47 protein-coding genes, 1 tRNA gene and 3 pseudogenes (1 of these 51 running past the window's edge) are annotated in these 57,671 nt (G+C 67.5%); 25 read left to right on the top strand and 26 right to left on the bottom strand.

The window, feature by feature from the left end:
• Positions 1-263 precede the first annotated feature (263 nt).
• From aceE to A5650_RS23660, 7 genes are all read left to right on the top strand, one after another.
• Complete coding sequence (gene aceE, locus A5650_RS23630; protein WP_067297702.1) at positions 264-3,053, top strand: pyruvate dehydrogenase (acetyl-transferring), homodimeric type; 2,790 nt, start codon at positions 264-266, stop codon at positions 3,051-3,053.
• Positions 3,054-3,126: 73 nt separating this feature from the next.
• On the top strand, positions 3,127-4,416 hold the full coding sequence (locus tag A5650_RS23635; protein WP_067297705.1) for a PucR family transcriptional regulator: 1,290 nt from the start codon (positions 3,127-3,129) through the stop codon (positions 4,414-4,416).
• A 124-nt stretch (positions 4,417-4,540) separates the two neighbouring features.
• Entirely contained in the window at positions 4,541-5,452 is a 912-nt protein-coding gene (locus A5650_RS23640; RefSeq protein ID WP_082950914.1) for an ACP S-malonyltransferase, read from the top strand.
• Between the two features lie 75 nt (positions 5,453-5,527).
• Positions 5,528-5,830: a meromycolate extension acyl carrier protein AcpM gene (acpM, locus tag A5650_RS23645; RefSeq protein WP_064420504.1), complete on the top strand. Its 303-nt coding sequence runs from the start codon at positions 5,528-5,530 to the stop codon at positions 5,828-5,830.
• Positions 5,827-7,077, top strand: a complete 1,251-nt coding sequence (kasA, locus tag A5650_RS23650) for a 3-oxoacyl-ACP synthase KasA (protein ID WP_067297709.1) — start codon at positions 5,827-5,829, stop codon at positions 7,075-7,077. The genes acpM and kasA overlap by 4 nt, the downstream gene beginning before the upstream one ends.
• A gap of 23 nt (positions 7,078-7,100) precedes the next feature.
• Positions 7,101-8,363, top strand: coding sequence for a 3-oxoacyl-ACP synthase KasB (kasB, locus tag A5650_RS23655; protein WP_067297712.1), 1,263 nt, complete (start codon positions 7,101-7,103; stop codon positions 8,361-8,363).
• A gap of 35 nt (positions 8,364-8,398) precedes the next feature.
• Positions 8,399-9,823, top strand: coding sequence for an acyl-CoA carboxylase subunit beta (locus A5650_RS23660; RefSeq protein ID WP_067297715.1), 1,425 nt, complete (start codon positions 8,399-8,401; stop codon positions 9,821-9,823).
• A 37-nt stretch (positions 9,824-9,860) separates the two neighbouring features.
• On the opposite strand, the gene A5650_RS23665 is transcribed toward A5650_RS23660, so the two are convergent.
• Entirely contained in the window at positions 9,861-11,399 is a 1,539-nt protein-coding gene (locus tag A5650_RS23665) for a glycerol-3-phosphate dehydrogenase/oxidase (RefSeq protein WP_067297717.1), read from the bottom strand.
• Positions 11,396-11,974, bottom strand: coding sequence for a TetR/AcrR family transcriptional regulator (locus A5650_RS23670; protein ID WP_067297726.1), 579 nt, complete (start codon positions 11,972-11,974; stop codon positions 11,396-11,398). The genes A5650_RS23665 and A5650_RS23670 overlap by 4 nt, the downstream gene beginning before the upstream one ends.
• Positions 11,975-12,033: 59 nt before the next feature.
• Here A5650_RS23670 and A5650_RS23675 point away from each other — a divergent pair, with 59 nt between their 5' ends.
• Entirely contained in the window at positions 12,034-13,614 is a 1,581-nt protein-coding gene (locus A5650_RS23675; RefSeq protein ID WP_197501974.1) for an FAD-binding oxidoreductase, read from the top strand.
• Entirely contained in the window at positions 13,611-14,537 is a 927-nt protein-coding gene (locus A5650_RS23680; RefSeq protein ID WP_067297740.1) for a diacylglycerol kinase, read from the top strand. The genes A5650_RS23675 and A5650_RS23680 overlap by 4 nt, the downstream gene beginning before the upstream one ends.
• A 146-nt stretch (positions 14,538-14,683) precedes the next feature.
• On the opposite strand, the gene A5650_RS23685 is transcribed toward A5650_RS23680, so the two are convergent.
• The 4 genes from A5650_RS23685 to A5650_RS23700 all read right to left on the bottom strand — a co-directional run bounded on the left by A5650_RS23685 (position 14,684) and on the right by A5650_RS23700 (position 18,071).
• A complete protein-coding gene (locus tag A5650_RS23685; RefSeq protein ID WP_067088084.1) occupies positions 14,684-15,196 on the bottom strand; it encodes a DUF3145 domain-containing protein in 513 nt (170 codons plus the stop codon).
• A 118-nt stretch (positions 15,197-15,314) separates the two neighbouring features.
• Positions 15,315-16,139, bottom strand: a complete 825-nt coding sequence (locus A5650_RS23690; RefSeq protein ID WP_067297745.1) for a serine hydrolase domain-containing protein — start codon at positions 16,137-16,139, stop codon at positions 15,315-15,317.
• A 10-nt stretch (positions 16,140-16,149) separates the two neighbouring features.
• Positions 16,150-17,226: a class I SAM-dependent methyltransferase gene (locus A5650_RS23695; protein ID WP_067297965.1), complete on the bottom strand. Its 1,077-nt coding sequence runs from the start codon at positions 17,224-17,226 to the stop codon at positions 16,150-16,152.
• Positions 17,227-17,294: 68 nt separating this feature from the next.
• Positions 17,295-18,071 (bottom strand): dioxygenase family protein, encoded by a 777-nt coding sequence (locus A5650_RS23700; protein ID WP_067297749.1) that lies wholly within the window; start codon positions 18,069-18,071, stop codon positions 17,295-17,297.
• Between the two features lie 37 nt (positions 18,072-18,108).
• On the opposite strand from A5650_RS23700, the gene A5650_RS23705 reads away from it, so the two are divergent.
• Complete coding sequence (locus tag A5650_RS23705) at positions 18,109-19,209, top strand: S-(hydroxymethyl)mycothiol dehydrogenase (RefSeq protein WP_067297752.1); 1,101 nt, start codon at positions 18,109-18,111, stop codon at positions 19,207-19,209.
• Entirely contained in the window at positions 19,206-19,835 is a 630-nt protein-coding gene (locus A5650_RS23710) for an MBL fold metallo-hydrolase (RefSeq protein WP_067297754.1), read from the top strand. Before A5650_RS23705 ends, A5650_RS23710 begins: the two co-directional genes overlap by 4 nt.
• Here A5650_RS23710 and A5650_RS23715 read toward each other — a convergent pair.
• Complete coding sequence (locus tag A5650_RS23715; protein ID WP_067297756.1) at positions 19,832-20,596, bottom strand: SHOCT domain-containing protein; 765 nt, start codon at positions 20,594-20,596, stop codon at positions 19,832-19,834. The two genes, A5650_RS23710 and A5650_RS23715, sit on opposite strands and share 4 nt — an antisense overlap.
• A gap of 137 nt (positions 20,597-20,733) precedes the next feature.
• Between A5650_RS23715 and A5650_RS23720 the strand changes: the two genes are divergently transcribed.
• Positions 20,734-21,822, top strand: coding sequence for a class I SAM-dependent methyltransferase (locus A5650_RS23720; protein ID WP_067297758.1), 1,089 nt, complete (start codon positions 20,734-20,736; stop codon positions 21,820-21,822).
• A gap of 4 nt (positions 21,823-21,826) precedes the next feature.
• On the opposite strand, the gene A5650_RS23725 is transcribed toward A5650_RS23720, so the two are convergent.
• The 6 genes from A5650_RS23725 to A5650_RS23750 all read right to left on the bottom strand — a co-directional run bounded on the left by A5650_RS23725 (position 21,827) and on the right by A5650_RS23750 (position 29,244).
• Positions 21,827-22,789 (bottom strand): GlxA family transcriptional regulator, encoded by a 963-nt coding sequence (locus tag A5650_RS23725; protein WP_067297761.1) that lies wholly within the window; start codon positions 22,787-22,789, stop codon positions 21,827-21,829.
• A gap of 56 nt (positions 22,790-22,845) precedes the next feature.
• Positions 22,846-24,600: an acyl-CoA dehydrogenase family protein gene (locus A5650_RS23730; protein ID WP_067297764.1), complete on the bottom strand. Its 1,755-nt coding sequence runs from the start codon at positions 24,598-24,600 to the stop codon at positions 22,846-22,848.
• Between the two features lie 27 nt (positions 24,601-24,627).
• A complete protein-coding gene (locus A5650_RS23735) occupies positions 24,628-26,403 on the bottom strand; it encodes an Hsp70 family protein (RefSeq protein WP_067297767.1) in 1,776 nt (591 codons plus the stop codon).
• Complete coding sequence (locus A5650_RS23740) at positions 26,403-27,431, bottom strand: NAD(P)H-dependent amine dehydrogenase family protein (protein ID WP_067297969.1); 1,029 nt, start codon at positions 27,429-27,431, stop codon at positions 26,403-26,405. The genes A5650_RS23735 and A5650_RS23740 overlap by 1 nt, the downstream gene beginning before the upstream one ends.
• A 133-nt stretch (positions 27,432-27,564) precedes the next feature.
• Positions 27,565-28,632 carry a glycoside hydrolase family 183 protein gene (locus A5650_RS23745; protein WP_067297972.1) on the bottom strand — a complete coding sequence of 356 codons (1,068 nt, stop codon included), beginning with the start codon at positions 28,630-28,632 and terminating at the stop codon, positions 27,565-27,567.
• A gap of 66 nt (positions 28,633-28,698) precedes the next feature.
• Complete coding sequence (locus A5650_RS23750) at positions 28,699-29,244, bottom strand: hypothetical protein (protein WP_067297771.1); 546 nt, start codon at positions 29,242-29,244, stop codon at positions 28,699-28,701.
• Between the two features lie 150 nt (positions 29,245-29,394).
• Here A5650_RS23750 and A5650_RS23755 point away from each other — a divergent pair, with 150 nt between their 5' ends.
• From A5650_RS23755 to A5650_RS23775, 5 genes are read left to right on the top strand one after another with little or no spacing between them, the layout of a single operon-like run.
• Complete coding sequence (locus tag A5650_RS23755) at positions 29,395-30,915, top strand: ABC transporter substrate-binding protein (protein WP_067297775.1); 1,521 nt, start codon at positions 29,395-29,397, stop codon at positions 30,913-30,915.
• Entirely contained in the window at positions 30,912-31,880 is a 969-nt protein-coding gene (locus tag A5650_RS23760; protein WP_067297779.1) for an ABC transporter permease, read from the top strand. Before A5650_RS23755 ends, A5650_RS23760 begins: the two co-directional genes overlap by 4 nt.
• Positions 31,877-32,746 (top strand): ABC transporter permease, encoded by an 870-nt coding sequence (locus A5650_RS23765; protein ID WP_067297782.1) that lies wholly within the window; start codon positions 31,877-31,879, stop codon positions 32,744-32,746. The genes A5650_RS23760 and A5650_RS23765 overlap by 4 nt, the downstream gene beginning before the upstream one ends.
• Entirely contained in the window at positions 32,743-34,356 is a 1,614-nt protein-coding gene (locus A5650_RS23770; RefSeq protein WP_067297786.1) for a dipeptide ABC transporter ATP-binding protein, read from the top strand. Before A5650_RS23765 ends, A5650_RS23770 begins: the two co-directional genes overlap by 4 nt.
• Before the next feature lie 24 nt (positions 34,357-34,380).
• A complete protein-coding gene (locus A5650_RS23775) occupies positions 34,381-35,121 on the top strand; it encodes an SDR family NAD(P)-dependent oxidoreductase (protein ID WP_067297976.1) in 741 nt (246 codons plus the stop codon).
• A 59-nt stretch (positions 35,122-35,180) separates the two neighbouring features.
• On the opposite strand, the gene A5650_RS23780 is transcribed toward A5650_RS23775, so the two are convergent.
• The 4 genes from A5650_RS23780 to A5650_RS23795 form a co-directional block, all read right to left on the bottom strand.
• Positions 35,181-36,824, bottom strand: a complete 1,644-nt coding sequence (locus A5650_RS23780) for a DUF7800 domain-containing protein (RefSeq protein ID WP_067297789.1) — start codon at positions 36,822-36,824, stop codon at positions 35,181-35,183.
• 71 nt (positions 36,825-36,895) lie between these two features.
• Positions 36,896-38,578, bottom strand: a complete 1,683-nt coding sequence (locus A5650_RS23785) for a hypothetical protein (RefSeq protein WP_067297793.1) — start codon at positions 38,576-38,578, stop codon at positions 36,896-36,898.
• A 214-nt stretch (positions 38,579-38,792) separates the two neighbouring features.
• Entirely contained in the window at positions 38,793-38,981 is a 189-nt protein-coding gene (locus tag A5650_RS23790; protein WP_067297796.1) for a hypothetical protein, read from the bottom strand.
• 27 nt (positions 38,982-39,008) lie between these two features.
• Positions 39,009-40,289, bottom strand: coding sequence for an acyl-CoA dehydrogenase family protein (locus A5650_RS23795; protein ID WP_067297797.1), 1,281 nt, complete (start codon positions 40,287-40,289; stop codon positions 39,009-39,011).
• Positions 40,290-40,422: 133 nt separating this feature from the next.
• Between A5650_RS23795 and A5650_RS23800 the strand changes: the two genes are divergently transcribed.
• From A5650_RS23800 to A5650_RS23810, 4 genes and pseudogenes are all read left to right on the top strand, one after another.
• Positions 40,423-40,722: a DUF732 domain-containing protein gene (locus A5650_RS23800; protein ID WP_067297800.1), complete on the top strand. Its 300-nt coding sequence runs from the start codon at positions 40,423-40,425 to the stop codon at positions 40,720-40,722.
• Between the two features lie 50 nt (positions 40,723-40,772).
• Positions 40,773-41,693: pseudogene (locus tag A5650_RS27455) on the top strand (lytic transglycosylase domain-containing protein); the annotation flags it as partial.
• A gap of 117 nt (positions 41,694-41,810) precedes the next feature.
• Positions 41,811-42,422 (top strand): annotated as a pseudogene (locus tag A5650_RS27460) (DUF1460 domain-containing protein); the annotation flags it as partial.
• A gap of 457 nt (positions 42,423-42,879) precedes the next feature.
• Positions 42,880-43,980, top strand: coding sequence for a hypothetical protein (locus A5650_RS23810; RefSeq protein WP_156744312.1), 1,101 nt, complete (start codon positions 42,880-42,882; stop codon positions 43,978-43,980).
• Positions 43,981-44,119: 139 nt separating this feature from the next.
• Here the strand turns inward: A5650_RS23810 and A5650_RS23815 are convergent, their stop codons facing one another.
• Positions 44,120-45,409, bottom strand: coding sequence for a glycoside hydrolase family 183 protein (locus A5650_RS23815; RefSeq protein ID WP_082950916.1), 1,290 nt, complete (start codon positions 45,407-45,409; stop codon positions 44,120-44,122).
• A 446-nt stretch (positions 45,410-45,855) separates the two neighbouring features.
• Positions 45,856-46,085 (bottom strand): annotated as a pseudogene (locus A5650_RS27010) (IS481 family transposase); the annotation flags it as partial.
• 292 nt (positions 46,086-46,377) lie between these two features.
• Between A5650_RS27010 and A5650_RS23825 the strand changes: the two are divergent.
• Positions 46,378-47,607, top strand: coding sequence for a serine hydrolase domain-containing protein (locus tag A5650_RS23825; protein WP_067297809.1), 1,230 nt, complete (start codon positions 46,378-46,380; stop codon positions 47,605-47,607).
• A gap of 202 nt (positions 47,608-47,809) precedes the next feature.
• Here A5650_RS23825 and A5650_RS23830 read toward each other — a convergent pair whose 3' ends face one another.
• From A5650_RS23830 to A5650_RS23850, 5 genes are all read right to left on the bottom strand, one after another.
• Entirely contained in the window at positions 47,810-49,000 is a 1,191-nt protein-coding gene (locus A5650_RS23830) for an IS481 family transposase (RefSeq protein ID WP_067297811.1), read from the bottom strand.
• A gap of 114 nt (positions 49,001-49,114) precedes the next feature.
• A tRNA-Ile gene (locus A5650_RS23835) sits at positions 49,115-49,188 on the bottom strand.
• Between the two features lie 46 nt (positions 49,189-49,234).
• Complete coding sequence (locus A5650_RS23840; RefSeq protein WP_067297983.1) at positions 49,235-50,041, bottom strand: carboxymuconolactone decarboxylase family protein; 807 nt, start codon at positions 50,039-50,041, stop codon at positions 49,235-49,237.
• A 52-nt stretch (positions 50,042-50,093) separates the two neighbouring features.
• Positions 50,094-51,467 (bottom strand): metallopeptidase TldD-related protein, encoded by a 1,374-nt coding sequence (locus tag A5650_RS23845; protein ID WP_067297814.1) that lies wholly within the window; start codon positions 51,465-51,467, stop codon positions 50,094-50,096.
• Positions 51,464-52,984 carry a TldD/PmbA family protein gene (locus A5650_RS23850; RefSeq protein WP_067297817.1) on the bottom strand — a complete coding sequence of 507 codons (1,521 nt, stop codon included), beginning with the start codon at positions 52,982-52,984 and terminating at the stop codon, positions 51,464-51,466. The genes A5650_RS23845 and A5650_RS23850 overlap by 4 nt, the downstream gene beginning before the upstream one ends.
• A 38-nt stretch (positions 52,985-53,022) precedes the next feature.
• On the opposite strand from A5650_RS23850, the gene A5650_RS23855 reads away from it, so the two are divergent.
• The 3 genes from A5650_RS23855 to A5650_RS23865 are packed head-to-tail and all read left to right on the top strand — an operon-like array spanning position 53,023 to position 56,037.
• Positions 53,023-53,901, top strand: coding sequence for a carbohydrate ABC transporter permease (locus A5650_RS23855; protein ID WP_156744314.1), 879 nt, complete (start codon positions 53,023-53,025; stop codon positions 53,899-53,901).
• Positions 53,888-54,715: a carbohydrate ABC transporter permease gene (locus A5650_RS23860; RefSeq protein WP_067297822.1), complete on the top strand. Its 828-nt coding sequence runs from the start codon at positions 53,888-53,890 to the stop codon at positions 54,713-54,715. Before A5650_RS23855 ends, A5650_RS23860 begins: the two co-directional genes overlap by 14 nt.
• A complete protein-coding gene (locus A5650_RS23865; RefSeq protein WP_067297987.1) occupies positions 54,715-56,037 on the top strand; it encodes an ABC transporter substrate-binding protein in 1,323 nt (440 codons plus the stop codon). The genes A5650_RS23860 and A5650_RS23865 overlap by 1 nt, the downstream gene beginning before the upstream one ends.
• Here A5650_RS23865 and A5650_RS23870 read toward each other — a convergent pair whose 3' ends face one another.
• Positions 56,038-56,883, bottom strand: a complete 846-nt coding sequence (locus A5650_RS23870; protein ID WP_067297829.1) for a CbiQ family ECF transporter T component — start codon at positions 56,881-56,883, stop codon at positions 56,038-56,040.
• On the bottom strand, positions 56,880-57,671 hold the end of the coding sequence (locus tag A5650_RS23875) for an ABC transporter ATP-binding protein (RefSeq protein ID WP_067297831.1). 1,248 nt of this gene lie beyond the right edge of the window; 792 of the gene's 2,040 nt are visible here — the last part of the coding sequence; its start codon lies off the right edge, out of view — the gene reads right to left on this strand; it ends in the stop codon at positions 56,880-56,882. Before A5650_RS23875 ends, A5650_RS23870 begins: the two co-directional genes overlap by 4 nt.

Genomic DNA, 57,671 nt, shown 5'->3' on the forward strand with positions numbered 1-57,671 from the left:
GCCGACGACGACCATGGCTGCGGCGGCCGACAGGCCGACCACGAGTGCGCCGATCCGCAGCGGTTTCTGCACCAGCGCACCGATCACGGCTGCAGACGTTACCGGTTCGGTCCGGCGATCGCCGGTTCATTCCAGTCGGCAGCCCCGCTGGTGCGTGTGGGGCAGGATGGGAGAAGGATGGGATCCGTCGCTCACGGTTCAAGGGCAGAAAACATCTGCGCGAGGAGCGTGAGCACCTCAAACCGCCTACCAAGGAGCGGAAGTTGACCACCGAGTTCGCGCGCCAGGACCTGGCCCAAAACTCCACCACCGCAGCTGAACACGACCGGGTAAGGGTGATCCGCGAGGGCGTCGCGTCGTACCTGCCCGACATAGACCCCGAAGAGACCGGCGAATGGCTGGAGTCGTTCGACCAGCTGCTCGAACAAGCCGGCCCCGCGCGGGCACGCTACCTGCTGTTGCGCATGCTCGAGCGCGCAGGCGAACAGCGCGTGGCCATCCCGTCGCTGACGTCGACGGACTACGTGAACACCATCCCCACCGAGTTGGAGCCCTGGTTCCCCGGCGACGAAGACGTCGAACGCCGCTACCGCACGTGGATCCGATGGAACGCCGCGATCATGGTGCATCGCGCGCAACGGCCGGGAGTCGGTGTGGGCGGCCATATTTCGACGTACGCGTCGTCGGCGGCCCTGTACGAGGTCGGCTTCAACCACTTCTTCCGGGGCAAGTCGCACCCCGGCGGTGGCGACCAGGTCTTCATCCAGGGGCACGCGTCGCCGGGCATCTACGCCCGCGCGTACCTGGAAGGACGCCTGAGCGCCGACCAGCTCGACGGTTTCCGCCAGGAGCACAGCCATCCCGGCGGCGGTCTGCCGTCGTACCCACACCCGCGGCTGATGCCCGACTTCTGGGAGTTCCCCACGGTCTCCATGGGGTTGGGCCCGATGAACGCCATCTACCAGGCCAGGTTCAACCACTACCTACACGACCGGGGCATCAAGGACACCTCCGATCAACATGTATGGGCGTTCCTCGGCGACGGGGAGATGGACGAGCCCGAAAGCCGCGGCCTGGCCCACGTCGCCGCGCTGGAAGGGCTGGACAACCTCACCTTCGTGGTCAACTGCAACCTGCAGCGCCTCGACGGTCCGGTGCGCGGCAACGGCAAGATCATCCAGGAACTCGAATCGTTCTTCCGCGGTGCGGGCTGGAACGTCATCAAGGTGGTGTGGGGCCGCGAGTGGGACGCGCTGTTGCACGCCGACCGCGACGGCGCGCTCGTCAACCTGATGAACAGCACCCCCGACGGTGACTACCAGACGTACAAGGCCAACGACGGCGCCTACGTACGCGACCACTTCTTCGGCCGCGATCCACGCACCAAGGCGCTGGTCGAGAAGATGTCTGACTCCGAGATCTGGAACCTCAAGCGCGGCGGCCACGACTACCGCAAGGTCTACGCCGCCTATCGTGCCGCCATCGAGCACAAGGGTCAGCCGACGGTCATCCTCGCCAAGACCATCAAGGGGTACTCGCTGGGCGCCCACTTCCAAGGTCGCAACGCGACCCACCAGATGAAAAAGCTTGCGCTGGAAGACCTCAAGTACTTCCGCGACGCGCAGCGCATCCCGATCAGCGACGCGCAACTCGAAGAGAACCCCTACCTCCCGCCGTACTACCACCCCGGCCCGGAGGCGCCCGAGATCCGCTACATGCTCGACCGCAGGCGCGCGCTGGGCGGGTTCCTGCCCGAGCGTCGCACCAAGACCAAGGCACTCACGCTGCCGGGCCGCGACACCTACAAGGCGTTGAAGAAGGGTTCGGGCAAGCAGGAGGTGGCCACCACGATGGCCACCGTCCGGACGTTCAAAGAACTGTTGCGCGACAAGGAGGTCGGCTGGCGCATCGTGCCGATCATTCCCGACGAGGCGCGCACGTTCGGCATGGACTCGTGGTTCCCGAACCTCAAGATCTACAACCGCAACGGTCAGCTCTACACATCGGTCGACGCCGAATTGATGTTGGCCTACAAGGAATCCGAGGTCGGCCAGATCCTGCACGAGGGGATCAACGAGGCCGGCTCGTCGGGCAGCTTCATCGCGGCGGGCACGTCCTACTCGACCCACAACGAGCCGATGATCCCCGTCTACATCTTCTATTCGATGTTCGGGTTCCAGCGCACCGGCGACAACCTGTGGGCGGCCGCCGACCAGATGGCACGCGGCTTCCTGCTCGGCGCCACGGCGGGGCGCACCACGCTGGTGGGTGAGGGCCTACAGCACGCCGACGGGCACTCGCTGCTGCTCGCGGCGAGCAACCCCGCCGTCGTCGCGTACGACCCGGCGTTCGCCTATGAGATCGCCTACATCATCGAGAGCGGCCTGAGCCGCATGTACGGCGAGAACCCCGAGAACGTCTACTTCTATATGACGATCTACAACGAGCCGTACGTTCAGCCGCCCGAGCCCGAGGGCCTCGACGTGGAGGGCTTGCTGCGCGGGATCTACCGCTACCGCCCCGCACCCGAGAAGCGGTCCAACGCCGCGCAAATCCTGGTGTCGGGGGTGGCGATGCCGTCGGCCCTCAAAGCCGCCGAGCTGCTGGCCGAGGACTGGGATGTCGCCGCGGACGTGTGGTCGGTGACGAGTTGGGGCGAACTCAACCGCGACGGCGTCGAGATCGAGAAGCAGCGGCTGCGCCATCCGGATCAGCCTGCGGGTACGCCGTACATCACCAAGGCGCTCGCGGACGCCGAAGGCCCGGTCATCGCGGTGTCGGACTGGATGCGCGCGGTCCCCGAGCAGATCCGCGCGTGGGTACCCGGCACCTACGTCACGCTGGGCACCGACGGGTTCGGCTTCTCCGACACCCGTCCCGCCGCGCGCCGGTACTACAACACCGACGGCGAGTCGATCGCGGTGGCGGTGCTCGAGGGGCTGGCGCGCGACGGCAACATCGATCAGTCCGTCGCGGTGCAGGCCGCGGCAAAGTACGAGATCGACGACGTGCTGGCGGCGCCGGAGCAGACCTCGGACCCCGGCGTGGCCTGATTTTCGGGTTGCCTTTATCCCGCGAGCACGCGTCTTGGAGGTTTCCTCCATAGCGATGACGTAGCCTTTATAGATGCCTGACAACCGGTTCGTGCCGCCGAAGTCGACGGTCGAGGTCCTCGAGACCGTGCCCGACTCGGTGCTGCGCCGGTTGCAGCAATATTCGGGCCGGCTGGCCACCGAAGCGGTGCGCGCAATGGAGGAACGGCTGCCGTTCTTCGCCGAACTCGAGGCGTCTCAGAGGTCCAGCGTCCAGCTGGTCGTGCAGACCGCGGTGGTCAACTTCGTCGAGTGGATGCGCGATCCGCAGAGCAACGTCAGCTACACCGCGCAGGCATTCGAGGTGGTGCCGCAAGACCTGCGCCGCCGGATCGCGCTGCGGCAGTCGGTGGAGATGGTGCGCGTCACCATGGAGTTCTTCGAAGAGGTGGTGCCGCTGCTGGCCCGCTCCGAGGAGCAACTGACCGCGCTGACCGCCGGCATCCTGCGCTACAGCCGCGACCTCGCGTTCGCCGCCGCGAGCGCCTACGCCGACCAGGCCGAGGCGCGCGGCGCGTGGGACACCCGAATGGAGGCCAACGTCGTCGACGCCGTGGTGCGCGGCGACATAGGACCGGAGCTGCAGTCGCAGGCGGCCGCGCTGAACTGGGACGCGACCGCACCTGCGACCGTCATCGTCGGGCTCCCCCAGCCCGACCGGATCGACCTCGCCGCCGACGACGTCCACGACGTCGTCCGGCGCAACGGCCGTGCCGCGCTGTCGGACGTGCACGGCACCTGGCTGGTCGCGATTGTCTCCGGTGCGCTCTCCCCAACCGACCGGTTTCTGACCGACATGATGACGGTGTTCGCCGACGGACCCGTCGTGATCGGCCCGACCGCCACCACGCTGGCGAGCGCCCACCGCAGCGCGACCGAGGCCATTGCGGGCATGAACGCCGTCGCGGGGTGGTCGAACGCGCCGCGGCCGGTGTCGGCGCGCGAGTTGCTCCCCGAACGCGCACTGCTGGGCGATGTGTCTGCGATCGCGGCGCTGGAGACCGAGGTGATGCGGCCGCTGGCCGACGCGGGCCCGGCGCTGACGGAGACGCTCGACGCCTATCTCGACTCCGGCGGCGCGATCGAGGCCTGCGCACGCAAATTGTTCGTTCATCCAAATACCGTTCGGTATCGCCTGCGGCGAATCGCAGACTTCACCGGGCGCGATCCGACACTTCCGCGCGATGCCTACGTGCTGCGGGTGGCCGTCACAGTCGGGCGCCTGGGGCGCCAGCCATACCAGACGAACACAGCGAACATGATCAATACGGCCCGTCCGGGGCTGCGACCAGCACAGCTCGCGCCCACACCCGAAGGGGCTTAGATCGCGGGCAGATTTCGGTAAAGTCGCATCACAGGTGATTTTGTGGAGTCTCCACAAAAACATAAGACGAGGTTCATAATCTCTTACACGGCGCAAAACCGTCTTCACAGTGTTCTCTTAAAGAGTGCTTGCACTTCTCGCGCCCGGACAGGGTTCTCAGACACCTGGCATGCTCGCCGCATGGCTGGAGCTGCCCGGCGCCGACGAGCGCCTCGCCGGTTGGTCCGAGATCAGCGGGCTGGACCTGGCGCAGCTGGGCACCACCGCCTCGGCCGAGGAGATCACCGACACCGCGGTGACCCAGCCGCTGGTCGTCGCGGCCACGCTGCTCGCTCATGAGGAACTGACCCGGCGCGGGCTGATCGCCGACAAGCAGACCGTGGTCGCCGGCCATTCCGTCGGTGAGATCGCGGCCTACGCGATCGCCGGCGTGATCTCCGCCGATGATGCGGTCAAGCTGGCCGCCACCCGCGGCGCCGAGATGGCCAAGGCCTGCGCGGTCGAGCCGACCGGTATGGCCGCCGTGCTCGGCGGGGAGGAAGCCGACGTGCTGGCCCGCCTCGAGGCGCTCGACCTAATCCCGGCCAACCGCAACGCGGCAGGCCAGATCGTCGCCGCCGGCGCGGTCGCGGCCCTGGACAAGCTGGTCGAGGATCCGCCGGAGAAGGCGCGGGTGCGCAAGCTCGCCACCGCGGGCGCCTTCCACACGCACTACATGGCCTCGGCCCTCGACGGTTACGCCGCCGCGGCCGACGGTGTAACGAGCGCCGACCCGAACACGACGCTACTGTCGAACGCGGACGGCCAGCAGGTGGATTCGGCCTCCGGCGCCATGAGCAAGTTGGTGGCGCAGATGACGCGCCCGGTGCGCTGGGATTTGTGCACCGAGACCATGCGCAAGCTCAATGTGACCGCGATCGTCGAGTTCCCGCCCGCCGGGGCGCTCGCCGGGATCGCGAAAAGAGAACTTCGGGGGGTACCGACGCATGCCGTCAAGTCCCCCGCTGACCTGGACAGGCTCGCCGAGCTCTCATAGCGGACCTGAACCAGACACAACCACATAAAGATCGTCATTTCCCATCAAGTAACACCCCTAATAGAAGGAGCCACCGTGCCCGCCAGTCAGGATGAAATCATCGCCGGTCTCGCCGAGATCATCGAAGAGGTCACCGGTATCGAGCCGTCCGAGGTCACCCCGGAGAAGAGCTTCGTCGACGACCTGGACATCGACTCGCTGTCGATGGTCGAGATCGCCGTTCAGACCGAGGACAAGTACGGCGTGAAGATCCCCGACGAGGACCTCGCCGGTCTGCGCACCGTCGGTGACGTCGTCACCTACATCCAGAAGCTCGAGGAAGAGAACCCCGAAGCGGCCGCGGCCATCCGCGCGCAGATCGAAGCCGATCGGGCATGAGAAGACCTTCCACTGCTAACGGCGGTTTCCCGAACGTCGTCGTGACCGCCGTCACGGCGACCACGTCGGTCGCGGCGGACATCGAGAGCACGTGGAAGGGCCTGCTGGCCGGCGAAAGCGGCATCCGCGTCCTCGAGGATGAGTTCGTCACCAAGTGGGACCTTCCGGTCCGCATCGGTGGTCACCTCGTCGACGCGATCGATGACCACATGACGCGACTGGACATGCGACGGATGTCATATGTCCAGCGCATGGCCAAGTACCTCAGTGGCCAGCTCTGGGAGACCGCGGGCACGCCCGAGGTCGATCCGGATCGCTTCGCCGTGGTCGTCGGCACCGGTCTGGGTGGCGGCGAGAAGATCGTCGAGACCTACGACGCGATGAACGAGGGCGGCCCCCGCAAGGTGTCGCCGCTCGCCGTGCAGATGATCATGCCGAACGGTGCGGCCGCGGTGATCGGTCTGCAGCTGGGCGCCAGGGCCGGGGTCATCACCCCGGTCTCGGCGTGTTCGTCGGGTTCGGAGGCCATCGCCCACGGCTGGCGCCAGATTGTCATGGGTGACGCCGACATCGCGGTCGTCGGTGGCGTCGAGGGCGGAATCGAAGCGCTGCCGATCGCGGCGTTCTCGATGATGCGCGCGATGTCGACCAAGAACGAGGATCCCGAGGGCGCCTCGCGGCCGTTCGACAAGAACCGTGACGGTTTCGTCTTCGGCGAGGCCGGCGCGCTCATGATCATCGAGACCGAGGAGCATGCCAAGGCCCGCGGCGCCAAGCCGTTGGCCCGGCTGATGGGAGCGGGCATCACGTCCGACGCCTTCCACATGGTTGCTCCCGCGTCCGACGGTCTTCGGGCCGGCCAGGCGATGAAGCGTGCCATGGAGACCGCGGGCCTCGAGCCCAAGGACATTCAGCACGTCAACGCCCACGCCACGGCCACGTCGATCGGTGACGTCGCCGAGGCCAACGCCATCCGGTCGGCCGGGGTCGAGCACGCTGCGGTCTACGCGCCGAAGTCGGCGCTCGGCCACTCCATCGGAGCGGTCGGTGCGCTGGAGTCGGTCCTGACCGTGCTCTCACTGCGCGACGGCGTCATCCCGCCGACACTGAACTACGAGACGCCCGATCCTGAGATCGATCTCGATGTTGTTGCAGGCGAGCCGCGTTACGGCGACTACCAGTACGCCATCAACAACTCGTTCGGCTTCGGCGGACACAATGTCGCCCTGGCCTTCGGGCGTTACTGAGCGGAAGGAACTCCTCAGCAGTAATGGCAGGGTCAGCCGCACTTTCCACGGGGGCCGGTTTCCCCAACGTCGTCGTCACGGGCATCGCCATGACGACCGCCCTGGCCACCAGCGCGGACGACACCTTCAAGAAGCTGTTGGACGGCCAGAGCGGCATCCGCAAGCTCGAGGATCCGTTCGTCGAGGAGTATGACCTGCCGGTTCGCATCGGCGGTCATCTCCTCGAGGATTTCGACCACGAGTTGACGCGGGTGGAACTGCGTCGGCTGTCGTATCTGCAGAAGATGTCGACCGTGCTGGGCCGGCGGGTCTGGGAGAACGCCGGCACCCCCGAGGTGGATCCCAAGCGGCTGATGGTGTCGATCGGCACCGGCATGGGCTCCACCGAGGAGCTGGTGTTCAGCTACGACAACATGCGCTCCAAGGGCCTGAAAGCGGTTTCGCCGCTTGCCGTTCAGATGTACATGCCCAATGCCGCCGCCGCCGCGGTGGGGCTGGAACGTCAGGCCCGCGCCGGGGTGGTCACCCCGGTGTCGGCCTGCGCATCGGGTTCGGAGGGCATCGCGCACGCCTGGCGCAACATCGTGCTCGGCGAGGCCGACGTCGCGATCTGCGGTGGGGTCGAGACCAAGATCGAGGCGGTCCCGATCGCCGGGTTCGCTCAGATGCGAATCGTGTTGTCCACCACCAACGATGACCCGGCCGGCGCATGCCGGCCGTTCGACAAGGACCGCAACGGGTTCGTGTTCGGCGAGGGCGGTGCGCTGATGGTCATCGAGACCGAAGAGCACGCCAAGGCCCGCGGCGCCAACATCCTGGCTCGGATCATGGGGGCCAGCATCACCTCGGACGGCTACCACATCGTGGCGCCGGATCCGAACGGCGAGCAGGCCGGTCACGCGATGACGCGTGCGATCCAGCTCGCCGGGCTGCAGCCCACAGACATCGACCACGTCAATGCGCACGCCACCGGCACCAGCGTGGGCGACGTGGCCGAGGGTAAGGCGATCAACAATGCGATGGGCGGCCACAAGCCGGCGGTCTACGCACCGAAGGCGGCGCTCGGCCACTCGGTCGGCGCGGTCGGTGCCGTGGAGTCCATCCTGACCGTTATGGCGTTGCGCGAGGGCATCATTCCGCCGACGCTGAACCTGCGCAACCTCGATCCGGAGATCGATCTGGACGTCGTCGCGGGCGAACCGCGGTCGGGCAACTACCAGTACGCGATCAACAATTCGTTCGGATTCGGTGGGCACAACGTTGCGCTCGCTTTCGGGAAGTACTGACACTTCCCGGAATCCAGCGCTACAGGAGGTATTCAATGACGACCATGGCGCCCGAGACAGTCGGTGAATCGCTCGACCCTCGAGACCCGCTGCTGCGTCTGAGCACGTTCTTCGACGACGGCAGTGTCGAGTTGCTGCACGAGCGTGACCGTTCGGGCGTCCTCGCCGCCGCCGGAACCGTAAACGGAGTGCGCACCATCGCGTTCTGCACCGACGGCACTGTCATGGGTGGTGCCATGGGCGTCGAGGGGTGTGCCCATATCGTCAACGCATACGACCAGGCCATCGAGGAGCAGAGCCCGATCGTGGGCATCTGGCACTCGGGTGGCGCCCGGCTCGCCGAGGGCGTCAAGGCGCTGCACGCGGTCGGCCTGGTCTTCGAGGCGATGATCCGCGCGTCGGGCTACGTTCCCCAGATCTCGGTGGTCGTCGGCTTCGCCGCCGGCGGTGCGGCCTATGGGCCTGCCCTCACCGACGTGATCGTGATGGCGCCCGAGAGCCGGGTCTTCGTGACCGGGCCCGACGTAGTGCGCAGCGTCACCGGCGAGGACGTCGACATGGCGTCGCTCGGCGGCCCCGACACCCACCACAAGAAGTCCGGAGTCTGCCACATCGTCGCCGACGACGAGCTCGACGCCTACGAGCGCGGCCGTCGGCTGGTCGGATTGTTCTGCCAGCAGGGTCATTTCGACCGGGCCAAGGCCGAGGCTGGCGACACCGACTTGCACGCGCTGCTTCCGCAGTCGGCGCGGCGTGCCTACGACGTGCACCCGCTGGTCGAGGCCTTGCTGGACGAAGGTGTGCCGTTCGAGGAGTTCCAGGCCAAGTGGGCGCCGTCGATCGTCATCGGCCTGGGCCGGCTGTCGGGCCGCTCGGTCGGCGTGATCGCGAACAACCCGCTGCGCCTCGGCGGCTGCCTGAACTCCGAAAGCGCCGAGAAGGCAGCGCGCTTCGTGCGCCTGTGCGACGCGTTCGGCATTCCGATCATCAACGTCGTCGACGTGCCCGGCTACCTGCCCGGCGTGGACCAGGAGTGGGGCGGCGTCGTGCGCCGCGGGGCCAAGCTGCTGCACGCGTTCGGTGAGTGCTCGGTTCCTCGCGTCACGCTGGTGACCCGCAAGATCTACGGCGGCGCGTACATCGCGATGAACTCCCGCTCGCTGGGCGCGACGAAGGTCTACGCGTGGCCGGACGCCGAGGTGGCCGTCATGGGCGCCAAGGCCGCGGTCGGCATCCTGCACAAGAAGAAGCTGGCCGCCGTCGAGGACCTCGCCGAGCGCGAGGCGCTGCACGAGGAGCTCGCCATCGAGCACGAGAAGATCGCGGGCGGAGTCGATTCCGCGATCGAGATCGGTGTCGTCGACGAGAAGATCGACCCCGCGCACACCCGCAGCAAGCTGACCCAGGCGCTGGCGGAGGCACCTGCGCGCCGCGGCCGGCACAAGAACATCCCGCTGTAATTGTGATTTCGGTGCGCTACCAGTCGCTTAGCGATAGTTAGCGCACCGAAACCGCGAATTCCTCGGCCGTGGCCACCACCCGCTCGCGGTCGGCCTCGACCAGCCCGATGCGGGTGCGACGGTCCACGATGTCGTCGACGGTCAACGCACCCTCGTGGCTGACTGCGTACTCGAACTCCGCACGAATGACGTCGATTCCGTCGGCGACCGGTTCGGTTGGCCGTTCACAACCGGCGGCGGCGATCACGTTCGGCGCCTCGGCGCCGAATCGGGTCACCAGCGAACCGGGCATCTCCGTCGGATGCCGCAGCGTGGCAACGGGATTCGATGGCGCACCCACCAGCGGCAGGTTGCGGGTGCGGCAGTGGGTCGCGCTCAGCCCGCGCAATGCGATCGCACGGTCGAGCACATCCTCGGCCATGAAACGGTATTCGGTCAGCTTGCCGCCGATGACGCTGATCACCCCCGAGGGCGATTCGACAACCGCGTGTTCGCGCGACACGTCGGCCGTGCGGCCCGCGCCGGTGTCGATCAGCGGACGCAATCCCGCGTAGGCGCCGATGACATCCGATGGGCCCAGCGCGACGTCCAGCGCGGTGTTCACCGTGTCCAGCAGGAACGTGACCTCGTCGTCCGTGGGTTCCGGCACGTCGGGGATCGCGCCGGGCGCGTCCTCGTCGGTCAGGCCGAGGTAGACCCGGCCCAGCTGTTCGGGCATCGCGAACACGAACCGGTTGATCTCGCCTGGGATCGGAATGGTCAGCGCCGCAACCGGATTGCCGAACGCCGCTGCGTCGAACACGAGATGCGTTCCGCGGCTGGGCCGTAGCTTGATCGACGGGTCCACCTCCCCCGCCCACACTCCGGAGGCATTGATCACCGCACGCGCGGTGACATCGAACGACTCGCCCGTCAGCTGATCGGTCAGCCGGACCGAGGTCCCGGTGGCCTGGGACGCCGCCACCCGCGTCAGCACCCGGGCGCCGTACTGGGCGGCCGTCCGCGCCACCGCGGTGACCAGGCGGGCGTCGTCGATCAACTGCCCGTCGTAGGCCAGTAACGCGCCGTCGAGACCGTCGCGCCGCACGGTGGGCGCCAACTCGATGGCCCGCCGTGGATCGATGCGCCGCGAGCGGGGCAGCACCGACGCCGGCGTGCCCGCCAGCTTGCGCAGCCCGTCCCCGGCGGCGAAGCCGAAGCGCACCAGCGCCCGCGACGCGGAGTTCATCGACGGGAGCAGCGGGACCAGCTGTGGCATGGCCTTGGCCAGATGAGGTGCGTTGCGGGTCATCAGGATTCCGCGTTCGACAGCGCTACGCCGAGCGATGCCGACGTTGCCCGTGGCCAGATATCGCAAACCGCCGTGCACCAGCTTCGAACTCCACCGGCTGGTGCCGAACGCCAGGTCGTGCTTCTCGACGAGCACGACGCGCAGCCCGCGGGTCGCGGCATCCAGCGCGATACCGGTTCCGGTGATGCCCCCGCCGATGACGATGACGTCGACCTGCTCGCCCTCGGCCAGCGCGGTGAGTTCGGTGGCGCGGCGCGCTGCGTTCAATGCCGTCGAGCCGGTCACGGCGCCAAATATCCGTTCAAGGCCCGCGCCAACTCGGCGTTGAGCGCGTCGCGATCCAGAAATTTCTCGACCATCTGCGCCGACTGGATCGTCGACTGTGTGATGAGCAGGCACATGGCGCCCATCTGCTGCGGATCGCCCTCCCGCACGCTGCCGTCGTCCTGAGCGGATTTGATCGCGTGGGCGAGCGCGTCGACCAGAATCATCTGGCTCGTGCCCAATCGGTCGGCGATGTAGACCATCGCGAACTCGGGCGCGTCGTGCAGCACCGACATGACGACCTCGTCGTTGCGCAGGTGCTCGGCCACCGCGACCACGCGCTGGACCAACGCCGCGCGGCCGACCCCGACGTCCGGGATCGCATCGAGCACGCCGGCGATACGAGACGTCATCAGGGCCGCGAGCACACCATTGGTGTCCGACCACCGGCGGTAGATCGTCGGACGGCTCATCCGGGCCCGCCGCGCAATCTCGGTCAGCGTCACCCGTTTGACGCCGACGGCCAGCACGCACGCCGCGGCGGCCTCGAGCACTCGGTCCTCGACGGACGACTCAGAGTTACGGATTGACGGCATGTGTAATACTGTAACGCATGACGCATCCCGATGCTCGGCAGACCGCCCTCCTACCCCCGATGAAGTGGAACGCGTGGGGCGATCCGGCCGAGGCGAAACCGCTGTCCGACGGCATCCGGACGCTGCTCGAACAGGCGCTCGGGGTCGAGGCGTCGGCTGGTGATGAGCTCCAGGCCGAGCAGGTGCGGTTGCGTCCGTCGGCGCTGTCCGACGAGGACCGCGACGCCCTGGCCGCCATCGTCGGGCCCGAACACTGCCGCGCCGACGACCAGGGCCGGCTGCTGCGGGCCGGCGGCAAGTCCACCCTCGACCTGCTGCGCCGCCGCGACACCGGCGAACAGGATGCACCCGATGCGGTGGTCCTGCCCGGTGACGAGGACGAGATCGGCGCGCTCCTGCGCTTCTGTAGCGAGCACCGCATCGCGGTCGTTCCGTTCGGCGGCGGCACCAGCGTCGTCGGCGGACTGGACCCGATCCGCGGCGAGTTCCGCGCGGTGATCTCGCTGGACCTGCGTCGCCTTGATGAACTGCACTTTCTCGATGAGGTCTCCGGCGAGGCCGAACTCGGCGCGGGCCTGACCGGACCCGACGCCGAACGACTGCTCGGCGAGCGCGGGTTCTCGCTCGGCCACTTTCCGCAGAGTTTCCAGTTCGCCACCATCGGCGGTTTCGCGGCGACCCGGTCGTCGGGCCAGGACTCCGCGGGCTACGGCCGGTTCAACGACATGGTGCGCGGCCTGCGGGCGGTCACGCCGGTCGGCGTGCTGGACCTCGGTCGCGCGCCCGAGTCGGCGGCCGGGCCGGATCTGCGGCAGCTGCTGATCGGGTCGGAGGGTGTGCTCGGCGTCATCACCCGCGTGCGGGTCCGTGTGCACCCGGTCCCCACGGCCACTCGCTCTGAGGCGTGGTCGTTCCCCGACTTCGCCACGGGTGCCGACGCATTGCGCGCGGTCGTGCAGACCGGCACCGGACCGACGGTGATCCGGCTGTCCGACGAGGCCGAGACCGGGGTGAACCTCGCGACCACCGAGAGCATCGGCGAGCAGCAGATCACCGGCGGGTGTCTGGCGATCACGGTGTTCGAGGGCACCGAAGCGCACGTCGCCAGTCGGCACTCGGAAACCCGCGCGGTGTTGGAAGCCGCGGGCGGCACCTCGCTCGGCGAGGAACCCGCACGCGCGTGGGAACACGGCCGGTTCGGGGCGCCGTATCTGCGCGACTCGCTGCTCTCAGCGGGTGCGCTCTGCGAGACGTTGGAGACGGCCACGAACTGGTCCAACCTTCCGGCCCTCAAGGCGGCCGTCACCGAGGCCCTGACCGACGCGCTGACCGAAACCGGCACACCGTCGCTGGTGCTGTGCCACATTTCGCATGTGTATCCCACCGGCGCGTCGTTGTACTTCACGGTCGTGGCCGGGCAACGGGGCAATCCGATCGAACAGTGGCGCAAGGCGAAAGCCGCGGCGTCCGACGCCATCATCCGCACCGGCGCCACCATCACCCACCACCACGCCGTCGGCGCCGACCACCGGCCGTGGATGCGCGACGAGATCGGCGACCTCGGCGTCGCGATCCTGCGCGCCGTCAAGGAGACGCTCGACCCCGCGGGAATCCTCAACCCCGGCAAGCTGATCCCATGACGGTCGGCGGCCGCATCACGATGCTGACCAACCCCGCCTCGGGACACGGCAGCGCACCCCATGCGGCCGAACGCGCTGTCGCCCAGTTCCATCGGCGCGGCGTGGACGTCGTCGCGATCGCCGGCACCGATGCGGCACATGCCCGCACCCTCGTCGAGGGTGCGCTCGAACGCGGAATGGACGCCCTTGTCGTCGTCGGCGGTGACGGCATCATCTCCCTTGCGCTGCAAGTGCTTGCGCAGACCGACATACCGCTGGGCATCGTCCCCGCCGGCACCGGCAACGACCACGCGCGTGAGTTCAAGATCCCGACCCGCGATCCCGAGGCTGCAGCCGACGTCGTCGTCGACGGACTGGCTCAGGGGGCCGCCCGGACCATCGACCTGGGTCACATCCGCGGCACCGACGGCACGCAGAAGTGGTTCGGCACCGTGATGGCCGCCGGCTTCGACTCACTGGTGACCGACCGGACCAACCGGATGCGCTGGCCGCACGGCCGCATGCGGTACAACCTCGCGATGGTCGCGGAGCTGTCGCAGTTGCGGCTCTTGCCGTTTCGGCTCTCGTTCGACGGCGAGGAGATGATGACGGAGCTGACGCTGGCGGCGTTCGGCAACACCCGCAGCTACGGCGGTGGTATGCGGATCTGTCCCGGCGCGGACCCGACCGACGGACTACTCGACGTGACGATGGTGGCCTCCGCGTCGCGCACCCGGCTGATCCGGTTGTTTCCCACCGTGTTCAAGGGCACGCACGTCGACCTCGACGAGGTCCGCACCGCCCGCGCGAAGACCATCACCGTCGAGTGCCGGGCTTCGCCCAAGATTTCGGCCTACGCCGACGGCGAGTACATGTGCCCGCTACCGGTCGAGGTGTCGGCCGTCCCGGGCGCGCTCAAGATATTGGCGCCTCGCCGAACGTGAAACCAGATCGAAGAAGCCACCGGTTTTTCGATCTGAGCGCACGTTCGGCGGGGTACTTACCCGACTCCGCGGCTCGATGTCGTCGGCTACCCGACTCCGCGCCTCGATGTCGTCGGCTACCCGACTCCGCGCCTCGATGTCGTCGGCTACCCGACTCCGCGGCTCAGCCAGCTGACCTCCGCGCCCGCACCGCCGTCGCGGTACGGCTCCAGCGCCTCGTCCCACGCGGTGCCCAGCACCGAGTCCAGTTCGGCGGCGAGAGTGTCGGCACCGGACGCCATCAGCGCGCGCAGCCGCATCTCGCCGACGATCACATCGCCGTTGGCGCTCATCGAACCGCTCCACAGACCGAGCTGAGGCGTGTGGCACCAGCGGTGACCGTCGACGCCGGGGCTGGGATCCTCGGTGACCTCGAACCGCAACACCGACCATGAACGCAGCGCGCTCGCCAGCGCGGCACCCGTCCCGACGGGACCGACCCAGTTGGTGACGGCGCGCAGTTGTCCGGGCATGGCCGGTTGCGGGGTCCACTTCAGGTTCGCCCTCGCCTGAAGGGTCGACGACAACGCCCACTCGACATGCGGGCACACCGCAGCGGGTGACGCGTGGATGTAGACCACGCCCGTCGTCGCTTCGGCGAACTGGTTCGACGCACGCATTTGCCACTCCTTCGGCTCCACGAGGGACGTCTTCCCCAAGCGGCCTCTTGGACCCGAAACTTCCGCAGCAAAATATGTGTCGTGCGTGTCTATTGTGCCTTGTGAGGCGCCTGTTGCGCTAGTCTGTGCCAAATTCTCTCAGGACTTCGTCAGATAAAGCCCGCCACCGCTCGTACGCCCAGTCGCCGAAATCGCGGTCGGTGAGCACGACGAGCGCCAGATCGGCGTCCGGATCGACCCACAGAAACGTCCCTGACTGGCCGAAATGTCCGAATGAGCGCTCGGAGTTCATCTCGCCCGTCCAGTGCGGGGACTTGCCGTCGCGGATCTCGAAGCCCAGCCCCCAGTCGTTGGGCCGCTGCACCCCGAACCCCGGCAGCACCCCGTCCAGGCCGCGAAACTGCACCGATATCGCCTCGGCGTGCAGCTGCTCGGACACCGTGGCCGGCCGCAGCAGGTCCCCGGCGAAGGCCGCCAGGTCGGCCACCGTGGAGGTCGCGCCGTAGCCCGCGGCGGGCGCACCGCCGTCGAGCACGCTGTCGGTCATGCCAAGCGGTTCGAACACTGCCTCGGTCAGATACCGGTCGAACGCGATGCCGGTCGCCTTCTCGAGCGTCTCGGCGAGCACGCCGAAGCCGTAGTTCGAGTACACGCGCCGGGACCCCGGTTCGGCCATCGTCTCCGACGAACGCATCGAGTACCCGGACGCGTGTGCCAGCAGGTGACGCACCGTCGAACCGGGCGGGCCCGCTTCGGTGTCGAGCTCGACGGCACCCTCCTCGACGCCGACGTGCACGGCGCGCGCGGCCAGCGGCTTGGTCACCGATGCCAGCGGAAAGCGGCGCCGTTGGTCGCCGTGCTCGGCCAGCACCCCAGAGGGGCCGATGACCGCGGCGGCCGCGTTGTCCGCCGGCCAGTCGGATATGGCATCCAGGGCGCTCATCGCGCCGAGCCTACTTGCGCGCGATGTAGTAACTGTTGATCGGATCCGACTCGATCTCGCGCACCTCGACGTGGTCGAAGCCGGCGTCCGAGAGCATCGACGTGGCGAGCTGGTGACCCCAGCACGTTCCCAACCCGGCACCGTCGAGACCGAGCGAGACGGTCATGCAGTGCATCGTCGACACCGTGTAGAGGTACGTGGCCAGGGGCACGCCAACGTTGTCCTCCAACCGGCTCGATGCCTTGACGTCGACCATGAGGAAGGTTCCGCCCGGCCGTAGCGCCCGGTAGATGTTCGCCAATACCGCGGCCGGTGCGGCCTGATCGTGGATGGCGTCGAAAACCGTTATCACATCGTAACTTTCGGCCATGTCCAGTTCGGCGACGTCTGCGGCGACGAAGTCGGCATTGGCCAGCCCGAGCCGGTCTGCCTCCGCACGACCCGCGGCCAGGCCCTCGTCGCTGAAATCAATGCCGGTGAACCGGCTCGTTGGGAACGCCTGCGCCATCACATTGATCGCGTGCCCGCTGCCGCAGCCGATGTCGGCGACGTCGGCGCCTTCGCGCAGTCGTTCCGGCAGTCCCTCGGCCATCGGCAGGATGACGTCGACGAGCGCGGCGTCGAACACCTCACCGCTCTCCTCGGCCATCAGGGTGTGGAACCGCGGATACTCGCTGTACGACAGCCCGCTGCCGTTGCGGAAGCAGCCGATGATCTTCTGTTCGACCTCGGCGAGCAGTGGGATGAACTGCGCCACCCGCGCGAGGTTGTCCGGTCCGGCGGCGCGGGTCAGCACCGCCGCGCGGTGCTGCGGCAGCGAATACGTGCCCGCCGCCGGGTCGTAGTCGACCACCCCGGCGGTGACGACACCGCCGAGCCACTCCCGCACGTAGCGTTCGTTCAGTCCTGCGGCCGCGGCGATCTGTGCGCTGGTGCCCGGCGCCGACGCGGCCATGGTGTCCCACAGTCCGGTCTGATGGCCGATCGACATCAACAGCGCCAGGCTGGCGTTGTCGATGGCGGCCACCATCCGCGCGGCGAACTCCTCTGTGGTGTCGGTAGCTGGTCTGTGGTCGATATCCGTCATCGCGGTGTCCTTCCGGCGTGCTGACATACCCATTGCACAACGGACTCCGGCGCCGGGCGGCTCAACCGCTAAATCAGTTCGACCGACCTCTTGGCCAGCCCCATCCAGTAGCCGTCGATCACCTGTCGCGTCCGCCGGCCGGGGTCGTCCGACGTGCCCAGCGCGACGAACAGGGGCGACCAGTGCTCGATCGTCGGATGCGCGTACGGCATGCCCGGCGCGCGGTGTCGGAAGTCGATCAGCGCGTCGACGTCACCCGCAGCGAACGCCTCGGCGGCCCACAGGTCGAACTCCGTCGACCAGTGCGGCGGCTCCGCGGCCGGCGACGGGTCGTCCAGGAACGGCAGCCCGTGCGTGGTGAAGCCGGATCCGATGATCAGCACGCCCTCGTCGCGCAACGGCCGCAGCCGCTCGCCCAGTGTCAGCAGCGCCTGCGGGTCGAGCGTCGGCATCGAGATCTGCAGCACCGGGGTGTCGGCGTCGGGGTACATGACGGTCAGCGGAACGTAGGCGCCGTGGTCGAGCCTGCGGTCGGGATCGTGACGCACCGGCTGGTCGGACACCAGCGCCTCGACGGCCGCGGCCAGGTCGACGGCGCCCGGCGCGTCATAGGTGGTCTGGTAGTAGCGGTCCGGGAAGCCCCAGAAGTCGTAGGTCAGCGGGGCCTGCGATGACGTCGACCCGATCGTGAGCGGCGCGGACTCCCAGTGCGCCGACACCACCAGGATCGCCGCCGGCCGCGGCAACTCTGTCGCCCACGCCGCCAGCTGGCTCACCCACAACTCGTCGTCGACGAGCGGCGGCGCGCCGTGGGAGAGGAACAGCGCGGGAAGCGAATCGGTCATACGCCGAGTGTTCCCCGTCAGCCGTTAGGTTGTATGCATGAGTCAAACGGTGCGCGGAGTGATCTCACGCAAGAAGGGTGAGCCAGTCGAGGTCGTGGACGTCGTGATCCCCGACCCCGGTCCGGGTGAGGTGGTGGTCGACATCATCGCGTGCGGGGTCTGCCACACCGACCTGACCTACCGCGAGGGCGGCATCAATGACGAGTTCCCTTTCCTGCTGGGCCATGAGGCCGCGGGCACCGTCGAGTCCATCGGCGTCGGGGTCACCAACGTCGAACCCGGCGACTTCGTGATCCTGAACTGGCGCGCGGTATGCGGCCAGTGCCGGGCCTGCAAGCGCGGTCGTCCGCACCTGTGTTTCAACACCCACAACGCGGCGCAGAAGATGACGCTGACCGACGGCACGGAGCTGACGCCGGCGCTGGGCATCGGCGCGTTCGCCGACAAGACGCTCGTGCACGAAGGCCAATGCACCAAGGTCGATCCCGCCGCCGACCCTGCCGTGGCCGGGCTGCTGGGCTGCGGCGTGATGGCGGGCCTGGGCGCCGCGGTCAACACCGGCGCCGTCGGTCGCGACGACACGGTCGCGGTGATCGGCTGCGGCGGCGTCGGCGACGCGGCGATCGCGGGTGCGCGACTGGTCGGTGCCAAACGCATCATCGCCGTCGATACCGACAACAAGAAGCTGGATTGGGCGCGCGACTTCGGCGCGACCCACACCATCAACGCCCGCGAACTCGACCCGGTGGAGACCATCCAGGACCTCACCGACGGGTTCGGCGCCGACGTGGTGATCGACGCTGTCGGCAGACCCGAGACCTGGAAGCAGGCGTTCTACGCCAGAGACCTGGCCGGAACCGTTGTGCTGGTAGGCGTTCCGACACCCGACATGACACTGGAGATGCCGCTGATCGACTTCTTCTCCCGCGGCGGTTCGCTGAAGTCGTCGTGGTACGGCGACTGCCTGCCCGAACGCGACTTCCCCACGCTGATCAGCCTCTACCTGCAGGGGCGGCTGCCGCTGGACAAGTTCGTCACTGAACGCATCGGCATCGACGACGTCGAGGAGGCGTTCCACAAAATGCACGGCGGCTCCGAAACAGACCCGGTGCTCCGATCGGTGGTGGTGTTGAAATGAACGGCGGACCGATCGGCCGGGTGGTCACGCACGGCACCTTCGAACTCGACGGCGGCAGTTGGGAAGTCGACAACAATATCTGGATCGTCGGCGACGACTCCGAGGTGATCGTCTTCGACGCGGCGCACGACGCGGGACCGATCGTCAACGCCGTCGGCGGCAGGCATGTGGTGGCGGTCGTCTGCACGCACGGGCACAACGACCATGTGACTGTTGCGCCCGAGCTGGGCCGGGCGCTCGACGCCCCGGTGCTGATGCATCCCGCCGACGATGTGCTGTGGCGAATGACGCACCCGGACAGCGACTTCCGCACCGTCGCCGACGGCGACACCCTGCGGGTGGCGGGCACCGAGCTTCGCGCCCTGCACACCCCGGGCCACTCGCCGGGTTCGGTGTGCTGGCATGCGCCCGAGCTGAACGCGGTGTTCTCCGGTGACACCCTGTTCCAGGGCGGTCCCGGCGCAACCGGCCGGTCGTACTCGGACTTCCCCACGATCCTGGCGTCGATCTCCGGGCGGTTGGGCAAGCTGCCCGGCGAGACCGTGGTCTACACCGGACACGGCGACTCGACGACCATCGGCGACGAGCTCGTCAACTACGACGAGTGGGTGGCCCGCGGGCACTAATCCCCTCGCGAGCTGGGGCCCCATTTGAGGATCCGGCGCTTTTCCGCCTCGAACTCGTCCTGGCTCAACGCACCCGAATCCCGAAGTGCGGCCAGCTGCTTCAACTGCTCGAGCCGCACGCCCGACTCGTTCGGCTGGTGGGCGGACGAGGGCGTCGACACCGCGTGGAGCCTCGGTGGCCCGTCCACGTCGACGACCTCCTCCGGCGCGAGAGGTCGCGCGGCCTTGGCCGATCGAGCCGACCAGAACAGCGCGACGATGAGCCCGAGCAGTCCGAGCGCGGCCGACCCGCCGAAGGCCCACGCCAGCCAGCCGTATGTGGTTCCGTGTCCGAAGGCGAGCCGCGGGTTGATGTATCCGTTGACGCTGCCGTCGGTCGAGACGCGATAGGTACCTGCCTCGGCGATCTGCGCGACCCAGATCCGCACATGTGTGTCGCTGTTCACGGTGGTTGTCCCACCGATACTTTCGGTCACCGCCGGATCGGCGGCCCCGTCGGGTGCGTCGATGTTGACGCTGATCGCCGGGATCGGGAACCCACTCGTCGGCTGGCCGGTGGTCAGGGTTCGGAAACTGACGGTCACCTCGCCCGCGGGCAACTCGATGTTCTCGGCGCCCGGAATCGGAACCTCGCCGTAGGCGTCGAAATCGTCGAGCACGAACGCGTTGAGCACCAGGCTGACGATGAAACCGGCGACGGAGACCACGAGCGTCAACACGGAGACGACGACGGCGACGCGCGGGCCTGTCCTTCCGCTCATGGGCAGAGTTTGACACGGCCTGCGTGCGCGCGGCGTGGTGTTGCGCTCGATAGGTCGACCTCCGTCGGCGTCGGCGGCCAACGAGGACTACCGTCGGAGAGGACCGAATCTGTTGTCCGCACGTCACGGAGGTCGCGATGCCCGAGTCCAGCATCGTCGTGCGGCCCGAGCCGATGGAGAGCGGGTCGTACACGGCCGGTTCGCGTCTACAGGCCGCCGGCCTACAGGGCGCGATCAAGCTCTTCGAGGAGGCGGCCGCGGCCGTACCGGTCCCGCGGCTCCCACAACCGTTCGTCATCGCCGACTACGGCGCGTCGACCGGTCACAACTCGCTGTTGCCGATCTGCGCCGCAATCGCGGTGCTGCGCAAGCGGACCCGTACCGACCAACCCACCCTCGTCGTGCACACCGATGTGCCCGAGAACGACTTCACCGCGCTGTTCCGCACGCTCGCCGAGGATCCGGACACCTATCTGAGCAAGGACTCCGCGGCTTTCGCCTCGGCGATCGGCCGGTCCTTCTACTCGCAGATCATGCCGTCGAGCAGCGTGAACCTCGGGTGGAGTTCCTGGGCGATACATTGGCTCAGCCGTGTCCCGGCGCCGATCCCCGACCATGTGCACGTGGCGTACAGCCGCGACGCGGCCGTGCGCGCCGCGTACGCCAGGCAGGCGGCCACGGACTGGCACGAGTTCATCGCGTTCCGCGGCCGTGAGCTGCGTCGCGGCGGGCGTCTGGTCGTGATGACGACGGCGGTCGACGAGAACGGGGACATAGGTTACCGATCGGTGCTCAACGCGCTCGCCGACGCGATCGGCGAGCTGGCCGCCGAGGGGTCGCTCACGGCCGACGAGGTGCACCGGATGGGTATCCCGATCGTCGGCAGGCGGGAACAGGATTTCTTGGCGCCGTTCGCCCCGAAGGGCCGCTTCGAACAGCTCGAGATCGAGCACCTCGAGATCTTCAACGCCGAGGACCGTTTCTGGCAGCAGTACCAGGTCGACGGCAACGCAACAGCTTTCGGTGCACAGTGGGCGTCGTTCGCCAGAGCGGCGGTGTTCCCCACGCTGGCGACCGCACTCGAGGGTGGTGCCGCCGACCCGCGGTCGGCCCAGTTCTTTGATCGCCTCGAAGCGGGTCTCGCGGCCCGGTTGGCCGCGGCTCCCGAGCAGACCCAGATCCCGATGGCGCACCTGGTGTTGACCAAGCGGCCGAGGACGCCCTGAGCCGTCAGCTCGCGATGCGATCGCGAAATGTGTTGCGGTAGCTCTGCGGCGACACACCGGTCAGTCGCCGGAACTGCTCCCGGAAGTTCGCCGCGGAGGTGAAGCCCACCTCACGCCCGATGCGTTCGACCCCGTGGCCGGTGCTCTCCAACAGCTGCTGCGCGTGCCGGATGCGCACGCCGGTCAGCCACTGCATCGGCGTCTGCCCCGTCTCGGCCTGGAAGCGCCGGTTGAGTGTGCGCACGCTGAGCGCCGCGTGCGCCGCCAGGTCGTGCAGTGTCAGGTCGCGGTGTGCGTTGTGTTCGATCCACGCCAGCAGATCGTCGAGCGTGGTCTGCTCGGCAATGCTGTTGACCACCGGGCGGTTTCGGACGATGAACTGGGCCTGGCCGCCGCTGCGGTGCAGCGGGGCGACCGCCATGCGGGCCGCGTCCGCGGCGACCGAGCTGCCGTGGTCGAGTGCCACCATGTGCAGGCACAGGTCGAGCCCGGCGGACGCCCCCGCCGATGTGAGCATGTCGCCCTCGTCGACGTAGAGGACGTCGGGATCGAGCTGCACATTCCGATACCGCGCGCGGAACAGATCGGCGGCCGCCCAGTGCGTGGTGGCGCGCCTGCCGTCCAGCAGCCCGGCCTCCGCGAGGGCGAACGCCCCCGTGCAGATCGAGGCGATCCGCGCTCCCCTGCGGTGCGCGGATCTCAGCGCGTCGACGAGCGCGTCGGGCGACGGGGTGTCCAGGTCGTTGCAGCCAGGCACCACGATGGTGTCGGCGCGCCGAAGGTCGCCGATGCCGTGGTCGCTCGCGATGGCGAGCGGACCCGCGGTGACGACCGGGGCCGTCCCGCACACGATGACGCGGTAGCCCGGCTCCCCGGACGGCAACCGGACGCGGCCGAACACCTCGACCGCCGTCCCCAGATCGAACGCGATGGTGTCGGGCAGCGCGACGACGGCGACCGTGTGCATGTCGCCACCCTAACAGCCGAGTGGCAATTCTTACGCGTACCGCCGAGATCTTGCCATCACGGGTTCATCTCGTATGCGCCGTCGTAGGCCTTCACCCGCTCCCACACCCGGTCGAACCGCGCGGCGTCGTGCTGCGGCGCGCGGATCGCGCCGAGCGCCCACGACTGCTGATCCGCCGTCGCGGTCGGCTTGCCATGCAGCGCAACGGCATAGGAGTTGAAGTCGCGGATCTGGAAGTCGAAGATCTGGTCGATCAGATCGCGGTCGAGGTCGGTCAGCGCGGCCTGCTCGAGGATCAGCTGACCGTAGACGATCAGCGAGAACAGGTGGCCGACGTTAAGCAGGAAGTCGAGGTCCTTCTGCTGGTCGGCGTCGGGTGCGGCGGTCAGCAGCAGGTCGCGGAACGCTCTGGCCTGGTCGTAGAACACCGCGACGTTCGGGGCGTCGAGGGCTCGCTCGTACACCGGCGTCCAGTCGGCGAACTGCACTCTGCCCGCTCCGCGGGTCGGTCCCTGGTTCCAGAAGAACGTGTCGTCGGCGGCGTCGGCGCGAGTCGGGATCTCCGGATACTGCGCGGGGTTGAGCATGTAGTTCGGCATGAACTTCAGCACCAGGCCCACGTTGACGTGCACGGTGCCCTCGAGGCGGGGCAGGGTCCCGATGAGCTGGGCGACCTCGCGGAACATCGTGTTCTTCTCATAACCCTTGGCGGCGATGACGTCGTGCAACGCGCGCAGCACGGCCTCGCCCTCCATCGTCACCTTGGCCTTGGTCATCGGGTTGAACAGCAGATAGCGCCGATCGTCGAGGCTGGCGCTGCGGAAGTAGTCGACGGCGCGCGCGCTGAACAGTTTCATCGCGACCAACCGGGAGTATGCGTCGACGAAATTCGCTCGCACGTGCGAGAAGTCGGTGACGGGGTTGCCGTAGAGGATGCGGTTCTGCGCGTGGGTGATCGCCTCGTAGAACGCGTGCTCGGTCATCCCGATCGAACAGGTGCACAGGTTGAACTTGCCGACGTTGACCGTATTCAGCGCGGCGGCAAAGGCTTCCACGCCGGTGTGCAGGATGTCCTCTTCGCGTACCGGGTAGTTCTCGAGCCGGAACGTGCTCACGTAGATCTGCATGTGCACGACGTTGTCGATCAGGTGGTAGTCCTCGTGGCGACTGTCGACGGCGAAGAACACATACCCTTCCCCGGCGTCCGCCTCACTAATGTCTCCGCGCCGGCCGAACACCGACACCATGCTGGCGACGTTGCCATTGCCGATGTAGTACTTCTCTCCGGTGGCGCGGTACAGAATCCCGTTGGCGCGATCCTCCTCGCTTGCGGGTGTGAGCACCATGTCGGTGTTGTAGACATCGGCGCCATGGGCTCGCTCGGACAGCCCGAAGGCCATCACCTCGCCCGCTTCTAGATCGTCGGCAGCCCGCAGCTTGGCGTTCTTGTTCTCGCTCTGCCAGATCGGCCCGAGGCCGAGGATGGTGACCTGTTCGGTGTACCAGTACGTCAGCCCGTAGAAGCCGAGGATCTCCGACAGCGCTGCGTTGCGGGCGGCGTCCCACCGCTTGTTCGGATCACCGCCGGCGAACTCCGCCGGCGTCAGGAACGTGGCGAACAGTCTTTCGCGACTGACGAATTCGATGAAGTCCGCGGGCCAGTGGGCGGACAGGTCGTCGTCGAGAATGCGTTTCTTGCCGAGGCCCTCGAAGAAGTCGATGGTCGCGCGCAGCAGCCTGCGGGTCTCGGTGTCGAACTGTTGCGGATCGTACGTGTGCGGGTTGAACAACAAGCCGTCCGTCTGCGTCATTGCGCAAGCGTAGGGCGCGGATCGGCGCTACGGAGCCGGTTGACCGGGCAGCTGCGGGGCCGGCACCCACGGAAGACCGGGGATGGTCGGGTACGGCGCCGTCGGGCTCCACGGCGGCGGCTGAGTGGTCGGCGGCGGCTCCGTCGCGGCGGGCGGCGGCTCGGATGTCGGCGGCGGCGGCTCCGACGTCGGCGGCGGCGGCTCCGGCGACGGAGGGGGCGGTTCGGGCGACTGGGGCGCCTCGGTGACCGTCCGGGTCGCTGGCGGAGGCGGCTGGTAGACCGTCTGCGGAGCCTGTGTCGCCGGCGGGGGCGGCTCGGCGGTGGTCGTCGTCGTGGGTGGCGGGGTGACCGTCGGCGGCGTGGTGGTCGATGCGGGCGCGGGCGCGGACTCGTCGCCGGACATCACCCACACCACCGCCGCCACCAGCGCGGCCAATACCACGAGGACTCCGCCCGCGAGTGGGACCGCAGGATTGCGGTACCAGGGGACCGGGCGCTGCGGCACGTCGTCCCAGGACTCTTCCTCGAACTGCATCTGCGGACGCACGTCGGCCGCGGCGGGAGACGAATAGTCATAGGGGTCGGTGGCCATGGCCTCGGGCACATCGGGCACATCGTCGGCGTCTGACCACGCCAAGGCTCCGAACGACCCCGACTGTGGAGGTGCCTCATCGCCCTGGGCGCCGAGTTCGGGGGCCATCGCGGTCGCGGCCGCGGCGGCCGCGGCGGCGCCGGGAGCCGCGGACATCGCCGTCATGCCCTCTTCGACGGTGCCCCTGACCGCGGCCAGCCCGCCGCCCTCGGCCGCGGACAGTTCGGGATGGGCGGACGTGATGACCGGCGCCCGGAACCGCTCCGAGAGCGTGGTGGTGATGACCGGGATACGCGCGCCACCACCCACCGACGCCACGGCGGCGAGCTCTCGAACACCGTTGCGCTGCAACGTGTCCTGCAGAACATCGGTGAAACCCGCGAGTGGCCCGCGCAGCGCCTCGTCGAGTTCGGTGCGGGTGAGTCGCACGTCGCTGCGGTGCCCAGGGAGTTCGGCGACCAACGACGTGAATGCCGCGGTCGACAGCCGCTCCTTGGCCCCGCGGCACTGCGAACGCAGCCGCGACAGCGATCCGATCGCCGAGGTGCTCGACAGGTCGACGGCGCCGGCCGCCGACAGGTCCTCGATGACGTGGGTCAGCAGCGCCTGGTCGACCAGGTCACCGGACAGGTCGTGGTGGCGGACGGTCTCGCCGATCTGCGCGTAGCCGTTGTCCGCGTCGAACAGGCTCACGCTGGTGCCGGTCCCGCCGAAGTCGCAGAGCGCGATGACGCCGCGGGCGGGCACCCCCGGCTCATTTTTGAGCGAGGTCAGCGCGGCCACCGCATCGGAGACGACGGGCGCGGGCTGGGGCCGCTGGAACTCGGGAATCGCGGCCAGGGCACCGCGCAGGGCGTCGACCGAGGCTGGCCGCCAGTGCGCCGGATGCGTCACCGCGATCTGGCCGACGGGACTGCGCCCACCCCCGACCGCGTGCAGCATTGCGCGCAGGGCGTCGGCGAGCACGACTTCGGCCTTGTGACTGGTGCCGTCGGCGGCCACGATGCCGACCGGATCCCCGACGCGGTCGACGAAATCGGTCAGTATCAGACCGCGTTCGTTCAGGTTACGGTTTTCGCTGGGCACGCCGACCTCGGGCGGCCGGTGGGGAAACAGGGTCAGCACCGGTGACCGGGTCAGGGCGGCCCTGCCCACGACGACGGCCGCCAGATTGGTGGCGCCGACCGAGAGCCCTACGCCGTCAGCCATCAGCGGATGGTGCCTGCGCCCGGAATCAAAGGCAAATCGAGCGCCGTCACCCAGCCGGGTGAGAGTTCGTTGACGGCGGGCACGGCGTTGAGGGCGCGCAGGCCGGTCGCCAGGCAACCGGCCGCGGCGGCGTCGCGACCGGAGCCGTCGGTGAACCGGAACGCCGTCTCCTGGAAGATGCTCGGCGTGCCCTCGATGTCGACGCGGTAGACGTCGTTCTCGTTGCCCGACGGCCAGTCGGGTGCCGCGTCGTTGCCGATGCGGTTGACGTGTTCGAGCTGGATCCGCGTCTCGCCCTGGTACACGCCGTTGATGGTGAACCGCACGGCCGCGACGCTCCCGGGCGCGATGACTCCCTTCGCGGTCTTGCGTTCGGTCGGCGTGACCCACTTGTCCCATGTCGTGGTGATCTCGTCGAGCATGATCCCCGCGGCATGCGCGATCATCGGAACTGTTGCGCCCCAGGCGAATATCAGAATGTCGGGGTTCTCCAGCAGTGGCCGGTACTCGGGCGGTTTGCCGATACCCATCTCGCGGTCGTAGTCGCCCTCGTAGTTCGTGTAGTCCAGCAGTTCGGAGGCGCGGACCTTGCGGACCTCCGAACACAGTCCCATCAGCGTCATCGGGAACAGGTCGTTGGCGAATCCGGGGTCGATGCCGGTGGTCAGGCACGACGACTCGCCGAGTTCACAAGCCTCGGTGATGGGTTCGATCCAGTTCGGCGGATTGAGGTGCATGGTCGGCCAGATCCACGGCGTCATCGCGGTCGAGCAGACGTCGATGCCGGCCCGCAAAAACCGGGTGATCAGCGCGATGTTGTCGTCGGCGTGATTGGCGGTCGGTCCGTAGTGCACCAACGCATCGGGTTCGAGCGCGATCAGTGCGTCGACGTCGTCGGTCGCGGTCAACCCCAGCGGGGCACCCAGCCCGCAGATCTCGCCGACGTCGCGGCCCACCTTGTCCGGGTTGCTCACCCCGACGCCGACCAGCTCGAACAGCGGGTGTTTGACGATCTCGGGGATCACCATCTTGCCCACGAAGCCGGTACCCCAGACCACTACGCGTTTGGCGCCAGAATCCCGAAATCGCCCAGCCACTGTTCGCCTTCCACTCTGCCCCGCACTACACCATAGGGCGCGCACCGCCCGAACGGATCGGCCGTTACAGATTGATCGGATCGGGCGGCGGCACCGTCCTGGTGCTGTCTTTGAGCGCGGCCTTGAACTGCATCGTGCGATAGGGCCAGCCCGTGGCCGTATTCCACTGCGAGACAACCAATCCGACGCCTCCGTCGATGTCGAAGCGCGACCCGGGCAGCAGGTAGCCGCCGTAGAGCTGGGCGACCCGGCTGCCGAAATGGTCTTCGCCGTCCCAGCCCGATCCGAGGACGGGCATCTGGATCGGGGTGGTGTGCATGTTCGCCACCGGCGAGGACACGACCCGGTAACCGAGCGCGTACTTCGAGGCGAGGAAACCGCCCAGCACCCACTTTCCGGGCGCGATACGCCGAAAGGCGAGCTCGCCCCAGCGCTCCTCGACGGGGGTGATCGGCGTCGCGGACGTCCCCCACGACCACCGTGTCCCGTCGAAACCCCAACTGAGATAACGCCTCCGGTCGCCGATGTGCTCGGGGCGCACCCGCATGAGCACGATGCCCTTGTCGCGTCGAAAGCCGGTGGCCGCCACGTACACCCAGCCGTCGTCCGGGTCGTGATCCCATGCCCAGCACTGAGCGTGGCCGTTGTGCAGGTCCGCGGGGAACTTCGCCCTCTCCCCCAAGTGCGTCCAGCTCACCCCGCTGTCGCGAGATCGCCAGATCTCGGTCCATACGACGGTGCCGAAGCCGCGGTTGACGATGGCGTGCAGGTACATGTCGCCGCCGACGGTCAGCAGGTCCGACGGGATCACGGTGCTGATACCGCCGCGACTCCAGCCGGATCCCGCGTCGTCGTGCTCGTAGCGCCACAGTTGGCGCGCGTAGTCCGGGTCGCTGCCGCCGGCCCGTTCATAGACGATCGGATGGTCCGCGTCGCCGGTGCCGATCAGGATGACCGGTGAGCGCCAGTCTCCCTCCCCGACTCGGGTGCCGGAGAAGGTGTCGCCGAACACCGACACCAGCTTGCCGTTCGGAGCGTTCACCGACGCGCCGAGGTCGGTGCAGGTGACCCCCCATCGATCGGTCAGGCCGGGACCGGTCAGGTCGAGGGCCTTGCCGTTGAGAAGCGGCAGCCGTGCCCGCCCGGTCGGTTCGAGCGAGCGCCCGGCCGCACGGCCGATCGACGGATCGTCAGGCACCTAGAAGCAGCGGCGCAGTCCGCCGGGCTCGCAGATCAGCGGATACGGCGTGACCGGGATGGCCAGGGGCTGCTTGAACGTCAGCGTCAGCGGCAGTTCGACCATGCCGGGCTGCTCACCGCAGACCGCGTCGTGGATGATCCTGACCCGGCCCTGGAGGGTGGACCCGTTGAACGAATAGATCTCTTTCTGCAACGCGGTGCTGCCGTCGGGGCAGTTGCGGATCGAGTCGAAGGTGTTCGACTTGAACGTCCAGTCGCCGCCGACCATGTCGGCCTCGGCGCCACCGCGGCCGGCCGGCGTGACCTTCAGCCGGCAGCCGACCGGCAGGATCAGCGGCTCGCGCAGGTCGCCCACGGTCGGCACGCAGATCGGGAAGATCTCCCAGGTGGTCTCGGCCTGACCGGCGATCTTGACGGTGTAGACCCCTTCGGGGGTGTCGGGAGACTTGACGTCGCCCTGGCCGGCGGCGACGCCGACGGCACCGAACACCAGCGCAAGGATGAACGCGGCGAGGCCCAGCGTCCCCGCGATCGTCTTGGTCACCTCGTGCCCCTTCAGCCGTCTACGGTGGTTCGAGTATCTCAGTGTGCACGGGGCGTCGTCACCGCTTTCCCCGGCTCCGGGTTTTGATGATCACGAACGCCGGGTAGAGCCGACGGGCAACGACGACGCACGCGATCGGCGGGTGAGGGCATGAAGCGACTGGTGGCGTGGATCGCCATCATGGCCGTGACCGCGCTGGCGGGCTGCTCCACCGGGCGGGGCGTCGATCTCGGCGACTCGTCGAACAACCTCGTCGCCGCGATCTCCGGCGAGCCAGACCAGCTCGACCCGCACAAGACCAGCGCGTACTTCTCGTTCGAGGTTCTCGAGAACATCTTCGACACGCTGGTCGAGCCGGACGCCGGCCTGGAGATGCGGCCGGCCCTCGCGACGTCGTGGGAGGTGAGCCCCGATCAGTTGTCGTGGATGTTTCATCTGCGACCGGGCGTGACGTTTCACGACGGCAGCCCGTTCACCGCCGACGACGTCGTGTACTCGTATCGGCGGATCATCGACGAGCAGTTGGCCAACGTCGACAAGTTCAGCGCGGTCACCGATGTGCGGGCTGTCGACCCGATGACGGTGGTGATCCGGGTCAAGCACCCGACGCCGAACCTGTTGACCAACATCGGCGGGTTCAAGGGCATGGCGATCGTGCAGCGCCGCAACGTCGAAAGCGGTCAGCTCGCCACTCATCCGGTGGGCACCGGGCCGTTCGCGTTCCGGTCGCAGAAGAGCGGCGACTCCATCACCCTGACGGCGAATCCGTCCTACTGGGGCGGCGAACCGAAGGTGGCGGGCGTGACGTTCCGCTTCATCTCCGAACCGTCGACCGCCCTGTCGGCGCTGCAGGCCGGTGAAATCGATTGGACCGACTCGATTCCGACGCAGCGGGTGGCGCAGCTCCGCGACGACGACTCGCTACACCTCGCGGTGACCGCGAGCAACGACTACTGGTATCTCGCGCTCAACGAAGCCCACAAACCATGGGACGACGTGCGGGCGCGCCAGGCCGTCGCGTACGGCATCGACCGCTCCGCCATCGTGCAGGCCACCAGCTACGGCACAGCGACCGGCAACCAGCTCGCCATCCCCGAGGGCAACCCGTGGTACACCGCCTATGACCGCTACCGCTACGACACCGACGCTGCGCGACGGCTTCTCGACGAGGCGGGCGTTGGCGACGTCGACCTCGACATGCTGGTCACCAGCGAGTACCCCGAGACCGTGACCGCGGCCCAGGTCATCGCCGATAACCTTGCGCCGCTGGGCATCACGGTCAAGATCCGCACCGTCGACTTCGCGACCTGGCTCGACGAGCAGAACTCCGGACGCTTCGACATGTTGATGATGGGCTGGCTCGGCAACATCGACCCCGACGACTTCTACTACGCCCAACACCACACCAACGGAACCAGCAACGCCCAGAAGTTCTCCAATCCGGAGGTCGACCGCCTGCTGGATGCGGGCCGCGTCGAGACGAACCGGCAGGCCCGCTTCGACGATTACCGGCGCGCGGCGACGATCATCGCCGACGAGGTCAGCTACATCTACCTCTACAACCCGTCGGTGATCCAGGCGTGGGTGACCAAGCTGTCCGGCTACGAGGCCCGCCGGGACGGCGCCGTGCGGTTCCGCACCGCGACCCTCACCGGAGCCGAAAAGTCGTGACGCGCCTGCTGACTCATCCGATCGTGCGGTTTCTCGCGCGCCGGCTGGTGTATTCGGCGGTGGTGCTGCTCGGGGTGCTCGTCGTGAGCTTCGCGCTAGTGCATCTGGTCCCCGGCGATCCGGTGCGCATCGCGTTGGGAACCCGCTACACGCCGCAGGCCTACGAGGCGTTGCGGTCGGCGAGCGGGCTGGACAAGCCGATCGTCGAGCAGTTCTTCGCCTACATCGGCAAGGCGCTGACCGGCGACCTCGGAGTCAGCTTCCGCAACGGCGATCCGGTGACACAGATCCTTCTCGAAAGGCTGCCCGCCACGGCGTCGTTGGCGGCCGTCGGGATCGTGATCGCGCTGCTGATCGCCATCCCGGCCGGGATCTGGTCGGCCCTGCACGAAGGCAGGATCAGCGACGCGATCGTGCGGGTGGGCAGCCAGTTCGGCGTGTCGATCCCCGACTTCTGGATGGGCATCCTGCTCATCGCGCTGTTCGCCTCGACGCTGCACTGGCTGCCCACGTCGGGATACCGGCCGTTGTTCGACGATCCGGGCGGGTGGTTGCGCCATCTGGTGTTGCCGGCATTGACCGTCGGGTTGGTGGCGGGTGCCATCATGACGCGCTATGTCCGCTCGGCGGTGCTCGAGGTCGCGGGGATGGGCTATGTGCGCACCGCGCGCTCGAAAGGGCTTGCGCCGCGGGTGGTCACGCTGCGCCACACCGTCCGCAACGCATTGATCCCGGTGCTGACCATCACCGGCATTCAGCTGGCCACCATCTTGTCGGGGGTCATCGTCGTCGAGGTCGTGTTCGCCTGGCCCGGCCTGGGCCGGCTGGTCTACAACGCCGTGGCCGGACGCGACTACGCGGTCATCCAGGGCACGGTGCTGTTGATCGCGGCGTTGTTCCTGTTGATCAACCTGATCGTGGACGTGCTCTACGCCGTCGTGGACCCGAGGATCCGGCTGTCATGACGGCTCCTGCCAGGGTGTCGTCGCTGCGGCTGCTGATGGCCAACCCGGTCACCGTGGTGAGCACCGGCCTGCTCCTGCTGATCGCGTTCGTCGCCGTCACCGCCAATTGGATTGCGCCGTACGAGATCAACGACGTCGACGTACCGAACGCGTTGCGCCCGCCCAGCGGATCGCACTGGTTCGGCACCGACGAACTGGGCCGCGACGTGTTCTCCCGTGTGTTGGTGGCCACGCAGGCGTCGATGCGGGTTGCGGTCGTCAGCGTTGCGTTCGCCGCGGTCGTCGGCGTGACGGTCGGCCTTGTGTCGGGGTATCGCGGCGGTTGGCTCGACACCGTCTTCATGCGCGTCGTGGACGTGATGTTCGCATTTCCCGTATTGCTTCTCGCGCTCGCGGTGGTTGCAATTCTCGGTCCGGGGGTGACGACGACGATCCTGGCGATCGGCATCGTGTACACGCCGATCTTCGCGAGGGTGTCGCGGGCCAGCACGATGAGTGTGCGTGTGGAACCGTTCGTTTCGGTGTCACGCAGCATGGGCACCGGGCACCCGTACATCCTCGGTCGGCACATCCTGCCGAACATCGCCGGCCCGCTGGTGGTGCAGACATCGCTGTCGTTGGCGTTCGCGATCTTGTCCGAGGCCGCACTGTCATTCCTGGGGTTGGGGATTCAGCCGCCGCAGCCGTCGCTGGGGCGGATGATCTTCGATTCGCAGGGTTTCGTGACGATGGCGTGGTGGATGGCGGTCTTCCCGGGCGCCGCGATCTTCGTCGCGGTGCTGGCCTTCAACCTGTTGGGCGACGGTCTGCGCGACGTGCTCGATCCCCGGCAGCGCACGATGATCGAGGCCCGAAGGAAGCAATGAGCGATCCGGTGTTGAGCGTGCGCGACCTGCGGGTGAGCATCGGCCGCCGGGAGATCGTGCACGGCGTCTCGTTCGACGTGCACCGCGGGCAGACGTTGGGCATCGTCGGCGAGTCCGGTTCGGGCAAGTCGATGACCGTGCTGGCCGCGACGGGCCTGCTCGACGCGCCCGGCGCGAGCGTCACCGGAACCAGCACGCTGACAACCGAATCCGCCCACACCGAGCTGGTCGGTGCGTCGGACCGGGTGCTGCGCAGCGTGCACGGCGGTTCGATCGGGTTCGTGTTCCAGGATCCGGGGACGTCGCTGAACCCGCTGTTGACGCTGGAGCGGCAGATCACGGAATCGCTTGAGGCGCACCGCCAAATGACGCGGCGGCAGGCGCGGGGCCGGGCGCTCGAACTGCTGGAGGCGGTCGGGCTGCCGGATCCGGAGACGCGGTTGCGCGCGTATCCGCATCAGCTCTCGGGCGGACAGAAGCAGCGTGTGATGATCGCGATCGCGATGGCGTGCGATCCCGCCCTGCTGGTCGCCGACGAACCGACGACCGCCCTGGATGTGACCACCCAGGCGCAGATCGTCGACCTGATCGCCGAGTTGCAGCGCGACTTCGGCACCGCGGTGGTCTGGATCAGCCACGACCTCGGCGTGATCGGCCAGGTGGCCGAGGACGTCACGGTGCTGCGCGGCGGCGAGGCGGTCGAACAGGCCTCGATCACAGACGTTTTCGATCGACCCCGCCATGAGTACACCCGCGAGTTGCTCGCCGCGCGCCCGCTCGTCGGGCGTCCCGGGCCGCCACCGGTGCCGGACGCGCCGGTGCTTCTCGACGTGAACGGCCTCGACGTGCGGTTCGAGGTCAGCACGCCGGTCGGCAAGTCGACCGTGCACGCCGTCAAGGACCTGTCGTTCCAGATCCGGCAGGGCACCACGCTGGGCCTCGTCGGCGAGTCGGGTTCGGGCAAGTCGACCGTGGCGTCCGCGCTCACGGGCCTGGTCCGGCCCGACGCCGGCAGCGCGACGATCGGCGACTCCGACGTGTTCGGCGTCCGCGGGTCTGCGGAGAAGGCGCTGCGCAGGCGCATCGGGCTGGTGTTCCAGGACCCGTTCTCGTCGGTGAACCCGCGAGCCCGCGTCGGCTCGGCGATCGGCGAGCCGCTGATCGTGCACCGGCTCGCGAAGGGCCGCCGCGGCCGCGCAGCCAGAGTCGCCGAACTGCTCGAATTGGTCGGCCTACCAATGTCGTTCGCGTCGCGCTATCCGCACGAGCTGTCGGGCGGTGAACGCCAGCGGGTCAGCATCGCCCGCGCCCTTGCCGGTGAACCCGAACTGCTGATCCTCGACGAAGCGACCGCGGCGCTGGACGTCTCGGTGCAGGCCAGGGTGCTCGACCTGCTGGCCGGACTACAGCGCGAGCTGGGACTGACCTACCTGTTCATCGCGCACGACCTCGCGATCGTGCAGCAGGTCAGCCACGACGTGCTCGTGATGCGCGCCGGGGCGGCGGTAGAGTACCGCCCCGCCGACGAGCTGTTCGCCTCGCCGAACGACGGCTACACCCGCGCACTGTTGGCCGCCGTACCTCCGGAGCGTCCCCGCGTCTCGGCCTGACCACCGCATGAGATGGTCATGATCATGACTCAACTCAGCGGCAAGGTCGCATTGGTGACGGGCGCCTCGGCGGGACTGGGCGCCGCGGTCGCGCAACTGTTCGCAGAACGGGGTGCCACCGTGTTCGGTATCGCACGCGACGCCGAACGCATGGCGACGGCGTTCGAGACGGTGCCGGGCGGGCGCTTCGCGTCGGTGGACGTGACGTCCGCGGCGGCGTGTCGCGAGGCCGTCACGCAGTGCGTCGAGGCATTCGGATGTCTCGACGTGCTCGTGAATGTGGCGGGCTTTCACCAGATGCGGCACACGACCGAGGTGACCGACGACGACTGGGAGCGCGACCTCGCCGTGAACCTGCACGGCCCGTTCTACCTGTGCCGCGCGGCGCTGCCGCATCTTCTCGAGAGCGGCGGCAACATCGTCAACGTCTCGTCGATCGCAGGTGTGGAGGGCGAGGTGTACTCGGCCGGATACTGTGCCGCCAAGCACGGACTCGTCGGGCTGACCCGGGCGCTGGCCGTCGAGTACACCAAGGAGAAGGTGCGGGTGAACGCGGTGTGCCCGGGTGGTATGCCGACCGCGCAAACGACCGAGTTCTCCGCGCCCGAGAACGCCGACTGGGATCTGATCATGCGGATTGCCTCGCCGCGCGGATTCATGGACACCGTTGACGTCGCCAAGACCATCGCGTTCCTCGCCAGCGACGACGCCGCGGCGATCCACGGTGCGGTGTACCGCGTCGACAACGGTAAGGGAGCCGGCTAAGGCGATTTCGGTGCACTACCAGTCGGTGCGCGATCGGTAGTGCACCCAACTCGCACGGGCTAGAGCAGCTTGTGCTCGATCACGGTCGTCAGATGCGGCTTGCGCCAGCCGCCGGTGACCTTCTCGATCCGCACGCCCATCTCGCCGCCGGCGATCTCCAGGGTGCCGATCTGGTTGCGGAAGTGCGGGAGTGAGACGGGTCGCCAGCGCAGTCGCGGCTTGGGCACCTTCGTGGTTTTGACCAACGTCTTGCCGACGGCCTCGACGAACCCGGTGTGGCCGAGCCGCAGGATGACGCGTTCGACGGCAGAGGGTTCCTTGCGCAGCCCCGAACAGACGATCTGCCACACCTTGGTGCCCAGCCGGGTCGCCTCGTCGGGTATCTCCACCTCCGACACCCAGCAGTGGTGCACGTCGCCCCCGAACAGCACCATCGAGTCGGGTGCCGGTCCGCGCTTTCCGCTCGCCACGTCGATCGCGAGATCCTCGAAGCGGCGGTAGCTTTCCTGGAAGCACGCCCAGTGGTCGAGGTTGGCGGTGATGCGGACCTTCTCCCCCAGCCCGGTGAACCATCGCCCCCAGGCACCGTCGCCAACGGCCTCCGACCACGCTTCGATGTGGTGCATCCCGTAGGGCAACAGGATCGGCAGCGAGCTGGCAAACAGCAGGTGCTGATAGTTGCCGTCGGCGTTGGCGGTGATCCAGTCCCATTCCTCGTCAGTGGTGATGCGGCGCCGTCCCGGCGCGAGCTGGCGACCCGTGCGGGCGTCGACGACGATCAGCCGGGCCGAACCGAGATCGCGACACATGCTGAAATGCGATGCGCCGTCGTCCTTCTCGGCCATCTGCGCGAGTTCGCGAATCGGCTCGGCGCCCTGTCGGGTCTCGGTGACGCGCTGAAACGTCTGGTCCTTGGCCAGCTCGTCGGGCGACATGTTGCCGAGGTGCTGATAGATCCAGTAGGACATCAGCCCGCCGATGATCCGCGTCTGATACCAGTCGGTCTTGCGCTTCTCCTCGAGCCAGGCCTGCGAGGTGTTCCACTTGTCGTTGATCTCGTGGTCGTCGAACATCATCGACGTCGGAACGGTCGAAAGCATCCACCGCACGACCGGATCGCACCAGGCGTCCCAGTAGCCGATGCAGTACTCCTCGAAATCCTCGAGGACCTCGACCGGACCGTTGGCATGCACCTCGCGGTCGGCGACCAGATCCTTGATGGTGTCGTTCACCTGGTCGGCGTAGAGCTGGTCGCCCATCATCAGCATGGCGTCGGGCCAGAGCGCCGACGGCTGGCGCAGCATCCGCATCCCATAGGTGCGCAGCACGTCGATGCCTTTGCCCTTGGGGTGCCACCAATGCTGGTAGGTGTAAGGCGGATGGTGCGGGGCCGACGCCCGGCAGGAACCGAACAGCAGCCGCAGCGAGCCGTCGCGGGGCATCAACCGGATCCGGGGCGCAGGAAACTCGTAGTTCCTTGGCGGCCAAGCCTTCTCCCCGTCCAGGTGCACCTGGTACGGATGCTCCCGGTCGGGGTCGAGGTCCGTCACGCAGACGATCGCGAAGTGGTGGCCTTCGACCTCGAAGGTCTCGGCGCGGTGGCCGAGAACCTCGACCTCGCACGCCTTGTCCGTCTCGACCCAGATCGTCGCGTCGGTCTTGCCGACGTGGCGAAGCAGCGGACCCACGCGAACCTGGGGCATCGCCCCATCATGCACCTTTATTGACGGCGGTGTGACAGCAGTTACGCCTTTCCCGGCACGCCGGCGGGCCCTCAGTGTTCGGGCCGCCGACGTCCGAGGAAGAACGCCAGGCCGATGGCGCCGAACCCGAGGGTGCCGATCACACCGGCCGAGACCATCAGGAAGATGTCGCGTCCGGTGAGCCCGCCGGTCGACGATTCGTCCGACGCCAGCCGCAGCCGGTAGTCACCGGGCAGCGGGGCCTCGGCGGGTTCGCTCAGGCCCGGGAACTGCTGGGTCTTGCGGATCTCGAATTGACGTTCGCCGCTTGCGGTTTGGGTCCACTCGCCCCAGGCCGGGGTGGCGCCGTCGAGCAGCACCTTGCGTCCGCCGTAGACGCGGTCCTCACCGACGTCGACGATCTGGCGCACCCGGAACGGCTCGTAGCGAGCGTTCGAGTAGTTCACCAACACGGGCACGTTGTCGTAGCGCAGCACCGGCGGCGGAGGCGGCGGCAACGGCAGGCCGGCGCCCGGGAAGTAACCGCCGCCCAGGAACGTGCCGACAGCGATGTTGGACACCGTCTGCGCGACGTTGGCGGCCGCGACGACCGGGCTCAGCACCGCCGCGGTGAAGCTGTAGGCGGCGAATTGGGCCGCCTCGAGCACGAGCCGCGACAGCGGCGGGATGTAGGCGATGCGCGGGCGCATATCGTAGACGTAGACGATGCGCACCGGTGCCCGGAACGGGTTCATCAGCACGGGACGGTAGTAGTCGTCGTACTCGATCCACTCCGGTCGCCACTGGCGCACGTTGCTGATCAACTCGAAGTCGCGGTCACGCTTGGCCTCGAGCTCGACCTTGGCGCTGGTGCTGGCCTCGGCGCCGTTGAGGCCGAGGGTCATGTCGACAGACTGCTTGAACGCGGCCACGTCCTGTTGGGGTGCGGGCGCAGGCTCCGGCTCGAAGACCGGCTTCGCGGTCCGGGCGAGCTGCACGTCTTCGGCGGGAGCTTCGAGGGTCTCCGGCGCCAGAGTCTCGATCTCCTTCGAGGCGTTCTGGATCGACACGGTCGGGGTCTCGGACTCGTCACCGCTTTTCTCGGTGACCGAAGTCTCGGCCGCGGTTTTGTCCGCCATGTCGCTCGATGTCGGCGTCGCGGTGTCGGACGCCGGCGCGAGCGCCGCCGACGAGGCGGGCTTGGAGGGATCGGCCGATTCGCTGGTGTCCGGCTTGGTCGACGGAGCGGCAGCGGTGGTGTTCGGCGCGGCCGACCGCGCCGCGGTCGACGGCTCCGCAGTCGGGGTCGCCGGCTCTTCGGCAGCGGCGGACGGCTCGGCCGTCTGGACTGCGGTGCTGGTCTTCGGCGGGGCCACGGTCCGCGGCTCGGGCGCAACGGGCTCGGGCGCGGGCTCCGGCTCGGGAGCAACGGGCTGCGGCTCGGCGACCGCTTCCTGTGCCTGAGGTGCCTGCTGCTGTGGTGCCTGCTGCTGGGGAGCTTCCTGCTGGGGTGCTTGCGTCTGCGGCGCTTCCTGGGTGGCCGGGCCTTGCGGCTCCCGCGCGGAGGTCGGCCGCTCGGCGGGCGTCTCCGGCTCAGGAGCGCTGACCTTCGGTTCCGGCGCGACCGTCGTCACGACGTCGTCAGAACCCGGCTTCGCGACCGCGGGGGCGAGCCCGGCCGTCAGCGCGGTCAGCGAGATCACGGCTCCCGTCGCCAGAACCGCGATGCCGTACCTGCGGAAATGTTTGCGGAAATCATCCAGCGGAGCACCCATCGTGCCTCCACTCCCTTCTATGCCTGGTTTGGCGCGTAGACGCCGTGCGACACGATTCGTCGCCGAGACGGAAGCGAGCACCACCCCAAGCGCTCCCCCGACGCTTCGGCCTCACAGAATTCATCGCCCGGCCGACCCGGGCGTTACATATAGGTGCGCGCTAAAGCGAGGCCGCCTCAGCAGCTTGATGGTCTTGAGGTTCGGCAACCGCGGGTCACGGCCTGCGACGGCGAAGACCGCCGACCGCCAGCGCGATGCCGACCAGGGCGATGATCGGGCCGAGGATCGACCACGTGGTGGTGTTGCTCATCGGGCTGCCGCCGACAACGCCGAAGCCCTGAAGCGTGAACAGCAGACCGAACAACGCGACGATCACTCCGAGAAGGGCAATGGCGAACCGCATGCGTCCACCCTAGGCGAGTGCCCGCGGTCAGCGGCGCCGCGACAAATACTTCTGATACGTCTCGGCGGCGGCCGCCAGTTCGGGACGTGCGTCGAGAACGGGCTGCATCTTTTCGCGAGCCTGCTCGCGCTTGTAGGGCAGGAACTCCGTCGGAAAATCGCCCTCGTGCGGTTGATAGTCGCGCAGTACGCGGCGCGCGACGGTCGCCTTGTGCACCTCGTCGACGCCGTCGGCGATGCCCATCGTCGGGGCCGCGGCGTACATCGCCTGGATCGGGGTGAGGTCGGTGGTGCCGAGCGAGCCGAGGATGTGCAGCGCGTTGAACGAGACCTCGCGCAGCACCTTGGCCATTGTGAACTTCACCGCCGCGATCTCGGTGCGGGCCTCCTGCGTCGACGTGTTGTCGATCTTCCACGCCGTCTCGAGGACGAACAGGCGCAGCATCTTGATCATCGCGTAGGACTCGGCGATCTTCTCCTGCACCATCTGGTGTTCGGAGATGACCTTGCCGTGCGATTCGCGGCTGAGCGCGCGCTCGCACATCATGTCGAAGGCCAGGTTGCACTGCGCGATCGTGCGCATGGCGTGATGGATGCGTCCGCCGCCAAGGCGCCTCTGCGCCAACACCTTTGCGCCGTTCTCCGGGCCGAGCAGGTGGTCGAGCGGCACCCGGACGTCGCGGTACTTGATGTGGTTGTGGTTGCGCGGCTCGGGCATGATCTCCACGCCGGGCGTGTTACGCGGAACGACGAACATCCCGTTGGTGCACATCACGAACAGGATGTCGGCGACGCGGCCGGCCGAGGTGAACCACTTCTCGCCGTTGATCACCCATTCGTCGCCGTCACGCACGGCGTGGGTCTTGAACAGGTTGGGGTCGCTGCCGCCCTGCGGTTCGGTCATCGAGTAGGCCGAGAACATGTCCTGGTTGAGCAGCGGTTTGAGCCACCGCTCCTTTTGTTCCTCGGTGCCGTACGCGGCGAGCATCTCCATGTTGCCGGTGTCGGGCGCCGACGCACCGAACATGTGCGGGGCGCCGGGGTAGCGGCCTATGACCTCGTTGAGCAGGCCGAGCTTGAGCTGCCCGAAGCCCGGCCCGCCGAGCTCACGGTCGAGGAAGATCGCCCACAGGCCCTGGTCCTTGACCTCCTGCTGTAGTTCCCGGACGTAGGCCTTGACCGCCGGATCCGCGACGCGCACCGCATGCGGGAACACATGGTCGAGTGGTTCGACCTTCTCCTCGCAGAACTGCTTGACCCAGTCGAGCTTCTCCTGAAATTCCGGTTCGGTACTGAAATCCCACGCCATGCTCGCAGTCTGTCACCACGCCCGCGGCGCGATGCGGCATTCCCGGGCTCGGTAACGCCGTGGTCTCGATATGCATCCGATCCTGCGTTGCCCCGAGCCAGAACGGGTAGTCGGGCGCTAGGAAGGACGTGACATGACTACGCGTGCGCTCACAGCGCTTTCGATCGCAGCGGTCGGCCTGCTGATGGCCGCGCCCCAGGCTGCCGCCTCGCCCGATGACGACCTCTGCCGCAGCATCACCTCGGTGGGGTACACGGGCGACTGCACGACACTGAGCACCCTCGCCCGTGACGCGTGCACGCAGTTCGCGCGCGGCGCCGACTCGACCGCCGTGGCCGAGAAGCTCGACATCGCGACCAAGGACGAGACGCTGTCGAACTTCATCGTGGCCGGTGCGCGGCTGTACCTGTGCCCGGAGCCCACGAACACCTAAATCCGCTGACGGGGTTCGCGCAGGCTCGGCGGCGCTAGACTCCGACGGCAATGACTGACCGTCGCGACGCCGCCAGAATCATTGCCGCCGCAGGCACCGCGGTGATCTTGTTCGCGCCGGTGGGTTGCTCGAGCTCGGACAGTCCGCAAGCGTCCACCTCGACGACGGCCGCGCCGGCTCCCCCGTCGCCGACACCGGCGGCCGACGCACCCCGCCGCGAATTGGCCTCCGATCCGGTGCGTATCGCCGACGATCTCGTCGCCGACGAACGCGCGCTGCGTGACCCGTCGTCGGGCGAGGCGCTGAAGAACGCGGCGGCGCAGCGGCAGCAGGCGGCGTACCGCGCGATCGGACGACATCCGGAGTGGGACCCGACGGTGAGCCCCCGGATCCCGCAGGAGCTTGTGACGGCGTACGACCACAACGTCCACGCGCGCCGAGAGCTCGGTGTGATGAGCCGACCGAAGGACACGCTGCCCGCGTGGCGGATTGTCGCGCCCACTCCGGCGAACGAACTGATGGACTACTACCGCCAGGCCGAGGCCGAGTTCGGCGTCCCCTGGAACTACCTGGCGGCCATCAACCTCGTCGAGACCGCGTTCGGCCGCGTATCCGGGGTGAGCACCGCGGGTGCGCAGGGGCCGATGCAGTTCATGCCGTCGACGTTCGCCGCTTACGGCGCGGGCGGGGACATGCACTCGCCCCGCGACAGCATCATGGCGGCGGGACGATACCTGTCTGCCAACGGATTTACGCGTGACCCCGACTACGCGCTGTACCGGTACAACAACTCGAACAACTACGTGCGGGCGATCCACGACTACGCGGCGGTCATGGCCGCCGATCCCGCCGGCTTCGACGCGTATCACCGGTGGGACGTCTACTACCTGACGACGGCCGGCGATGTGTTGCTGCCGGTCGGATACACCGAGGAGACGCCGATACCGGTCGTGACTTACCCTGCGTCGAACGACAAACCGGTGCCGGATGTCCAGATCTCCGAGGAGAGCGAGCAGATCCTCGAGCGCATGTTGGCGGCCAGGAACGGGGCCGCCGGTTCTGGCCTGTCCGAGGTCGTCTCACGCGGTTTCCTCGGGACCCCTTACGGCGCAGACACTCTGATCGGGTCGGTGAGCGACCCGGAGCAGCTGGTCATCGAGTTGACTCGGGTCGACTGCTTCACGTTCGCGGATTACGTCGAGGCGCTGAAGCGGGCGGCTAACCGCGACGACTTCATCACCGCGCTGCGCGAGGTCCGCTACAGGGACGGCGTGGTAAATTTCCAGAATCGTAAGCACTTCTTCACCGACTGGGCCGCCGATGCGCCCGCGGTCGCGAACGACGTGACCGCGGATATGAGCCCGAATGCCGTTCGCGTACAGAAGAATCTGAACCAGAAGGACGGCGGCGGTGTGTACCTGCCGGGCTTGCCCGTGATTCCCCGGACGGTGTCCTACATTCCGAGCGAGCAGTTCGACGGTGACGTCGTGAGCCGACTGCGCACCGGCGACTACATCGGGGCGTATGCCGACGACGGCGGCCTCGACGTCACGCACGTCGGCATCTTCATCGACACGCCGGGTGGTCCGGTGGTACGCAACGCGTCGTCGCTCCCAGGCGACAACAAGGTCGTCGACACCCCGCTGTCCGACTATCTGCGGATCGTTCCCGGGGCGGTCGTGCTGCGGCCGGTTCGGTAATACTCGTCTCGGCCCGACACAGTTCGATTCTTTGCCACGACAACGTTCCGGCAACTGTGCGAAGCCACCGGAAGATCTTTCGTGAAACTGACTGCAGACTTGTTTGCGGGCGTTGAGTAGGTACGTCTTCCCGCGGGGTCTGTCCTGCCAAGGGGTGAGGCCAGAACAAGCAGCTAAGTCCGGGCGTGGTACCGCCACGATGGTCAAGGTTGTGACCGGGCACTCCGAGGAATCATTGAAACACGCTGCAGCGAACGGGTGGAACTACTTTCGCGCGACTCTTTGCGATGTCATCCAGGCCGACACTGATAGCCACAAACCCCTATTTACTCTCCAGGCGACGAAAGGTCGGTCACAATACGTATGCCACCGTCTCCCGAAGGGATGGGTCGTGGGGTCATCGAGAATGGCTATGAGTTGGCCAGATCGCCAACTATGGGCTGAGCGGGCTTTCACGATGCGGGCGACCATCCTCGGGTACGGCGAACGGTATCCGGCCGCCGGGATGGTGCTCGCCGTGCCGCTGACGATTGTCGGCTTGGCCGGGGTGATCATGCAGCCATACGTCTTCGTGCCGCTGCTGCTGCTCGGGGGCACCAGTCTGTTCATGTTCGAATACTGGGCGGATCAGCAGGCGTCGTCTCGCCAGGGTGCGCATGCGGCGGCTCGGCAAGGCGCGCACGCAGCCGCTCGGCCGGGCGCGCACGCGGCGGCTCGGCATAGCGCGCCCGTGGCGGCCGACACAGAGAGACGATACCGCCGCTCGCGCGATGACCGAGGACATACAAGCGTCAAGCCGGATCGGCCGCAGCTTGAGTCGGAAGCGCGCGCGCAGGCGGAGGCCGCCGAAGCCGAAGCACTGGCCGCCGAGACGCGGGCGCGGGCAGAAGCCACTGAAGCCCAAGCCCTGGCCGCTGAAGCCGAGGCGCTGGCCGCTGCAGCAGAAGCGTTGGCAGCCGAAGCGCGAGCACAGGCGAAAGCGGCCCAAGCCCAAGCGCTGGCCGCCGAACCCGAGGCGCTTGCCGCCGAGGCGCGAGCACAGGCGGCAGCAGCGGAGGCACAAGCCCTAGCCGCCGAGGTCAGGGCTTGGGCACGGGCGCGGGCGGAAGCCGCCGAAACCGAAGCTCGGGCAGCCGAGGCAAAAAAACACGCGAAGGCCGCCGAAGCCGAAGCCCGCGCCGCCGAGGTCTGGGCCCAAGCAGAAGCCGCCGAAGCCCAAGCGCGCGCCGCCGAGGCAAGAAAGGTTGCGGACGCGGCCGAAGCCCAAGCCCGCGCCGCCGAGGCGTGGGCGCAAACCGAAGCGGCCGAAGCCCAAGCGCGCGCCGCCGAGACCAAGGCATGGTCAAAGGCCCAAGCCGAAGCTGAGGAAACCGAAGCTTGCGCCGCCGAGGCAAGAAAACAAGCCGAAGCCGCCGAGGCCCATGCGCGCGCCGCCGAAGTGTGGGCGGGAGCAAAAGCCGCGGAGGCCCATGCCGTGGCCGTCGCGGCTCGGGAGCGGGCTACCCAGCTACGGCTTGAGGCGGAGGCCAAGATGAAAAAGTTTCCCCACGTGGGCTGAACTCATCACGGCCCGTCGAGACACGTTCGGGGTGCTCAACGGCTTGTGTAGCAGCGAAATCAATATTCCCGGTGCGGCCGGAAGCCGCACCGGTGGGCGGGCCGAATCGGAAGGAGTCGATGAAATGCGGGTTTGCGGTTCACCCTAGCGCGGTGCGCATCAACATCACGCTGTAGTTGGACCATAGAGATAACGTGAAGAACAGGTCGCGTCCCGTCGACCACGGATGGATGTACGGCGCATAGATGCCACCGGGAACGGCTGCCGACGTCACGATGGTGGTTGCCTTGCTCCATGGCCCTTCGGGTTTGTCCGCCGTGCGCATCACCACGTTGCTGACCGTGTCGGTGTAGAGCATGACGAACTTCTTCAAGTGCTCATTCCAGGCCACCGACATCTCACTGCCTGGAGCCCATACGACCTGGATGGCGAGGTATGGCTTGTTCTGAAGCCAACCGAAGGGTGTGTAGTACTCGTAGGACGCGAGGTCGGCCACCTTGTCCTCCGATACGCGTGCGAGGAATGGTGCCCCGCCGCGCCCGGGTGTGGTGCCGTATGCATAGACGTATCCGCCGGAACGCAGATAGGCGCCCATCTGGAAGTTCTGGTATCCCCACACGAATGGGGTGCCGGGCACCGAGTCGAACCAGGCCGGACGGATGCTGGATCGAGGCACAGTCCAATTCTCGCCGTTGTCTGTCGACACTGCGACAGCAGAGAAGTTCGTCGACCATTGCCCGGGCGCGCCCCAGCTGCTAACCGACATGAAATTGACGTACTGTGTTGTGCCAACTGAGATCCCAGCTGTAGGTATGATCGTGACCTCTGTGGCGGCCAGATTGAGGCTGGCCACCACCTGTCGGGAGAAGTTCGGCAGTGGACGCTTCGGATCGACGGGCGACCCGGCATGGATGTTGTTGAATTCCGCGTCGGGGATGTCCATCCCGTCGGCCAAATTGCGGTCTGCGCTGCGAAACAGTGCGTTTTTTCGCCACTCCTGTTCACGAACGTTACAGTCGCCGAAGGTGTCCCCGAAGGCGATCAGAACTTGGTTTTTGGATCCGGGTTGACCGTTGTCCCAGATGATCCCCAGGTCGGTCCCAGAGATCCCGAACCGGCTGGAGGAGTCGGTGTTCGGTCCAGTGACCCATCCGACGTTGGAAGCTGTCGATGCTTTCGGTGCGGGGGGAGGCAGTATTCTCGGTGCGACGCCATCAGCAGTGGTCCTGGAAGGGTCGGCGTTAGGACTCAACCGACCCTGGAGGATGGAGGGCATGCGCCCGATCGGTAGGTGCGGGATCGGCAGTTTGGGTAGGCGCGGTGCGGTCGAACTAGGAGCCGTGGAGCGGGTCGACGCGCTGGGAACCGAACAGGGTTCAGCGGCCGCCGGAACGACCACCGTCAGCGGAATGACGAGGGCAGTGGTCATGACAAGGACCGAGGTCGCGAGGGCTCGGACGCACGAGGCGGTGCGTGCCGGCGTATCCACCACGGCACTGTCATGCTTCGCCCGCAGGCCACGAGGATGCACGATGCGACGGTAGTGACCAGAGTGGTATGTGTGCCTACCGTGACAGGGATCGATAAGAGGCTGGAACCGTGTCGCGGCCAAACCGTTAGCTGACGGATTGGCTCACAACAACCTGGGCTATCAGTGCGCCTGCAATCGAATGTGCAGCAGGAGGTCCCGTGAAGCCGTTTGCGGTGATCGATGAGATCGACCTGGCCATCCCCACAACGCGGCGACGACAGCTGGTTCACCGTTGGCTATACGCCAGGTGGGCTCTAACTTTCCCGACGACGCAGGAGAAGGTTGCCGTCGACGTGAACATCGCAGCGCTGTCCGGCCCAGTGTTAGCCAATGCAGCCTGCGGCGGTCGTGGTCGGGCGAGGCTGTGTCAACAGATGTTCGATGCCGCGCCCGCGGCAGATCGCATCGAAACGCACCTCGGGTGTGTCGGAAAGCTTGCCAGGATCTGCTCTGTATCCCCGTAGCGGTCCAACGCCGCGCTCAGCGCATCACACAGGGCACGGGTACGTTCGCGGGCCATCAACCGTGCCGATACACACATTCGGGAGTGATCGTCAATCCCGGTGAACGCCTTGTCGGCGACCTGGGCATTCGGCTTAGCCGGTCGCGCCGAAACGGCTGCAAGACAGCAATTCCTGATGTTGCCAGAACGGTCGCAGTACGCCTCCGGTATGGCTACAAATCGCCCTCAGTCGCCGGTATCTCGCCGGTACAGGCGTGTTAGCTAGGTGCCTGCCGAGAAGTGCCGGCGCGACCACACATATGTCTCGCCGGTTGTCTGTCGTTTTGGCCTCGCGCCGATGACCGTGCCAATACCATCGCCGCTACGAGAGGTAGCAGCGCGCAAACCGGGGGACGGAGCAAACATGGTTCCAAAGGTGAAGGTCTCCCCCGATCTCGTTGGTGGAGACGTCGACGAGGGGTACGGAAAGGTCGCCGACGTTTTCCGGCAAAATATGACCAGCGGTCGGGAGGTCGGAGCTGCTGTCGCCGTCTACCGCGATGGCAAGAAAGTCGTCGACCCTTGGGGCGGCTACCGCAACGGCATCACCAAGGAACCGTGGCAGGAAGACACGATCGTCACCGTGTTTTCGGGCACGAAGGGCGTTTCAGCTCTGGTAGTTGCCATCGCCGCGTCACGGTGTCTGATCTTCTACGACGCAAAAGTGGCCGATTACTGGCCGGAGTTCGCGCAGGGCGGGAAAGACGCAATCACGGTGCGCCAATTGATGTCGCATCAGGCCGGGCTGCCTGCCATCCGCCCACCGCTAACACTGGAGGAGTTGGTTGACCCGTCAAAGATGTCGGCAAAGTTGGCATCTCAGGTCACTGCTTGGGAGCCGGGTACAAGGCACGGCTATCACGTCATTACGTTGGGCTGGTATGCGGGTGAAATCATCCGCCGGGCCGACCCTGCCGGGCGTTCACTGGGGCGTTTTTTCGCCGAGGAGATTGCCGAACCGCTGGGGTTGGATTTTTATATCGGGCTGCCGGACTCGGTTAACCGCGAGCGCGTGGCGTACTTGCATGCCTGGACTTTCGCGCAGATGCTGTTGCATCTAAGCAATTACCCGCCTCGTTTTCTGGTCGCCGTGGTGAATCCGTTCAGTTTGGAAGGGCGGTCGGTCACCCTGGCCAAGGGGCTCAACAGCCCTGGCGTCCTAAACCGTGATGAGTTCCGGGTTATGGAGATGCCCGCTAACAACGGCACCGGCACGGCCCGGTCGGTGGCCAAACTGTACGGCAGCGCCGCCACTGGCGGTTCGGAGATAGGTTTAACCGCGAGCGTCCTCGACGCACTAGCAGAGGTCCCGGCACCGCCCCCAGCGGGCTCGCGGGACGCGATACTCCATACCGACACGCTGTTCTCGCTCGGCTTTTCTAAGCCCTTTCCGGAGTTGGTATTCGGTTCATCGGACAAGGCTTTTGGGACGCCAGGAGCCGGAGGCTCGTTCGGATTCGCCGATCCAGAAACCGGTATCGGGTTCGCCTACGTGATGAACAAGATGGGCTTTCACCCCTGGAGCGACCCACGCGAACTCGCGCTTCGCAATGCACTGTTTCACGATGTCCTCGGTGCCAGGCCGCAAACTTGACCTGTTCAACTCCCCTAGTTCGCCAGCCGCCCAAATAGCGGCACCACGTTGCTCGCGGGCGCGGCAGGCTTCGCCGGGGCATACCTAGCCGACCTAACTGCCACAATTACCGTCTGACCAGGCGAAATACGGTGGGGCTGTTCAGAGTCGGTTGATCGTTGGCGTTTCTGTGTCGGTTGATCCTTGACACTCTTGTGTTGTGTCAGCCCTGACCGCTGCTGCGTAGGGCCCGCTTGTTTCGTACCTCGCCGTGACTGGTGGGGGGGGCGGTTTTGACCAGTTCATCACCGACCCAGAACCGCAGAAGGTTGCCGTCGACGTGGACATCGCAGCGTTGTCCGGCCCAGTGTTGGCCGATGCAAACCTGCTGCCATGACACGCAGACCACCCCGTTGGTGGTGACCCTGCGTGACACCCAATCTGAGCCCTGTCGTTGGTGCGCTCGAGCCGATTGCGAGGTCGACGGCGACGCTGCCGGCGCCCCGGCGGTGAAGCGCTGGGCAGGGGTGTCCATCTTGAGCGACTGGTGCGGTCGGTTGGTGTTGTAGTCCTCGACCCACTCATCCAACGCCTGCTGGGCTGTCTTCAACGACGTGAAAGGCTGAGCCGTGGATAGGAACTCGGCTCGCAGGCTTCGGTGGAAGCGTTCGATCTTGCCGGTAGTGGTCGGACTGCGAGGCTGGGTCAACAGATGCTCGATGCCGCGCTCTCGGCAGATCGCGTCGAAACGCACCTCGGTCGGGGGATGGTTGAACCGGCCGGTGAACACCTTGCCGTTGTCGGTCAGGATCTGCTCGGGATCCCCGTAACGGTCCAACGCCGCGCTCAGCGCGTCACACACAGCACGGGTCCGTTCACGGGCCATCAACCGCGCCGATACACACATTCGGGAGTGATCGTCGATCCCGGTCAACGCCTTAGCGCACGAGCCGTCGGCCAACGGAAAACCCCCGACAACATCCATCTGCCACAACTCCATCGGCGCCCCACGCTCCCAGCGTTTCCACTTGCGCGAGCGCCGATCCCGCAGATGGGGATCGATCATTTGGGCGCGCACCAAGGCGCGATAGACCGCCGACTCCGAGGGCACCGCAGTGATGTGGCGTCTGGTCAGTTCGAACACCAACCGCCGCGGCCCCCAATACGGGCGCGACCGGCGCAGCTCCAACACCGCTGCCTCCACCGCCGCGCTCATCTGGTGCGGACACGACGCCGGCCGATGCGACCGATCAACCAAGCCCTCCAGGCCCTCGGCCTCATAGCGGGCCAACCAGGTGTGCAGCGTCTGCCGCGACACCCCCACTTTCGAGGCGACCTGCGAAATCGACAACCCATCGCTGATCACCGCCAATACAGCCTGATACCGCTGCTCAGCCACGCTCAACTCCCTCATCCAGGGAGTGTCAAGGATCAACCGAAGTAACTGTCAACCATCAGCCGAAACACTGTCAGCCATCAGCCGAAGCCCAAATGTCAGCCATCAACCGCAGTAATACACGAAATACGGTGGGGCGGGCGGGGCTCGAACCCGCGACCAACGGATTATGAGTCCGCGGCTCTAACCGACTGAGCTACCGCCCCGGCGCGATGCGCGGCACCATGTTCCCACATCGCTTCTATCCGGTGGTCAGGCGATATCGGCGTACACCGGTTGCCCGTCGTCGCCGATCGAGTACCGCTCGGTGCCCGACGCCACCCGCGGCGTGTCGGCCCCCAGCGACACCGCGATCTTGTTGCACGCATTGCGCATGACGTCCAGGGTCAGCTCGAACGCCTGCTTCTCCGAGAAATGGCGCCGCACGCCCGCCGCGACCTCCGCGTCGATGTTCGCCGGAGACCAGATCATGGCGTCGACGTACCGGAGTGCCGCCTTCTGCGCGTCGCTCAGGCCCTCCGCCGAGTCGTACCGCTCGATCTGCCCGTATATCTCCTCCGACCCGCCCGAGTCCAGCGCGTCACCGTCGCGCAGCGACTTGCACAGCCGGCAGTTGTGCTGCGTCGCGCCCCGCAACCGCACGATCTCCGTCGTCACCGGATCGAGCCCCCGCAACCGCGCCACCGCCGGCGCGAACCCGCTCAGCAGCGCATCGACCGGATCGGACTGGTGATCCCACTCGACCGCCTTCACGTAGCCCGGCTTGCCCAGGCCCAGCGCCTCACACCCGGCCCACAACCGCGGCACGAAGTCGGCGATGAAAATTGCCACCACGGTCCGAAACGCGTTGTCGCCCAACGTCTCCAACAACCGCTTGCGCTGGTTCTCGCCGATACCCGAGACATCGGTCGCGAACTGCTCGGCGAACGCCGCCACCACCCGGTCACCTTCGGTGAATTCGTCGGCCAGATCGACCTCCACCGCCAGCGGCGGCAACGACAGCGCCCTGCCGCACGTCAACCGGATCAGCGTGTCCCGTTGGCTGTCACCCGACGACATCGCCACCAAACCCGCGATCCGATCGGCAAGCTCATCAGCGCCCACGCATCGATTATTGCGCTTGACTCACCGACGACATGTGGAAGTCGGGAATCCGCAGCGACGGCATCGCCGCGCGCGTCGCCCAATCCCCCCACTCGCGGGGCAACGTGACCTCGCTGACGCCCGCCTCTGCCGTCCGGCGTAACAGGTCCAGCGGGCTCTCGTTGAACCGGAAATTGTTGACTGCCGCCGTCACCTCGCCGTCCTCGATCAGGTACACGCCGTCGCGCGTGAGCCCGGTCAGCAGCAGCACCGTCGGATCGACTGCCCGGATGTACCACAGCGTGCTCAGCAACAGTCCCCGCTGGGTGCCGGCGATCATGTCCGCCAGATCGGACTCCCCGCCCGTCATCAGCAGGTTGTCGGCAGGCACCGCCGGGGTCGCGCCGAACTCTGCCGCCGCGGCACGCGAATACGCCAGGGAGTTGATCGAACCGTCGCGGATCCAGTCCACCCGGTCGATGTCCATGCCGTTGTCGAACACCGAAATCCGTTCCGACGATGTCGATGTCGCGACGAACGGAGTACAGGCCAGCCCCTCGGCGGACGGATCGGAGTACAGCGTCAGCGGAAGATCGGTGAGCCGCTCCCCCACCCGCGTGCCGCCACCCGGCGCGGAGAACGCCGTGCGTCTCTCCTGCGCGCCACGGCCGTCCATCGACCACGTCAGGAAGATCATCAGGTCGGCCACCGCCGACGGCGGCAGAATCGTCTCGTAGCGCCCGGCCGGCAGCTCCACCGTCTCACGGGCCCACCCCAGCCGCGTCGACAGCTCGTCGAGCATGGGATCGATTGGCACATCGCCGAAATCAACGGTGCTCACACCCACCCACGCACTCGCGCCGTCACGCTTGCCGTTGATCTCGACCGAACCCGTCGGCTGCGTGAACCGCCGCCGCAGCCCGCCCGAGGTCGCCACGAACGTCGTCTCCAAAATGTGCCGCGCATACCCGTACAGCCGATCGCTGCCCCGGAACCCCCGGGCGAGACCGTCGGTCACCGGCAGGAACACCTCCGCTCCCGTTTCCGGCACCGGGGCGTCCCAGTCCGGCGGGGCCTCACCGCCTGCCAACAGCGGCGCGCTGTCGCGTGCCTCGGGCGCTGAGCGCGCGGCCTGCTGCGACGCCGCGACGAGTCCCGCGATTGTCGATGGATCCACCTCGCTGGACCGCACCGAGCCGACGTGCGATTCGCTGCCCTTGCGCACCACCGAGATCACCGTCGTGTAGCGCGATCTCGACTCACCGTTGGTGGTCATCGAGTTGCCCGCCCACCGCAACGACGCGTCGGTCCGATCGGTCACCAACACGATCGTCTCGTCGGCCCCGCCTAACCGGGCCGCTTCCGCGAGCGCGGTCTCGACCACCTGCTGTGCGCCGATCATGACCGCCCCGCCTCGTCCCGGGTGTTGAGCACGTTCACCCCGCGGAACAACGCCGACGGGCACCCATGGCTCACCGCCGCCACTTGCCCCGGCTGCGCCTTCCCACAGTTGAACGCGCCGCCGAGCCGCCACGTCGCGGCCCCGCCCACGGCTTCCAGCGATCCCCAGAAGTCCGTCGTCGTCGCCTGATACGCCACATCGCGCACCTGGCCGTCGAGCTTGCCGTTGCGGATCCGGAAGAACCGCCGCCCCGTGAACTGGAAGTTGCAGCGCTGCATGTCGATCGACCAACTCTTGTCACCGACGATGTAGAGGCCGTCGTCCACGCGCGCGATCAGATCTTCGGTGCTCACGTCGTCGGCGCTCGGCTCCAGCGAGACGTTGGCCATCCGCTGGATCGGCACATGATGGGGCGAATCGGCGTAGGCGCACCCGTTGGACCGCTCCACTCCGAGTCGCGGTGCGAACACCCGGTCCAGCTGGTAGCCGACGAAGATGCCGTCGCGCACCAGGTCCCACTTCTGCGCCTGCACCCCCTCGTCATCGAAACCGACTGTTGCCAAGCCGTATTCAACGGTCCGATCGGCGGTCACGTTCATCACCGGCGACCCGTAGCGCATGGTGCCGAGCTTGTCGGGGGTGGCGAACGACGTACCCGCGTACGCCGCCTCGTAGCCGATGGCCCGGTCGTATTCGGTGGCGTGGCCGATCGACTCGTGAATGGTCAACCACAGGTTCGACGGGTCGATGACAAGGTCCGTGGCCCCCGCGGCGACGCTGGGGGCCTTGACCTTCTCGGACAGCCACGTCGGCAGCATCGCCAGTTCCTCGGTCCAGTTCCACACCTCGTCGCCGGCGACGTATTCCCAGCCCCGCGCGGTCGGCGGGGCCAGCGTCCGCATCGTCTCGAACGACCCCGCGGCGGCGTCGACGGCGACCGCCTCCAGCGACGGCTGCACCCGCACCCGCTGCTGGGTGATCGTCGATCCGAACGTGTCGGCGTAGAACGTCTGCTCCTTGGCGGTCTGCAGACCCGCCGAGACGTGGTCGACGCCGTCGGCGGCCAACAGCCGACCCGAATACTCGCCGAGCACGGCGAGCTTGTCGGGCGTGCCGACGGTGAACGGGTCGACCGCGTAGTCCGAAACCCAAGTGGCATCGGTGTACACGTATTCGGGCGCCAGCTCGATGCGCTCGGCGTTCAGCGCCGCCAGCGTCCTGGCCACCCGCACGGCGCGGCGTGCGGTCTCGGCGGCGACATCGGCGCTGAGCTCGGCGTGGGAGGCGAAGCCCCACGTTCCGTCGACGATCACGCGGACGGCCAGGCCGATCTCGCGGTCGACGACCGCGGTCTGCAGTTCACCGTCGCGCAGTTGCACGTACTCCGAGGTGACCGCGTGGATGCGAAGGTCGGCGTAGCTGGCGCCCGCGGACACCGCCGCCGACGTCGCCGCATCGGCCAGCTCGTAGCGCGGCAGGTCGAGGAAGTCGGCGTCGACTCGTCGGGTGGCTGTCACGTCCCCAACCGTAGTGGTGGCGCCGCCGGCCCGCTTTAATGAGTCGGATGGCACAGCGCCGCCGCACCGCCGCGACCGCGTACGCGCTCCTGGCCCCGAGCCTGTTCGGAGTCGTCGCGTTCATGCTGCTGCCGATGCTGGTGGTGCTCTGGCTGTCCCTGCACCGGTGGGACCTGCTGAGCCCGATGGAGTTTGTCGGCCTGCGCAATTGGCAGTCGGTGCTGACCGACCCGTCCTTCGGCACCTCACTGCTCGTCACGCTGCTGTTCGTCGCTTTGGTGGTGCCGACGCAGACCCTGTTGGGATTGGCCGCGGCAGCGCTGTTGTCCCGCGGACTCCCGGGCAGCGGGTTCTTCCGCACGCTGTACGTGCTGCCGTGGATCTGTGCGCCGCTGGCGATCGCGGTGCTGTGGCGCTGGATCCTGGCCCCCACCGACGGAGCGGTCAGCGCGATACTCGGCCGCCAGATCGGGTGGCTCACCGATCCGACGCTGGCGCTGCCCGTGGTGTCGGCAGTGGTCGTGTGGACCAACGTCGGATACGTGACGCTCTTCTTCCTCGCAGGCATCCTCAACATCCCCACCGACACCCACAACGCCGCGCGCACCGACGGCGCAACGACGTGGCAGCGGTTCCGCCACATCACCCTGCCGATGCTGCGACCGACGCTGTTCTTCGTCCTGGTCACCGGAATCATCAGCGCCGCTCAGGTTTTCGACACCGTCTACGCGTTGACCGGAGGGGGGCCGCAGAATCGGACCGACCTCGTGGCGCACCGCATCTACGCCGAGGCGTTCGGCACCGCGGCGGTCGGACGGGCAGCGGTGATGGCGGTGGTGTTGTTCGTGCTGCTGGTCGGTGTGACGATCGTCCAGCAGCTCTACTTCCGACGGCGGATCAGCTATGACCTCACCTAGCCGCCCCACGTCCGCTGCCGTCGTCTACCCCGTGCTGCTGGCGGGGGCGTTGGTCACGTTGGCACCGTTCATCCTCGGCCTTCTGACATCGCTGCGGGATCCGCGCACGTTCGACACCGAGTCGCCACTGTCGCTGCCCTTGCCGCCCACCCTGCAGAACTACGCGAACCTGACCGACGCCGGCTTCGGCCGGGCCGTCGTGGTGACCGCACTGATGACCGCGGTGATCCTGCTCGGTCAGCTGGCCTTCTCGGTGCTGGCAGCGTATGCGTTCGCGCGTCTGCAGTTTCCCGGCCGCGACGCGCTGTTCTGGGTCTACCTCGCGACGCTGATGGTGCCGGCGACCGTGACCGTCGTCCCGCTGTACCTGATGATGGCCGAGGCCGGGTTGCGGAACACGTTCTGGGCCTTGGTGTTGCCGTTCATGTTCGGTTCGCCGTATGCGATCTTCCTGCTGCGCGAGTACTTCCGCGGCATCCCGACGGACCTCATCAACGCCGCACGCATCGACGGCGCCAACACGTTGGACGTGATCGTGCACGTGGTGTTGCCGGCGAGCAGGCCGATCCTCGTGACGCTGGCTCTGATCACCGTTGTCTCGCAGTGGAACAGCTTCATGTGGCCGCTGGTGATCACCAGCGGGAGCCGGTGGCAGGTGCTGACGGTCGCGACGGCGGGCCTGCAGTCGCGCTACAACGCGCAGTGGCCGCTGGTGATGGCGGCGACGACGGTGGCGATCGTGCCTCTGCTGGTGTTGTTCGTCGCGTTGGGGCGCAACATCGTGCGCTCGATCGTCGTGACGGGGTTGAAGTGATTCTGCGGCCGAGATTTTCGACGCTGCTCGCGACCGGTGTGGCGGTGACAGGTGTGCTGTTGCTCGTCGCAGCCATGTTGCTCGGGCACCCGAGCGATTCCGGCGGGCACACCGTGGTGACCGTGCGGCTGTGGGACGAGCAGGTCGCCGAGTCCTACCGAAAGTCGTTCGCCGAGTTCAGTCGCGAGCATCCCGACATCGAGGTACGCGTCAACGTCGTCGCCTACTCCACGTATTTCGACACCTTGCGCACCGACGTCGCGGGCGGTGGCGCCGACGACATCTTCTGGATCAGCAACGCCTACTTCGCCGAATACGCCGACGGCGGCCGACTGATGGACATCGGTCAGCCGCAGCGGGTGTGGGAGCCGTCGGTGGTCGACCAGTTCACCCGCGAGGGCAAGCTCTGGGGTGTACCGCAATTGACCGACGCAGGCATCGCGCTGTACTACAACGCCGACCTGCTGGCGGCGGCCGGCGTCGACCCGAGCGAGTTGGCCGCGCTGCGGTGGTCACCGGACCCTGCCGTCGACACGCTGCGGCCGCTGCTGGCCCGCCTGACGCTCGACCGCGAGGGCCGCGCCGCCGACACCGTGGGCTTCGACGCGCGGCGGGTCCGGCAGTGGGGCTACAACGCCGCCAACGACTTGCAAGGCATATACCTCAACTACATCGGCTCGGCCGGCGGGGTGTTCTCCGTCGGCGACCGGTTCGCGTTCGACAACCCGCAGGCCGCCCAAGCGTTCAGCTATCTGGTGGGTCTGATCAACACCGACCACGTCGCCCCACCCGCGTCGGCGACCAACGACAACGGCGACTTCTCCCGCAACCAGTTCCTGCAGGGCAGGATGGCGCTGTTCCAGTCGGGCACGTACAACCTTGCGGCGGTGGCGGACGCGGCCCAATTTCGTTGGGGCGTCGCATTGCTGCCGGAGGGACCGGCGGGCCGGATCAGCGTGACGAACGGGATTGCCGCCGCGGGCAATTCGGCCACCGCGCACCCGGCTGCCGTGCGCGAGGTGCTGGCCTGGATGGGTAGCGCGCGCGGCAACGAGTACCTGGGCGCAGGCGGCGCGGCGATCCCCGCGGTGCTCGACGCGCAACGGGTCTACCACGATTACTGGCGTTCGCGCGGCGTGGACGTGAGCCCATTCTTCGATGTGCTCGACGGCCGGCGCATCGACGCTCCCGGCGGCGCCGGTTTCGCCGCGGGGTTCGACGCGCTCAAACCGCACTTCGACGAGATGTTCCTCGGCAGGCGCGATGTGCCGTCGACGCTCGCCGCGGCTCAGCAGGCCGCGAACGCCGCCGCGCAGCGGTGATCAACGGGTGACGGCGCTGGTGCCCGCGACCGTCAGCTCGAGCGCCAGAGCCACCCCGCACAGCGTCGCGACGATGAGGAACGCCCACCAGTCAATGGCTTTGGGGCCCGACGGTGCGGCCGAGATCTGGCCGGCCCCACCACGCGCGGTGATGGCATCACCCATCTCGTCGGCCCGCCGCAGTGCGACGGTGATCGCCGCGGCGAGCAGGTCGATAGCCTCCAGCCACCAACGGCGCCACCGTCCGCGGCGTCGGGTGTTCACCTGCTTCGGCCGAAGATTGCGCGCTGCGTAAAGCACACGGAACTCGTCGATCAGCATCGGAAACGCGCGCAGCGCCAGGGCCAACGCGACCGCCCAATCGTCGACCGGTATCCGCAACAACCGCAGCGGTCGACCCAGTTTCGCGACGGCCGGGGCGATTTCGGCGACGTTGGTCGTCCACGACACCATCGCCCCGAGCCCGAGCAGCACGATCGACAACGCGGTGATGCGGAGGAAGTTCAGCAGACCGCCCAACCCGACGTCGACCGAGCCGACCGAGATGATCGGGCTGCCACCGGCGAACGTGGCCGTCAACCCGCCGAGAAACAACAGCACCCACAGCCAGGGGGGCACCGACGGGAACACACCGCGCGGGATGTTGGCCAGCCGCGCCGAGACCAGCACCAGCACCGCGACGGCGCCGATCGGCACCCATCCCGGGTAGAACGTCATCAGCACGCCGATGGCCGCCACCAAAAGCAGCTTCGTACCCGCCCACAGCTGGTGCACGACGCTGTTTCCGGGCACGGGACGCAGCAGCACGACGCCCCGGCGCTGCCGCCGCTTCGCCGGCGCCGTCATGAAAGGCCTCCCGCAGCCGTCGGTGCGGGCACCAGCACGCCGCCTTCCAGATGCAATGTGCGCGGGCACAGTTCCTCCAGCCCGGCGAAGTCGTGGGAGATCACGACGACGGTGAGCCCGGCGTGACGGCGCAGGTCCACCAGCAGCCGCAGCAGTCCGCGCTGGCTCGTGGCGTCCAGGCCCGCGAGTGGTTCGTCGAGGATCAGGGCGCGGGGCGAGCGGGCCAGCAGTCCGGCGAGGACGACGCGACGCATCTGGCCGCCGCTGAGCTGGTCGATGCGCCGTTTGGCCAACGTCGCGTCGAGACCGACCGTCGACAGCGCCTCGTTGACCCGGGCGCGATCACGCGGGGAAAACCCTGCCGCCGAGGCGATCTCGAGGTCGACGCGACTACGCATCAGCTGCAACCGTGCCGCCTGGAACGAGATCGCCACCGCGCCAACCTGTTCGGATGCCGGTTTCCCGTCGAGCAGACAAGCGCCTGACGTCGGCTCGGTGAGCCCGGCCATGATCCAGGCCAGCGTCGACTTTCCCGACCCGTTCAGGCCGTGGATCAACAACCCGTCACCCTCGTGCACCGTGAAGCTGATGTCGCGCAGCGCCGTCGCCGCCCACGGTGTTCCGCTGCCGTACTCGTGGCTGACGTCGACGAGATCCAGCACCGGGGCCGCGTCGGTGCCCGGTTCGACGGTCGCGACCGGGGCGTCGGCGGACTCGACCATGTCGGTATTGTCGGCGGAGCCACCGTTGCCGGTCAGGTCGACGGTGCGATCAGCGGCGTCGGCCTC

The organism is Mycobacterium sp. 1164985.4, assembly GCF_001668575.1.
Taxonomy (GTDB): domain Bacteria; phylum Actinomycetota; class Actinomycetes; order Mycobacteriales; family Mycobacteriaceae; genus Mycobacterium.

Excerpts from the sequence above, each read along its gene's own strand:
- A5650_RS23635 (WP_067297705.1), top strand. The coding sequence starts at position 3,127 with ATGCCTGACAACCGGTTCGTGCCGCCGAAGTCGACGGTCGAGGTCCTC.
- kasA (WP_067297709.1), top strand. The coding sequence starts at position 5,827 with ATGAGAAGACCTTCCACTGCTAACGGCGGTTTCCCGAACGTCGTCGTG.
- kasB (WP_067297712.1), top strand. The coding sequence starts at position 7,101 with ATGGCAGGGTCAGCCGCACTTTCCACGGGGGCCGGTTTCCCCAACGTC.
- A5650_RS23660 (WP_067297715.1), top strand. The coding sequence starts at position 8,399 with ATGACGACCATGGCGCCCGAGACAGTCGGTGAATCGCTCGACCCTCGA.
- A5650_RS23670 (WP_067297726.1), bottom strand. The coding sequence starts at position 11,974 with ATGCCGTCAATCCGTAACTCTGAGTCGTCCGTCGAGGACCGAGTGCTC.
- A5650_RS23675 (WP_197501974.1), top strand. The coding sequence starts at position 12,034 with ATGAAGTGGAACGCGTGGGGCGATCCGGCCGAGGCGAAACCGCTGTCC.
- A5650_RS23680 (WP_067297740.1), top strand. The coding sequence starts at position 13,611 with ATGACGGTCGGCGGCCGCATCACGATGCTGACCAACCCCGCCTCGGGA.
- A5650_RS23685 (WP_067088084.1), bottom strand. The coding sequence starts at position 15,196 with ATGCGTGCGTCGAACCAGTTCGCCGAAGCGACGACGGGCGTGGTCTAC.
- A5650_RS23690 (WP_067297745.1), bottom strand. The coding sequence starts at position 16,139 with ATGAGCGCCCTGGATGCCATATCCGACTGGCCGGCGGACAACGCGGCC.
- A5650_RS23695 (WP_067297965.1), bottom strand. The coding sequence starts at position 17,226 with ATGACGGATATCGACCACAGACCAGCTACCGACACCACAGAGGAGTTC.
- A5650_RS23700 (WP_067297749.1), bottom strand. The coding sequence starts at position 18,071 with ATGACCGATTCGCTTCCCGCGCTGTTCCTCTCCCACGGCGCGCCGCCG.
- A5650_RS23705 (WP_067297752.1), top strand. The coding sequence starts at position 18,109 with ATGAGTCAAACGGTGCGCGGAGTGATCTCACGCAAGAAGGGTGAGCCA.
- A5650_RS23710 (WP_067297754.1), top strand. The coding sequence starts at position 19,206 with ATGAACGGCGGACCGATCGGCCGGGTGGTCACGCACGGCACCTTCGAA.
- A5650_RS23715 (WP_067297756.1), bottom strand. The coding sequence starts at position 20,596 with ATGAGCGGAAGGACAGGCCCGCGCGTCGCCGTCGTCGTCTCCGTGTTG.
- A5650_RS23720 (WP_067297758.1), top strand. The coding sequence starts at position 20,734 with ATGCCCGAGTCCAGCATCGTCGTGCGGCCCGAGCCGATGGAGAGCGGG.
- A5650_RS23725 (WP_067297761.1), bottom strand. The coding sequence starts at position 22,789 with ATGCACACGGTCGCCGTCGTCGCGCTGCCCGACACCATCGCGTTCGAT.
- A5650_RS23730 (WP_067297764.1), bottom strand. The coding sequence starts at position 24,600 with ATGACGCAGACGGACGGCTTGTTGTTCAACCCGCACACGTACGATCCG.
- A5650_RS23735 (WP_067297767.1), bottom strand. The coding sequence starts at position 26,403 with ATGGCTGACGGCGTAGGGCTCTCGGTCGGCGCCACCAATCTGGCGGCC.
- A5650_RS23740 (WP_067297969.1), bottom strand. The coding sequence starts at position 27,431 with ATGGTGATCCCCGAGATCGTCAAACACCCGCTGTTCGAGCTGGTCGGC.
- A5650_RS23755 (WP_067297775.1), top strand. The coding sequence starts at position 29,395 with ATGAAGCGACTGGTGGCGTGGATCGCCATCATGGCCGTGACCGCGCTG.
- A5650_RS23765 (WP_067297782.1), top strand. The coding sequence starts at position 31,877 with ATGACGGCTCCTGCCAGGGTGTCGTCGCTGCGGCTGCTGATGGCCAAC.
- A5650_RS23770 (WP_067297786.1), top strand. The coding sequence starts at position 32,743 with ATGAGCGATCCGGTGTTGAGCGTGCGCGACCTGCGGGTGAGCATCGGC.
- A5650_RS23775 (WP_067297976.1), top strand. The coding sequence starts at position 34,381 with ATGACTCAACTCAGCGGCAAGGTCGCATTGGTGACGGGCGCCTCGGCG.
- A5650_RS23780 (WP_067297789.1), bottom strand. The coding sequence starts at position 36,824 with ATGCCCCAGGTTCGCGTGGGTCCGCTGCTTCGCCACGTCGGCAAGACC.
- A5650_RS23785 (WP_067297793.1), bottom strand. The coding sequence starts at position 38,578 with ATGGGTGCTCCGCTGGATGATTTCCGCAAACATTTCCGCAGGTACGGC.
- A5650_RS23790 (WP_067297796.1), bottom strand. The coding sequence starts at position 38,981 with ATGCGGTTCGCCATTGCCCTTCTCGGAGTGATCGTCGCGTTGTTCGGT.
- A5650_RS23795 (WP_067297797.1), bottom strand. The coding sequence starts at position 40,289 with ATGGCGTGGGATTTCAGTACCGAACCGGAATTTCAGGAGAAGCTCGAC.
- A5650_RS23800 (WP_067297800.1), top strand. The coding sequence starts at position 40,423 with ATGACTACGCGTGCGCTCACAGCGCTTTCGATCGCAGCGGTCGGCCTG.
- A5650_RS23810 (WP_156744312.1), top strand. The coding sequence starts at position 42,880 with ATGCGGGCGACCATCCTCGGGTACGGCGAACGGTATCCGGCCGCCGGG.
- A5650_RS23815 (WP_082950916.1), bottom strand. The coding sequence starts at position 45,409 with ATGACCACTGCCCTCGTCATTCCGCTGACGGTGGTCGTTCCGGCGGCC.
- A5650_RS23825 (WP_067297809.1), top strand. The coding sequence starts at position 46,378 with ATGGTTCCAAAGGTGAAGGTCTCCCCCGATCTCGTTGGTGGAGACGTC.
- A5650_RS23830 (WP_067297811.1), bottom strand. The coding sequence starts at position 49,000 with ATGAGGGAGTTGAGCGTGGCTGAGCAGCGGTATCAGGCTGTATTGGCG.
- A5650_RS23840 (WP_067297983.1), bottom strand. The coding sequence starts at position 50,041 with ATGTCGTCGGGTGACAGCCAACGGGACACGCTGATCCGGTTGACGTGC.
- A5650_RS23845 (WP_067297814.1), bottom strand. The coding sequence starts at position 51,467 with ATGATCGGCGCACAGCAGGTGGTCGAGACCGCGCTCGCGGAAGCGGCC.
- A5650_RS23855 (WP_156744314.1), top strand. The coding sequence starts at position 53,023 with ATGAGTCGGATGGCACAGCGCCGCCGCACCGCCGCGACCGCGTACGCG.
- A5650_RS23860 (WP_067297822.1), top strand. The coding sequence starts at position 53,888 with ATGACCTCACCTAGCCGCCCCACGTCCGCTGCCGTCGTCTACCCCGTG.
- A5650_RS23870 (WP_067297829.1), bottom strand. The coding sequence starts at position 56,883 with ATGACGGCGCCGGCGAAGCGGCGGCAGCGCCGGGGCGTCGTGCTGCTG.